The following is a 57,671-nucleotide window of genomic DNA, read 5'->3' on the forward strand; positions in this document are numbered from 1 at the left end:
CAGTAGTGCCATGGTTGTAGATGCTCTTTTCTCGTTATTGTCATTACCATCCGCCCGAGGCCCCGCCGCCGCCGAAGCCACCGCCGCCGCCTCGGAAACCACCGCCCCCTCCGCCGCCGCCACCGCCGCGTCCGCTGCTGCTGAGGATCGCCAACAGGATCGCGCCCACCGGCAGGCCCAAGCGATTGCACAGCCACAACACGCCGATCAGCAACACGAACAGGCCAATGGAGAGCCGCGGATTATCCTTGGCAAAGTTGCCATCCGCCACATGGGCCGGCACCGCCAGCGGTTCACCGCCGACCACTTGGATCATCGCAGCCACACCGTCGCTGATGCCCTGGCTGTACTGGCCGGCCTTGAACTTGGGCGCGATCACTTGGTTGATGATCACCCAGGACTGCGCATCGGTCAGTACACCTTCCAGGCCGTAACCGACTTCGATGCGCAACTTGCGCTCATCGCGGGCGACGATCAACAGCGCGCCGTTGTCCTTTCCCTTCTGGCCGATGCCCCACTGGCGCCCCAATTGATAACCGAAGTCCTCGATCGGCACGCCTTGCAGGTCAGGTACGGTGACCACCACGATCTGATCGCCGCTCTTCTGCTCCAGCGCCTGCAACTGCTGGGTCAACTGCGCGCGCACCGCCGGGTCGATCATTTGGGCGTTATCCACCACCCGCCCGGTCAGCGCCGGGAAGGTCAACGCCGCCTGGGCCACGCCCACGCAGGCCAACAGCCACAGCGCCAGGCCTATCCTTAATAAACGCATCGACACCTCAGTGCAGCCTTATTTGAACTTCACTTGCGGCGCTTTATCGGCATCGGCACTGGTGGCTTCGAACGTGGCGCGGATCGGCAAATCGCTGTACATCACGCTGTGCCACAGGCGGCCCGGGAAGGTGCGGATCTCAGTGTTGTACGCCTGCACGGCCTGGATAAAGTCGCGGCGCGCCACGGCGATGCGGTTTTCGGTGCCTTCCAGTTGAGATTGCAGGGCCAGGAAGTTCTGGTTGGCTTTCAGATCCGGGTAGCGTTCGGAGACCACCATCAAGCGATTGAGGGCGCCGCTCAAACCGTCCTGGGCCTGCTGGAACTGCTTGAGTTTTTCCGGGTTGTCCAGGGTGCTGGCATCGACCTGGATCGACGTGGCCTTGGCCCGCGCTTCGATCACGGCGGTCAGGGTGTCCTGCTCATGGGCGGCATAGCCCTTGACCACTTCCACCAGGTTGGGGATCAGGTCGGCACGACGTTGGTACTGGTTCTGCACTTGGCCCCAGGCTGCTTTGGCCTGCTCGTCCAGGGTGGGAATGTTGTTGATGCCGCAACCGCTCAGCACCGTGCTGATCAATAGCAGAGCCGCGGCCTTGAGGCCCCAGCGGTTAACCTGTGCTGCTTGCATGGTGTATCTCCTGCCCAAACTGGATGGAATTGGATGACCTGCCCTATAAACCGCGCGCTTGGGGCATAATCCGCCACCACTGGTACGCATCGAGCCAATCAGCTACAAAGATGCCCAGCGCGAATAAGAGTTCAGAGTGTGCTGCATTTATCTGAACAACGCCCGAACAACAATAGACGCTCCCCACATTTTGGCCGATCAGCGCAAGCGCTGTGCAGTGAGCCGAAAAAGGATATTCATGAAAAAGCTGTGTTTGCTCGGCCTTGTTGCCACTCTGGCCAGTCACCCCGTATGGGCAGAAACAAAGCCTGCTGCGCTTAAGGACAAGGACGCTTTCGTCAGCGACCTGCTCAAGCAGATGACCCTGGATGAGAAGATCGGCCAGTTGCGCCTGATCAGCATCGGTCCCGAAATGCCCCGCGAGCTGATCCGCAAGGAAATCGCCGCCGGCCGCATCGGCGGCACGTTCAACTCCATCACCCGCCCGGAAAACCGTCCGATGCAGGACGCGGCCATGCGCAGCCGCCTGAAGATCCCGATGTTCTTCGCCTACGACGTGATCCACGGCCACCGCACCATTTTCCCAATCAGCCTGGCCCTGGCCTCCAGCTGGGACATGGATGCCATCGGCCGCTCCGGGCGCATCGCCGCCCAGGAAGCCGCGGCCGACAGCCTCGACATTACCTTCGCGCCGATGGTCGACATCTCCCGCGACCCGCGCTGGGGCCGCACCTCCGAAGGCTTCGGCGAAGACACTTACCTGGTCTCGCGCATCGCCGAAGTGATGGTCAAGGCGTTCCAGGGCACCAGCCCGGCCAATGCCGACAGCCTTATGGCCAGCGTCAAGCACTTCGCCTTGTACGGCGCGGTGGAAGGCGGTCGCGACTACAACGTGGTCGACATGAGCCCGGTCAAGATGTACCAGGATTACCTGCCGCCCTACCACGCGGCGATCAAGGCCGGTTCCGGCGGTGTGATGGTGGCGCTCAACTCGATCAACGGCGTGCCCGCCACCGCCAACACCTGGCTGATGAACGACCTGCTACGCAAGGACTGGGGCTTCAAGGGCCTGACCGTCAGCGACCACGGCGCGATCTTCGAGCTGATCAAGCACGGCGTAGCCAAGGACGGGCGTGAAGCCGCGAAGCTGGCGATCAAGGCCGGCATCGACATGAGCATGAACGACTCGCTGTACGGCAAGGAACTGCCGGGGCTGCTCAAGTCCGGCGAGATCGAACAGAGCGACATCGACAACGCCGTGCGCGAAGTGCTCGGCGCCAAGTACGACATGGGCCTGTTCAAGGACCCGTACCTGCGCATCGGCAAGGCCGAGGACGACCCGGTCGACACCTATGCCGACAGCCGCCTGCACCGCGCCGAAGCGCGCGACATCGCCCGGCGCAGCCTGGTGCTGTTGAAGAACCACAACGACACCCTGCCCCTGAAGAAATCCGCCACCATCGCCCTGGTCGGCCCACTGGCCAAGGCGCCTATCGACATGATGGGCAGTTGGGCCGCCGCCGGCCGCCCGGCGCAATCGGTGACTCTGCAGGACGGCATCAACGCCGTGATCGGTGAAAAAGGCAAAGTGATCTACGCCCGCGGCGCCAACATCACCAACGACAAAGCCGTAGTCGATTACCTCAATTTCCTTAACTTCGATGCGCCGGAAGTGGTGGATGACAAGCGCTCGCCCCAGGCCATGATCGACGAGGCGGTCCAAGCGGCCAAGCAGGCCGACGTGATCGTCGCCGCAGTGGGCGAGTCCCGTGGCATGTCCCACGAGTCGTCGAGCCGCACCGACCTGAACATCCCGCAAAGCCAGCGCGACCTGATCAAGGCGCTCAAGGCCACCGGCAAACCGCTGGTCCTGGTGCTGATGAACGGCCGCCCGCTGTCGATCCTGGAAGAGAACCAACAGGCCGATGCGATTCTGGAAACCTGGTTCGCCGGCACCGAAGGCGGTAATGCAATTGCGGATGTGCTGTTCGGCGACTACAACCCGTCGGGCAAACTGCCGATCACTTTCCCACGTTCGGTGGGGCAGATTCCGACCTACTACAACCACCTGACCATCGGCCGCCCCTTCACACCGGGCAAACCGGGCAACTACACCTCGCAGTACTTCGATGACACCACCGGGCCGCTGTTTCCGTTTGGTTATGGCCTGAGCTACACCACGTTCAGCCTGTCGGACATGGCCCTGTCGTCCACCACCCTGAACAAGACCGGCAAGCTCGACGCCAGCGTCACCGTGAAAAACACCGGCAAGGTCGACGGCGAAACCGTGGTGCAGCTGTATATCCAGGACGTGGCCGGCTCGATGATCCGCCCGATCAAGGAGTTGAAGAACTTCCAGAAAGTCATGCTCAAGGCCGGTGAAGAGCGCACGCTGCACTTCACCATCACCGAAGACGACTTGAAGTTCTACAACACACAGCTCAAGTACGCCGCTGAACCGGGCGAGTTCAATGTGCAGATCGGCCTGGACTCTCAGGATGTACAGCAACAGAGCTTCGAACTGCTCTAAGCCTGACCCGGTCAAAAAATGTGGGAGGAGCTTGCCCCCTCCCACATTTGATCTCAGTGTTCTTGCTAGCCTCGCCGGTCCAGCAAGTTCACCACCAACCGATCTATCCACCCCCAGACACGCTGCTTGACCCGCCGCCACAATGGCCGTGCCTTCCACGCCTCCAGGCTCACCGCCTGGCTCTGGGCAAAGTCCCGCTCAAAACTCGCCACCACCGCCTGGGTCAGCTCGGGGTCCAGTGCTTCCAGATTGGCTTCCAAGTTGAAGCGCAGGTTCCAGTGGTCGAAGTTGCACGAGCCGATACTTACCCAGTCGTCCACCAGCACCATCTTCAGGTGCAGGAAGCACGGCTGGTATTCAAAGATCTGTACGCCTGAACGCAGCAAACGCGGGTAATACCGGTGCCCGGCGTAGCGCACGGACGGGTGATCGGTGCGCGGCCCGGTGAGCAGCAAACGCACGTCCACGCCGCGCCCCGCCGCTCGGCGCAAGGCACGCCGCACGCCCCAGGTCGGCAGGAAATAGGGAGTGGCCAGCCAGATGCGCTGGTGGCTGTTGTTCAGCGCGCGGATCAACGATTGCAGAATATCGCGGTGCTGGCGGGCGTCGGCGTACGCGACGCGGCCAAGCCCCGGCCCGCTGGCGGGCACTTTGGGCAGACGCGGCAAGCCAAAATGGGTCGCCGGTTTCCACGCGCGGCGCGCCGCGTTGGCGTGCCATTGGCGGTCGAACAATGCCTGCCAATCCAATACCAGCGGGCCGCTGATCTGCACCATCACTTCATGCCACTCGGCCGTGTCGTGGCCCGGTGTCCAGAACTCGTCCGTCACGCCCGTGCCACCCACCACCGCCACATGCTGGTCGATCAGCAACAGCTTGCGGTGGTCGCGGTACAGGTTGCGCATCCAGCGACGCCAGCTCAGGCGATTGTAAAAACGCAGCTCCACGCCCGCGTCGGTCAAGCGCTTGCGCAGCGACAGGGTAAACGCCAGGCTGCCGTAGTCATCGAACAGACACCGCACGCGCACACCGCGCTCGGCGGCAAGCACCAATGCGTGCACCATTGCCTCGGCGCACGCGCCGGCCTCTACCAGGTACAACTCCAGATCCACCTGCTGTTCGGCGCGGGCAATGCCCACCAGCATCTGCGGAAAAAACTGCGGGCCGTCGATCAACAACTCGAAACGGTTGGCGCTGCGCCATGGGAACACCGCGCCGCCCATGTCAGCGCGCCGTGAAGATCAGCACCGCACCCACCGGCACCGACAAACTGATGGACTTGAGCCCGGCCGCCTTGCGCAGCGCGGCCACCCCGGGCGCCAGGTCGAAATCCTCGGCGTGCAGCACCACCGGTTCCAGGGTCACCACCTGGAAGCGTCGGTCATCCAGGCGCGTAGCCAGCAGCTCGGCGCTGTAGGTCTGGGTCTTGCCATGCAAGGTCACACTCAGGGGCAGGCGCAACTCCAGTTGCGCGCCCGGGGCCAGATCATTGATGGGTTGCAGGTTGATCTGTGCGCTGATCAGCGCTTCGGGGAAGGTCTTGATCTCGAACAACTGATTGCGCATGCGTTCATCGCGCAGCGGAATGCCACTGTTGACCGACTCCAGCTCCACCTGCACCTGCGCCGCGCCCTTGTCGTCGACCTTGCCGTGCAAGACCAGGAAGCGCTGGACCTCGGCAATCTCGGTGTTTTTGGTGGTGACGAAAGACAGGCGCGAGGACTCGTTGTCCAGGTACCAGTCGGCGTGGGCGGGCACGGCAACAGCGGCCAGCAGGACAAAAGCCAGGGGTTTGATAAACGAAACGTCGAACATTAAGGACTCGCGGGGCGAAAAACCTGCACGAACCTTAAGCGCAATGTCACGAACGGCGCAAATCCAAATGTGGGAGTGGGCTTGCTCGCGAAAATGCGGTGAGCCTGTTGGCACATCTTTACTGACAGACAGCTTTGGCGGGCAAGCCCGCTCCCAAAGGGGATCTTGTGTCAGGGGTTCAGGCGACAGCCTTGGCGCTCCCCCAACCAACGCGCCGTATGGGTGCGCCCCAAGCCACTGGCCGTTACTTCGCTACGCAGCGGGTTATCGGTGAACGCGCTGGTCGGCACGTACTGTTTTACGTACCCCAGGCAATACGCCGCCGGGTTATTCGCGACATAGCGGCAGGAGCAATATTCCTTGGCGGTGTACGCCGCGATGATATCGGGGAAGGCTTGCAGGTTGACGCGCTCGTGCCAAACCCACCCCAACAGCGCGAGCAACAGCAGCAGAAACAGGCTGGTGAACGGACGACGACGGATCATGGTTGCACCGCCGCAAGTACGCGTTTGAGCAGTTCGTTGTGGCGGTAGCTGCCGTCGCGGTCGTCGCCGTAGCGCACGATCACCAGGCGCTGCTCGGGCATCACATACAGCGCCTGGCCCCAGTGGCCGAGGGCGGCGAAGGTGTCGGCGGGGGCATCGGGCCAGGGCCTTGGCGTGCCTTGATTAAGCCACCAATGGCCGCCGGGCGTGGCTTCGTCCTGGCCGGATTTGTAGTTATCGAACGCCTGGCGATTGAAGGCCACCCAGTCCCTGGGCAGCAGTTGCTGGTCCTTCCAACGCCCATCCCGCGCCATCAGTAGGCCGACCCGCGCAAGATCGCGCGCGGTGAGGTAGGCATAGGAGGAGGCAACAAAGGTTTCGTCGGCGTCGGTTTCCCAGGTGGCATTGCGAATACCCAGCGGTGTGAACAGCGCATCCCACGGGTAGCTCATGTACGCCTTGTGGCCAAGCATGCCTTTAAGAGCAGCGGATAAAAGATTGCTGTCGCCACTGGAATACCGAAACGCCCGCCCCGGTGCGCTGAAGGTGTCGCTGTTCGCGGCGAACTCGGCCATATCCGCGCGCCCGCGGGTGTAGAGCATCGCCACGACGGAGGATTTTAGCGGGGCGAATTCGTAGTCTTCCTGCCAGTCCAGGCCCGAGGCCCAGTGCAGCAGGTCGGCCATGGTCACCGTCGGGTGCTGCTTCATCGGCGGGTAGAAACGCGCCACCGGGTCGCTCAATTTGAAGCGATTGTCGCCATAAGCCACGCCCAGCACGCAGGCCATCAGGCTCTTGCTCACCGACCAAGTCAGGTGCGGCGTGCTGGCGCTGGTGGGCGCGGCGTAGCGTTCGTAAATAACTTTACCGTCGCGGATCACCAGTAAGGCATCGGTGCGAATGCCTTGGCGGGTGGCGTCGTCGCGCGGTGCAAAGGCATAGGCGTCCAGGGCTTCGAGCGCGGGGCCGGTGAGCGGCGTGCCCTTGGCCCATTCTTGGTCAGGCCAGGTCTCAGCATGGCCGTTAATAGTGATTAACAGCAGCACGGCGCACAACAGACCTTTGACCATAGACACGGACTCAACGGGGCATTCAAACCCGCGAGCCTAGCCCCGCTGGATGACAGATTGACGACACAGTGCCTGTCATCCAAGCGTCACCATAACTTCATGGAGATGACACCGGGCCTCCATAGCCTGAGTTTGGACAACAAAGTCGACCGGCCGAAACGTGGCCGGCACTCGGAGACTCGCCATGACTCAGATCGCCCGCATCAGCGACACCGGCAATGAACGCCGTCTGCAAGCCGAACGCCTGATCGGCGCCCAGGCTTTGCAGGAAGCCCAGGCCCTGCGGTTCAACGTATTCAGCGGCGAGTTCAATGCCAAGCTGAAAGGCGCGGAACATGGCCTGGACATGGATGATTATGATGTGCACTGCAGCCATATCGGCGTGCGGGACTTGAGCACCGGTCGTCTGGTAGCCACCACACGCTTGCTCGACCACCAGGCCGCCAGCACGCTGGGGCGGTTCTACAGTGAAGAAGAATTCAGCCTGCATGGCTTGCTCCATCTCAAAGGCCCGATCCTGGAGATTGGCCGCACCTGCGTCGACCCGGCCTATCGCAACGGCGGCACCATCGCCGTGTTGTGGGGGGAGTTGGCCGAAGTGCTCAACCAGGGCGGCTACAGCTATTTGATGGGTTGCGCGAGCATTCCCATGCACGACGGCGGCATCCAGGCACACGCGATCATGCAGCGTCTGCGCGAACGCTATCTGTGCAACGAGCACCTGCGCGCCGAGCCGAAAAAACCGCTGCCGGCCCTGGATCTGCCGTCCAACGTGATCGCCGAAATGCCGCCGCTGCTCAAGGCCTATATGCGCCTGGGGGCGAAGATCTGCGGCGAGCCGTGCTGGGATGAGGATTTCCAAGTGGCCGACGTATTTATCCTGCTCAAGCGCGACGAGTTGTGCCCACGCTATGCGCGCCATTTCAAGGCGGCCATGTGATGAGCCGCCTGCGCGTGTACGGGCGCATCGCCCGGGTGTTGCTGGTGGTGGCGCTGGGCTTGAGCATGGCCAGCGTGTTCGGTGTGTTCGAGCGGCTGGGCATCGCCAACTCGATGGTGCGGCGCCAACGCTGGTCGCGGTTTTTCATGGCGCGGCTGACCAACGCCCTACCCTTTCGCGTGACGGTACACGGTGAGTTGCCGACGCAGCCGATGCTGTGGGTGAGCAACCACGTGTCCTGGACCGACATTCCGCTGCTGGGCGCCGTGGCGCCGATGTCGTTCCTGTCCAAGGCCGAAGTGCGCACCTGGCCGGTGGCCGGCTGGCTGGCGGCCAAGGCTGGTAGCCTGTTTATCCGCCGGGGTTCGGGCGACAGCCAACTGATCCGCAAACAAATGACCCGCCACCTGGAACAACAGCACCCGCTGCTGATGTTCCCCGAAGGCACCACCACCGACGGTCGCAGCCTGCGCACCTTCCACGGGCGCCTGCTGGCCAGCGCCATCGATGCGGACGTGTCGCTGCAACCGGTGGCGATCCGTTACCTGCGTGACGGACAGGTCGATCCCCTGGCGCCGTTTATCGGCGATGACGACTTGCTCTCGCACCTGATGCGGTTGTTCGCCAATGACCAGGGCGATGTGGAAATTCATGTGCTCACACCGATTGCGTGCGCCGGGCAGGAACGCGCGGCGCTGGCTTACCAGGCGCAGCAGGCGGTGCAGAAGGTGTTGTTTGGGCCGGTGCCGGAGGTAGAACAAGTAGCGGCGCGACCAGCGTTCGCAGCTTGAGACAAATGTGGGAGGGGGCAAGCCCCCTTCACATTTAGTTTGATGTTGTCAGTTGAGACTGTGCGAACACCTGCAATTCAGGGTAGAAGCGCCGGAAGTCTTCACTCAACGGTTCATATAAAAGTCGCAACTCCTGCATCGCCTGCCCCAACTCCTCAGGCTGCGTCAGCCGCCGCGAAATCCCACGCAACACCTGCTCCATCACCGCAAAGTCGCGGTACGAGCCCAACCAATCATCGGCTGCCATAAACGGCGCAATCTGCGCCAACCGCCCGGGCAACTGCGGTTCGGCAGCCAATACGCGGTATACCTGCGAGGTGAAGTGCTCCAGCGGCTGGTCGGCATACAAGGTCCAATCCCGCGCCAGGCAGTGATCGAAGAACACGTCCAAAACAATCCCCGCATAGCGCCGACGGGTCAGGCTGAAGCGCGACAACGCCTGCCCCACCAACGGATGGCTGTCGGTGAAACGGTCGATCGAGCGATGCACCTGGATCGCCGCTTCGATGGATGGGCTGAACTGGCCCTGCAGACGCCCTTTGACGAAGTCGCCATACAGGCTGCCCAGCAGTTGCGCAGGAAGTTGGCCGCCCAGGTGCAGATGTGCGAGATAATTCATGGCGCGCAGTTTAGCACTGCCGCCAACGTATCGTTATAACCCGATATACCGATTTGAGATGATCTCAGAGCTAAATCGTATTGGCATATCGGGATATACCGATTTAAAGTTCGCCTCATCGCGATATAACGCTTTACGACACCGAGCACACTGCCATGTCCATCGACCTCGACGAAATAATAAAAGCCCTGGCGCACCCAGTACGGCGAGACATCCTCAACTGGCTCAAAGACCCAAAAGTGCAATTCCCCGAGCAATTGCACAACCACGAATACGGCATCTGTGCCGGGCAGATCGACCAGCGCTGCGGCTTGTCCCAGTCGACCGTGTCGGCGCACCTGGCCACCTTGCAACGGGCGGGTCTGATCAGCAGCCAGAAGGCCGGGCAGTGGCACTTTTTCAAACGCAATGAGGAAGCGATCCAAGCCTTCCTCACGGCGCTTATCACTGAACTCAGCGCTGAACCGCTGTAAAAAGGATCCGCAAATGCCCCTCTCGCTCCTCATCCTGGCCTTGAGCGCCTTCGCCATCGGCACCACCGAGTTCGTCATCATGGGTTTGCTGCCCGATGTGGCGGCGGACCTCGGTGTATCGATCCCTGGCGCCGGTTGGCTGGTCACCGGTTACGCCCTGGGCGTGGCCATTGGCGCGCCATTTATGGCACTGGCCACGGCCAAACTGCCACGCAAGGCAGCTCTGGTCGCGTTGATGGGGATCTTCATTATCGGCAACCTGCTCTGCGCACTGGCCAGCGACTACAACGTGCTGATGTTTGCCCGCGTGGTCACCGCACTGTGCCACGGCGCGTTCTTCGGCATTGGTTCGGTGGTGGCGGCCAACCTGGTGCCGGCCAACAAGCGGGCCTCGGCCGTAGCCCTGATGTTCACCGGTTTGACCCTGGCCAATGTCCTCGGCGTGCCCCTGGGCACCGCACTGGGCCAGCAAGCCGGCTGGCGCTCGACCTTCTGGGCCGTGACGGTGATCGGTGTGGTGGCGCTGATCGGGCTGATCCGCTTCTTGCCGGCCAAGCGCGATGAAGAAAAGCTCGACATGCGCGCCGAACTGGCCGCCCTCAAGGGTGCTGGTATCTGGCTGTCGCTGAGCATGACGGCGCTGTTCGCTGCGTCCATGTTCACCCTCTTCACCTATGTGGCGCCGCTGTTGGGCGATGTCACCGGAGTGTCGCCCAAAGGCGTGACCTGGACCCTGCTGCTGATCGGCCTGGGCCTGACCGTGGGCAACATCATCGGCGGCAAACTGGCGGATAAACGTCTGGCGGCCACGCTGATTGGCGTATTTATCAGCATGGCGGTGGTGTCCACCGCGCTGAGCTGGACCAGCGTCGCCGTGATCCCCACCGAAATCACCCTGTTCCTGTGGGCAACCGCCGCGTTCGCCGCCGTGCCGGCGCTGCAGATCAACGTGGTGACCTTCGGCAAGGCCGCTCCGAACCTGGTGTCCACCTTGAACATCGGCGCGTTCAACATCGGCAACGCCCTCGGTGCCTGGGTCGGTGGCAGCGTGATCGCTCATGGTTTCGGCCTGACCAGTGTGCCGCTGGCGGCCGCTGCCCTGGCGATCCTTGCCCTGCTGGTGACCTTGATAACGTTCCGTCAGAGCGGCGATGCCGACCTGGCCCCTGCGACCAACTGATCCAAGTAACTAGAGAAGGTATTGTGCGATGACGACTATTTTCGATCCGATCAAACTGGGTGACGTGGAGCTGTCGAACCGCATCATCATGGCCCCGCTGACCCGCTGCCGCGCCGACGCCGGTCGCGTACCCAACGCGCTGATGGCCGAGTACTACGTGCAGCGAGCGTCTGCCGGGCTGATCCTCAGCGAAGCCACTTCCGTCACACCGATGGGCGTGGGCTATCCGGACACCCCCGGTATCTGGTCCAACGACCAGGTGCGTGGCTGGGCCAACGTGACCAAGGCCGTACACGGCGCCGGCGGCAAGATTTTCCTGCAACTGTGGCATGTGGGGCGCATCTCCCACCCGTCGTACCTGAACGGCGAAACCCCAGTGGCCCCGAGTGCGATCCAACCCAAGGGCCACGTCAGCCTGGTGCGTCCGCTGGCCGACTACCCGACTCCGCGCGCCCTGGAAACCGCTGAAATCGCCGACATCGTCGACGCCTACCGTACCGGCGCCGAGAACGCCAAGGCCGCCGGTTTCGACGGTGTGGAAATCCACGGCGCCAACGGCTACCTGCTCGACCAATTCCTGCAGAGCAGCACCAACCAGCGCACCGACCAGTACGGCGGCTCCCTGGAAAACCGTGCACGCCTGCTGCTGGAAGTGACCGACGCGGCCATTGGAGTCTGGGGCGCCGGCCGCGTGGGCGTACACCTGGCACCCCGCGCCGACGCGCACGACATGGGCGATGCCAATCTGGCGGAAACCTTTACCTACGTGGCCACTGAGCTGGGCAAGCGCGGCATCGCGTTTATCTGCTCCCGTGAAAAAGAAGGCGCCGACAGCCTTGGCCCGCAACTGAAAAAAGCCTTCGGCGGCGCGTACATCGCCAATGAACGCTTCACCAAGGACAGCGCCAATGCGTGGCTGGCCGAGGGTAAAGCGGATGCGGTGGCGTTCGGCGTGCCTTTCATTGCCAACCCGGATCTTCCGGCTCGCCTGGAGGCCGATGCGCCGCTGAACGAAGCCCATCCGGAAACCTTCTACGGCAAAGGCCCGGTCGGTTATATCGACTATCCGACCCTGCCGCTGTAATCGCCTAAAACACAAACCAAATGTGGGAGGGGGCTTGTCCCCGATAGCGGTGGGTCGGCTATAAGCTGCCCATCACTCGCTATCGGGGGCACGCCCCCTCTCACTTTGCCCAGGTAACATTCCTTCACAGCATTGCAACAAAACCCCTACAAAATACTTAGGCGGCTACCTATCAAGCGCCGGCCAGCCCGTATATAAAGTCACCCCACGAATAAGTCAGAAGGACGATTGACCGTCCTTAGGCTTTACTGTTGACACAACTGGACGCAATTACGCATTTTGTCTCAATTGCGCAGGCTGGGGCTCAAGCGCAGCATGTCCAGCCCGGCCTCTACCCAGCGTTCGGCTTCCTGCTGCAATTGAAAGCTGTCGGGTACCAGCAACCATTGGCCGATCAGCCCGTTGATGTACGCATGGAGGCACACGGCTCCCCGCGTGGTGTCGAGGTTTTCCGGTAGCTGCCCGCGATGGACCGCGTTACGCAGCGTCAGGCCGATACGCAGGTTGCATTCCAGGCTGTGGGTTTGACGCTGACGACGCATGTCGCACATTTCGTCGGTGAATTCGCACTTATGAAACAAGATCTCATTGATGCGTCGGGTTTTCGGATCCAGGGCCACTTGATGGAACAAACGAATCAGCAGCTTGCGCATGCAGCCCAGCGGGTCGAGTTCATCCTCGCTTTCACTGGCCCGCGCCAACTCGTCCAGTGGCTCGTGCAGCGTATCGAGCAGGGCCTGGAGCAAGTCGGACTTATTGCTGAAATGCCAATAGATAGCGCCGCGCGTCACGCCGGCCAACGTGGCGATGTCTGCCAGCGTGGTGCGCGCAACGCCGCGCTCGTAAAAGGCTTGCTCGGCGGCATCGAGAATCTGGCTGCGCGTTTCCTGAGCTTCCTCTTTGGTGCGACGAACCATGGCAGTAAAACCTCAATCAGAACACGTGGGACTATCGTTAACGCAGTGTTAATAGATGTTAACGATCATCTGAATAATTGTGGGACGACGCCGTCATGGGCACCGAACGTACTAAAATCGAGGCTTTGGACATTGCTTTGTCAACAATCCGCAAAGCCTGTCAAGAGTTTACAAACAACCATGAACGTAAGTATATTGCGTAGCAAGCTACTTATCTACTCGCGGCTTGTTTTTTACCCTTCCACACTTCTTGTGCGCACCCTGCGCGCCTGACCCGAGGATCTTCATGCAACTTAAGCCAGCTGTTACCGCTCTGGTCACTGCCGTCGCCCTGGCATCGCTGCTCAGCGGATGTAAAAAGGAAGAAGCGGCTCCGCCCGCTCAAACCCCTCTGGTCGGCGTCGTCACTCTGCAACCGCAAGCCTTTACCTTGACGTCCGAACTGCCAGGCCGCACCACGGCCTTCCGCATCGCGGAAGTTCGCCCGCAGGTCAATGGCATCATTCTCAAGCGCCTGTTCAAGGAAGGCGCGGACGTGAAGGAAGGCCAGCAGCTTTATCAGATCGACCCGTCGGTCTATGAAGCCACCCTGAAAAGCGCCCAGGCCAGCCTGAGCCAGACCAAATCCATCAGCGACCGCTACAAGCAGTTGGTGGATGAGCAGGCCGTGAGCCGTCAGGAATACGACACTGCCGTCGCCAATCGCATGACCGCCGAAGCAAACGTTCAAACCGCCCAGATCAACGTGCGCTACACCAAAGTGTTCGCGCCGATCTCCGGGCGTATCGGCCGTTCTTCGGTGACCGAAGGCGCACTGGTCAGCAATGGCCAGGCCGATGCCATGGCCGTGATCCAACAACTGGACCCGATCTACGTCGACGTGACTCAGTCTTCAGCCGAAATGCTGAAACTGCGCCGCGACCTGGAAAGCGGCCAACTGGAGAAAGCCGGGGCCAATGCCGCCAAGGTCAAGCTGACCCTGGAAGACGGTAGCGACTATAAGCACGACGGCAAACTGGAATTTTCCGAAGTGTCGGTCGATCAGACCACCGGTTCCGTGACCCTGCGCGCCGTGTTCCCCAACCCCGATCACACCCTGTTGCCGGGCATGTTCGTGCACGCCCAACTGCAAGCCGGTGTGAACAGCAAGGCGATCCTGGCCCCGCAGCAAGGCGTGACCCGCGATCTCAAAGGCACTCCTACGGCGTTGATCGTCAACGCGGACAACAAGGTCGAGCAACGCGAGCTGGTGGCCAACCGTACCGCCGGCGCCTACTGGCTGGTGGAAAAAGGCTTGAACGCCGGTGACCGTGTGATCACCGAAGGCTTGCAGTACGTCAAGCCGGGCGCCGAGGTCAAGGTCAAGGACGCGGACAACGCCAAGCCCGCCGGTACCGCTGCTCCTGCTGCCGCTGCTGGCAAAGGGGAGTAACCCATGTCGAAATTTTTTATCGACCGTCCCATTTTCGCCTGGGTGATTGCCCTGGTGATCATGCTGGTCGGGGCACTCTCGATCCTGAAGTTGCCCATCAACCAATACCCGGCCATCGCGCCGACCGCCATCGATATCCAGGTGACCTACCCAGGCGCGTCCGCACAAACCGTGCAGGACACCGTGGTGCAGGTGATCGAGCAACAGCTCAACGGTATCGACAACCTGCGGTATGTGTCCTCGGACAGTAACTCCGACGGCAGCATGACCATCACCGTAACGTTCAACCAGGGTACCAACCCCGACATCGCCCAGGTGCAGGTGCAGAACAAGCTGAACCTGGCCACCCCGCTGCTGCCGCAAGAAGTGCAGCAACAGGGTATCCGCGTGACCAAGTCGGTGAAGAACTTCCTGATGGTGATCGGTCTGGTGTCCGAAGACGGCAGCATGACCAAGGACGACCTGTCCAACTACATCGTGTCCAACATCCAGGACCCGATCTCGCGGACAGCCGGCGTGGGTGACTTCCAGGTGTTCGGTTCCCAGTACGCCATGCGTATCTGGCTCGACCCGGCCAAGCTGAACAACTACCAGTTGACCCCGGTCGACGTCAGCACCGCCATCGCCGCACAGAACGTACAGGTGGCCACCGGCCAATTGGGCGGCTTGCCTGCCCTGCCCGGCACCCAGCTGAACGCCACCATCATCGGTAAGACACGCCTGCAAACCGCCGAGCAGTTCGGCAACATCCTGATGAAGGTCAACACCGACGGCTCCCAAGTTCGCCTCAAGGACGTCGCGCGCATCGAGCTGGGTGGCCAGACCTACAGCATCAGCGCGCAGTTCAACGGCAAGCCGGCCTCCGGTATGGCGATCAAACTGGCATCCGGCGCCAACGCCCTGGATACCGCCAAGGCTATCCGCGCCACCGTGGCGTCCCTGGAACCGTTCTTCCCGCCTGGCATGAAAGCGGTGGTGCCGTATGACACCACCCCAGTAGTGACCGAATCGATCTCCGGTGTAGTGCACACCCTGGTCGAAGCGATCGTGCTGGTGTTCCTGGTGATGTTCCTGTTCCTGCAAAACTTCCGCGCCACCATCATCACCACCATGACCGTACCGGTGGTATTGCTGGGTACGTTCGGCATCCTGGCGGCGTTCGGTTTCACCATCAACACCCTGACCATGTTCGGCATGATCCTGGCCATCGGCCTGCTGGTGGACGACGCCATCGTGGTGGTAGAAAACGTCGAGCGGGTGATGGCCGAGGAACACCTGTCGCCTAAAGAAGCGACGGTCAAATCCATGACCCAGATCCAGGGCGCCCTGGTAGGTATTGCCCTGGTACTGTCGGCGGTACTGTTGCCGATGGCGTTCTTCGGTGGTTCCACCGGGGTGATCTACAAACAGTTCTCCATCACCATCGTTTCGGCCATGGCGCTGTCGGTACTGGTTGCCCTGATCTTCACCCCGGCGCTGTGCGCCACCATGCTCAAGCCGATCGATCCCGAGAAGCATGGCCAACCCAAGCGTGGTTTCTTCGGCTGGTTCAACCGCACCTTCGACCGTAGCGTAGTGAGCTACGAGCGCGGCGTGGGCAACATGATCAAGCACAAGATCCCGGCGTTCCTGGTGTACCTGCTGATCTTCGCCGGCATGATCTGGCTGTTCATGCGCATCCCGGCGGCGTTTCTGCCAGACGAAGACCAGGGCGTGATCTTTGCCCAGGTGCAGACACCGGTCGGTTCCACCGCTGAACGTACGCAGAAAGTCATCGACGACATGCGGATCTTCCTGCTCAACGATAAAGAAGGTGAGCCGGGCGAAGGCAAAGGCGTTAAATCGGTGTTTACCGTGAACGGCTTCAACTTCGCCGGTCGTGGCCAAAGCTCCGGCCTGGCGTTCGTGATGCTCAAGCCGTGGGACGAGCGTGATGCGTCCACCTCGGTGTTCGAGATCGCCAAGCGCGCCCAGGGTTACTTCATGCAGACGTTCCAGGACGCCATGGTGTTCGCCATCGTGCCGCCTTCGGTACTGGAATTGGGTAACGCCACCGGTTTCGACGTGTTCCTGCAAGACCAGGGCGGTGTCGGTCATGAGAAGTTGATGGCCGCGCGCAACCAGTTCCTGGGTATGGCGGCACAGAGCAAGATCCTGGCCGGTGTGCGCCCCAACGGCGTGAACGATGAGCCGCAATACGAACTCACCGTTGACGACGAGAAGGCCAGCGCCCAGGGCATCTCCCTGGCCAACATCAACCAGACCCTGGCGATTGCCCTGGGTGGCAGCTACGTCAACGACTTCATCGACCGTGGTCGCGTGAAGAAAGTGTACGTGCAAGGTGAAGCCGCCAGCCGCATGTCTCCAGAAGACCTGAACAAGTGGTACGTGCGCAGCGACTCAGGGAAGATGGTGCCGTTGTCGGCCATCGCCACCGGCAAGTGGATCTACGGTTCGCCGAAGCTCTCGCGTTACAACGGCGTGGCCGCGATGGAAATCCTCGGCACTCCGGCACCGGGTTACAGCACTGGTGAAGCGATGGCCGAAGTGGAACGCATCGCCAAGCAACTGCCGGCGGGCGTGGGCTATGCCTGGACGGGTCTGTCGTATGAAGAGCGCTTGTCCGGGTCCCAGGCTCCGGCGTTGTATGCGCTGTCGCTGCTGGTGGTGTTCCTGTGCCTTGCGGCACTGTACGAGAGCTGGTCGATCCCGATTGCGGTGGTGTTGGTAGTGCCCCTGGGCGTGGTGGGTGCGTTGATCGCCACCAGCATGCGCGGGCTGTCCAACGACGTGTTCTTCCAGGTGGGCCTGTTGGTCACGGTGGGTCTGGCGGCGAAAAACGCCATCCTTATCGTGGAGTTCGCCAAAGAGCTTCACGAACAGGGTAAAGGCATCGTCGAGTCGGCTATCGAAGCGTCTCGCATGCGTCTGCGGCCGATCATCATGACCTCCATGGCGTTCATCCTCGGCGTACTGCCCCTGGCGATCTCCTCGGGCGCCGGTTCAGGCAGCCAGCACGCCATCGGTACCGGCGTCATTGGCGGCATGATCACCGCCACTGTCCTGGCGATCTTCTGGGTGCCGCTGTTCTTCGCTACCGTGTCGGCCATCGGCAACCGCAAAGAACCCGAAACCAAGCAAACTTCTAACGAGGCTGGCCAATGAGCAAGTCGCTACTTTCCCTAGCCGTCACAGCCTTCGTGCTCAGTGGCTGCTCGCTGATCCCTGACTACCAGCGCCCCGACGCGCCGGTAGCAGCGCAGTACCCGCAGGGGCCGGCGTATTCGTCGGCCCAGGCGCCGGGTCAGGCTGCCGCCGAGCAAGGCTGGAAGCAGTTTTTCCATGACCCTACCCTGCAACAGCTGATCCAGACCGCACTGGTGAACAACCGCGACCTGCGTGTCGCGGCCCTGAACATCGATGCCTACGCTGCGCAGTACAACATCCAGCGCGCCGACCTGTTCCCGGCCGTTTCGGCCACGGGCAGCGGTGAGCGCTCGCGCACCCCGGCTCGCCTGTCGCAGACCGGCGAATCGAGGATCGCCAGCCAGTACTCGGTCGGACTCGGGATCAGCTCCTACGAGCTGGACCTGTTCGGTCGCGTGCGCAGCCTGAGTGAAGAAGCCCTGCAAAAGTACTTCGCCACCGAAGAAGCGCGGCGCAGCACTCAGATCAGTCTGGTGGCCAGTGTGGCAAACGCCTATCTGACCTGGCAGGCCGATAAGGAACTGCTCAAGCTGACCCAAGACACCCTCGCCGCGTTCGAGCAGAGCTACAAGCTGACTTCGCGTAGTAACGAAGTCGGCGTGGCCTCGGCCCTGGACCTCAGCCAGGCGCGCACCTCGGTGGAAAACGCCCGGGTGTCCCTGGCCCGCTACACTCGCCAGGTGGCCCAGGACGAAAACAACCTGACCCTGCTGCTGGGCACCGGCCTGCCGGCCAATCTGGCCAGCCAGCCGCTGTCGGATGACCTGCTCAGCGAAGTGCCGGCCGGCTTGCCGTCGGACCTGCTGCAACGTCGCCCCGACATTGTGCAGGCCGAGTACAACCTCAAGGCCGCCAACGCCAATATCGGCGCAGCCCGTGCGGCGTTCTTCCCAAGCATCAGCCTGACCGCCAGCGCCGGCACCGCCAGCCCGAACCTGGGCGGCTTGTTCAAAGGCGGCTCGGGCACCTGGTCGTTCGCGCCGCAGATCAACATCCCGATCTTCAACGCCGGCAGCCTGCGCGCCAGCCTGGACTACTCGAAGATCCAGAAAGAGATCAACGTGGCGAACTACGAGAAGGCGATTCAGACCGGCTTCCAGGAAGTCTCCGACGGCCTCGCCGCGCGGGCGACCTACAAGCAGCAATTGGAAGCCCAACGCGGTTTCGTCGAGGCCAACCAGGATTACTACCGCCTGGCTGAGCGTCGCTACCGCATCGGTGTGGACAGCAACCTGACGTTCCTCGATGCACAGCGCCAACTGTTCAGCGCGCAACAATCGCTGATCACCGACCGCCTCGCGCAGTTGACCAGCGAGGTCAACCTGTACAAGGCCCTCGGCGGTGGCTGGAACGAGCAGACTGCAAAGAATGAACCGCTGAAAGAAGAAGCGCCGGCGTTCAAGGCGTTCTGATAACGCCGTCGTCAAGAAAAACGCCTCCCTGACAGGAGGCGTTTTTTTATGCGCGTTTATCTCTGTATCTGCCCGGACGTTAAGATCTCTCCTATATCTTTTCCGAAGCTCATGAGTTTTCCTCCCTCGCGTGCTTCAACATCTACTGTGACCACCCCCAACTACGCCCTGAAAAGTCCGTGTTCGACTGTCAACCCTGACAGTAGACACCCCAGTGGTGAAACGTAAGGTTGAAAGGTTGAGCAGCCCGTTCGCGACGACAAACACCGCCAGCCCGCTCGGGTCAGCGGCCACCGTCTTGCTTTGCGTTCAGCCTTTCGGGAAAATTGGTTACAGATTCTTACAGACCACAGAGGGAGCTTGTCGTAATGATCGTAGGAATCGACCTGGGGACGACCAACAGTCTCGCAGCGGTCTGGCGCGGTGATGCCGCCGAATTGGTGCCCAATGCCCTTGGCCAATTGCTCACCCCGAGCGTAGTCGGGCTGGATGATCAGGGGCGCGTGCTGGTCGGTCAGGCCGCCAAGGAGCGCCTGCACACTCACCCGCACCTGACTACGTCGCTGTTCAAGCGCTACATGGGCAGCGCCACCGAAGTGCGCCTGGGCGACCGTTCGTTCCGCCCGGAAGAACTCTCGGCACTGGTGCTCAAAAGCCTGAAAGAAGACATCGAGCGCACCTACGGCCACACCGTCACCGAAGCCGTGATCAGCGTGCCCGCGTACTTCAGTGACGGCCAACGCAAAGCCACGCGCATTGCCGGTGAGCTGGCCGGGCTCAACGTTGAAAAGCTGATCAACGAACCCACCGCCGCCGCCCTCGCCTACGGCCTGCATCAACGCGACAAAGAAACCTCGTTCCTGGTGTTCGATCTCGGTGGCGGCACGTTTGACGTGTCGATTATCGAGCTGTTCGAGGGGGTCATGGAAGTGCGCGCCAGCGCCGGCGACAATTTCTTGGGCGGCGAAGATTTCGACACGCTGCTGCTGGAGCATTTCGTCGACAGCCAGCGCAACGCCCAAGGCTTTCCGCCCACCAGCAGCGTGCTGCACGCCCTGCGCCGCGAGGCCGAGCGCGTACGCAAGGCATTGGGCCAAGATGACAGCGCCGATTTCACCCTGCGCGTCGATGGCCAGCAGTGGGTCAAAACCATCACTCAAGCGGAGCTGGCCAAGCTCTACACGCCGCTGTTGGAGCGCCTGCGCGCGCCAATCGAGCGCGCCCTGCGCGATGCGCGCATTCGTGTCAGTGACCTGGATGAAATTCTGCTGGTGGGCGGCACCACGCGCATGCCGCTGGTACGCAAACTCGCCGCCGGGCTGTTCGGGCGTTTTCCCTCCATCAGCCTCGACCCCGACCAAGTGGTGGCCCACGGCGCCGCAATCCAGGCCGCGCTCAAAGCGCGTTCCGCCGCGCTGGAAGAAGTAGTGCTGACCGACGTGTGCCCCTACACCCTGGGCATCGAAACCTCGAACCAATACGGCGGCCATATCGAAAGCGGCCACTACCTGCCCCTGATCGAACGCAACAGCAGCGTGCCGGTGAGCCGGGTCAAAAGTGTGGTCACCCTGCACGATGACCAGAGCCGCGTGCTGCTGAAGATCTATCAAGGCGAAAGCCGCTTGGTGAAAGACAACATCGAACTGGGCCAACTGGAAATCGCCGTGCCCAAGCGCAAGGCCGGTGAAGTCTCCCTGGACGTACGCTTTACCTACGACAATAACGGCTTGCTGGAAGCCCAGGTAAATATCCCGCTCACCGGCGAGCAACATTCCCTGGTGATCGAAAACAACCCAGGTGTGCTCAGCCCGCAGGAAATCCAGCAACGCCTGCAAGCCCTGGCGCTACTGAAGATTCATCCGCGTGACCAGCAGGTCAACACCGTTCTGACCGCGCGCCTTGAACGGCTCTATCAGGAAAGCCTGGGTGAGCTGCGCGAACAACTCGGGCATTGGGCCGCTCAGTTCCAGCAGGTGCTCGACACCCAGGACGAACGCCGCATCCGCGAAGCCCGCAGCGAACTGACCCGGCAACTGGAGCAGCTCGATAACGGCTTTTGGCGCTGAGGAAAGATCACATGGATTGTTGGACCGTACTGCAGCTGCCGGAAGATGCCGACGAGCGCACCATCAAACGCAGCTATGCGCGGCTGCTCAAAAGCTGCCGCCCGGATGAAGACGCCGCCGGCTTCCAGCGCCTGCGCGAGGCCTATGAAGAAGCGCTGAGCGAAGCGCGCTGGCGCGTGGACAACGACGAGCAGGTGGCCGTCGAGGCACCGCCGGCCGAAGCGGCCCCCGGCAATCTCAGCGACCTGGCCGAACTGATGGACGTGCGCCCCCTCAGCCCGGCGCCGTTCGACGCCCCCGCGCCAGACCCAGCCGAGGCGCTGATCTGCGGCCTCAATGCCCATAACCTCGATGAACGCTGGGCGCAGGCTCGGCAACAGGGTTGTGCCGACGCGTTCCAGGCCGGCCTGTTGCGCCATTGTTTCAATGCCCCCGGCGAACGCAGCGCCATCGCCCAATGGGCCGCGCAGCACCTGGAATGGCTGACGCCGTGGCAGCAGGTAGCGATGACCCCTTGGCAATACGAGGCGCTGACCGGCGAACTGCTGCAGGACTATCGCCGCACCTTGCAAGAACTGCTGGAGCAACAGGCCGAGCGCGAGTTCATCAGCCAATTGACGCAGTACAACAGCCAAGCCTGGTTACAGGTATTCGACTTGCAGCAGCAGTGGCAACGCATCGTTCTGCAATTGCTGCATGACACCCAATGGAGCGTGCCGCTGTTCGAACGGGTGTGCCAGACATTTGGTTGGGACGATCAGAAAGGGGTGTACCCCGAACCGGCGTGGATGTGGCGCCAGTTGGTGTCGCGTTGTGAGCAGGAGAGTTTCTTCACTCATCTGCAAGAAAAAGCCCAGGACACCCGACGCAACTCCGCCGACGCTCTGGCCGCGCGCTTATTGCTGACGCCGATGTCCACCACTCAACAAAAACGCATCATCGACACCTTCGGCGAAAACGAATGGAACGCCTGCCAGCACCTGGCCGAGACCCTGACCTGGCGTTATCCGCAACTGATCGAGCGGCTGCCTCAGCCTGACCTATTCTTCTGGCGCAAATTCGTGCCACGGCCGATCTACACCCAAGTGTTTATCCGGTTGTGGGCCGTGTTCGCCCTGGGTATCGGCCTCAGCATCGCCCACTCCAGGCCCGACAAGCTGGACTTGATGTCGGTGTCGATCTTTATGTTCATGGCACTGGTGCCGGCCGGTATCGGTTTTCGCGTCACACAGTTTTGGGCCGGGATGAGTTCGACCTACAGAGTGCTGGACTTGTGGCTGAGCCAGCGCTTGATCCCCAAGCGACTCAACCCCAACGACTATTGGCTGGTGATCCGCCACGGCGTGCCGCAAGCGATCATGCTGGTGGCCTGCGCCTTGATGCTCGGCATCCTCGGAGCGTTCACCTATGCCGGCATGGTGCTGATCAACCTGCTGCACAAAAAACGCATCGGTCATATGAGCCAACGCTTCAGCGAAGGCTACCCGTGGCTCAACGGCCTGCATTGGGCGTTCTGGAGCCCATGGCAAGCGGTGTTCCTGGTGGTGATGGTGGCAGTGATCGTCGCGGCCCAGCATTACCTGCCGGCGTTCCCCTGGACCCACATCGACCTGCCCAAACGCTGAGCCTGCCGGGCCTGCGCGCCCGGCAACTTGCGTTCGATCATCGCCCACAACCCGCCCTCCCCCGATTGAACCGCCCTCGCATCGCCGCGCACCATGGCCGCCACCTGCATAACCCCAATAACAACAGGTTCGATACCATGAGCACTTTCCATCCGCGCCGGCTGTTGCTGGCCACCGCTGTCGCCAGTCTTGCCTTGCCTGCCGTCGCCGAAGACCACGGTTTTTTCGAAGACGCCAGCGCCAACCTCAACCTGCGTAATTTCTTCTTCAACCGTAACTTCACCAACCCGAGCAAAACCCAGGGTGGCGCCCAGGAGTGGACGCAGAGTTTTATTCTCGACGCCAAATCCGGTTTCACTCAGGGCACGGTGGGGTTCGGCGTGGATGTACTAGGGCTGTATTCGCTCAAGCTCGACGGCGGACGCGGCACCGGCGGCACGCAGTTGTTGCCGTTGGATCACGACGGCCGCCCGGCGGATGACTTCGGGCGTTTGGGCGTGGCGTTCAAGGCACGGCTGTCCAAGACCGAGCTGAAGGTGGGCGAGTGGATGCCGGTGCTGCCGATCCTGCGCGCCGACGATGGCCGCTCCCTGCCGCAAACCTTGCGCGGTGGGCAGATCACATCCAAGGAAATCGAGGGCCTGACCCTCTACGGCGGCCAATTCCGCGCTAATAGCCCCCGCGACGACAGCAGTCTGTCGGACATGTCGATGGTGGGCAAAACGGCCTTCACCTCGGACCGCTTCAACTTCCAGGGCGCCGAATACGTATTCAACGACAAGCGCACCCAGATCGGCCTGTGGAACGCCCAACTCAAGGACATTTACCGCCAACAGTTCGTCAACCTGATCCACAGCCAGCCCGTGGGCGACTGGACCTTGGGCGCTAACCTCGGGTTCTTCTATGGCAAAGAAGACGGCAGCGCCCGCGCGGGCGAGTTGGACAATAAAACCTGGTCCGGCCTGCTCTCGGCCAAATACGGCGGCAACACGTTCTATGTGGGCCTGCAAAAGCTCAGCGGCGACAGCGCGTGGATGCGCGTCAACGGCACCAGCGGCGGCACCTTGGCCAACGACAGCTACAACTCAAGCTACGACAATGCCCAGGAGAAATCCTGGCAAGTGCGCCACGACTACAACTTCGCCGCCCTCGGCGTGCCGGGCCTGACCCTGATGAACCGCTATATCAGCGGCAGCAATGTGCACAGCGGCACCGTCACCGATGGCAAGGAATGGGGGCGCGAAAGCGAAGTGGGCTACACGGTGCAAAGCGGCGCGGCGAAGAACCTGACGGTTCGCTGGCGCAATTCCAGCATGCGCCGCGACTACAGCAACAACGAGTTCGATGAAAACCGACTGATCGTCAGTTACCCGATCAGTCTGCTGTAAACCGGCGCGGCACTTGCTGTATGGTGCGCGCCTGCCGCTGCTGATCCGCCCAGCAGCGGCCTCTTTGCCGAGCCCGTGCCCACCATGAAACCCTTTGCTTTCGCCGCTGCCGTGCTTGCCCTGGCCTTGAGCCTCGGCGGCTGCATCAGCGCGCCAATCCCCTTGACGCCCCAGACCGAACAACGCCTGCAAGCCCAGGCGCCGATCCGCTTTCTGTTGACCTTCGATGACGGTCCCAGTGCTTCGGGCTATAACAACCCGACCCGCTCGGTGATCGCCGACCTGGCACACAACCCGGTGCTGCCGGGCATCAAGGCCGTGTTCTTTTTACAGACCGAATCCGCGCGCTCAGGCGGCAGTTCACGGGGACGCAAGACCATGGAACGCGAGTACGCCGGCGGGCATGTGCTGGCGTTTCACACCGCCACCACCTTCCACACCAATCACCGCTGGCTCAACGATGCCGAACTGGAGCGCACTCTCACCCAGGGTGCGGCCGATATTGCCGCCATCACCGGCGCACCGCCGCGCCTGGTGCGCCCACCGTTCTGGAACTACGACCGCCGCACTTTTGCTGCCTATCAGCGCCACGGCATGCAGGTACTGCTCACGGACCTGAGCGCCAATGACGGCAAGATCTGGGGTTTCAATGCCAGCCCACGCCGCCGCGCCAATCTGTATCGGCAACTGTCGGTGGTGCGCGAGCGCATCGCCCTCGGCGAATTGCCCACGGTGGACGGCGTGATCCCGGTGGTGGTGACCTTCCACGACATCAACCGCTACACCGCGCGGCACCTGCAGGAGTACTTGCAGATCCTGTTGGACAGCGCCCGCATCAACGGCATGAAAACCGCCGCAGAGCCTTTCTACACCGACCACCCAGCACTGGAACGCGCCGCCCTGGCCCGTACGGTCAAGGACGTGAATGACACCGTACACCTGCCGGGCGTGTGGAATTGGGTGTGGGATGCGGACTCCCACTGACCCCGTGCGGCGAGCGAATTTCAACCTTGGCGGGATTCAACGCCCAGCTCATCCCACACCGATTCGGCCAGGTGAAAGGTGGCATTCGCCGCCGGAATCCCGCAGTAGATAGCGCTCTGCATCAGCACCTCCTTGATCTCGGCGCGAGTCACGCCGTTGCTGGCGGCGGCGCGCAGGTGCAGCTTGAGTTCTTCGCTGCGGTTCATGCCGATCAGCATGGCGATGGTGATCAGGCTGCGGGTGTGCCTGGGCAAGCCCGGTCGGGTCCAGATATCGCCCCAGGCATGACGGGTGATCATCTCCTGGAACTCGCTGTTGAATTCGGTCAACGTGTTGAGGCTGCGGTCGACATGGGCATCGCCCAGCACTTCACGACGCACTTGCAGGCCGTCGGCGTAACGTTGTTTCTCGTCCACGAAAAGCTCCTTAGCGGCACAACAGGAATTTAATCACCCGGTCACTGAAAGCAGCACCGGCCTGCACATTGGACAGGTGCGCGGCGTAGAACTCGGCGTACTCGGCAGCCTTGACCTGTTGCTGGATAAAGTGCCCACCCGCTGGCGGCGTGACGGCATCTTCACTGCCGGCGATGACCAGGGTCGGCACCTGGATCGACCCTAGGTTTGCGCGCAAATCCGCATCCCGTACCGCCGCGCAGTTGGCCGCGTAGCCCTGGGGCGAGGTGGCGGCAAGCATGTCGGTGATCAGTTTGGCCTGGTGTGGGTTGGCGGCGGCGAAGTCGGGGGTGAACCAGCGCGCAATCGACGCATCGCGCAAGGCCACCATCGCGTCCGCGCCATCGCGCAGCACCGTCTCGATGCGTGGGTTCCACACCTCGGGCGTGCCGATTTTGGCGGCGGTGTTGCACACCACCAGACGCTGCAAGCGCTCACCGGCGTTAATGCCCAGCCATTGGCCGATCAGGCCGCCCATGGACAACCCGCAAAAATGCGCGCGGCGAATCTGCAACGCATCCAGCAGCGCGAGCACATCGCGCCCCAATTGCTCGATGCTGTACGGCCCCTCGGTCACCAGCGACTTGCCATGCCCACGGGTGTCATAGCGCAACACGCGAAAATGCTCGGTGAACGCCGGGATCTGGGTATCCCACATACGTAGGTTGGTGCCCAACGAATTGGACAGCACCAACACCGGCGCATCCACCGGGCCTTCCAGTTGGTAGTGCAGGTCGCCCTCGGCGAGTTGTACAAAAGCCACAGCAGTCTCCTCAGGCAGTCAATGCAAAATGATCGGTCACGGCGCGGCTGACCCAAGTGTGCGCCTGCCCCAGGTAATGGGCCGGGTCGAGCAAGCGATCCAGCTCCGTGGCGGACAGTTCGGCGGTGATCTGTGGTTCGTCCGCCAATACCGCGCGCAGATGGCGCCCCTCAGCGACCGCCCGCTGACAGCATTGCTCCAGCAGATGGTGCGCGGTTTCGCGGCCCAGGCGCTGGGCGAGCACAATGCTCACCGCTTCGGCCAGCACCAGGCCCTGGGTCAATTCGAGGTTGCGTGCCATGCGCGCCGGGTCGACCTCCAAGCCCTGGCTCAGCAATACCGCCTGCTGCAAGGCACCGGAAACCAACCGGCAAATCTGCGGCAAGGTTTCCCACTCGGCATGCCACAGGCCCAGGCTGCGCTCGTGTTCCTGGGGCATGGCGCTGAGCATCGTGGCCACCAGCCCCGGGACACGAGTGGCGGCGCTGATCAGGACGGCGGCGCCCACCGGGTTGCGTTTGTGCGGCATGGTGGAAGAACCGCCCTTGCCCGGCGCGGCAGGTTCGAACACTTCCGCCGCTTCGGTCTGCATCAGCAGGCTGATGTCCCGCCCCAGCTTGCCGAGGCTGCCGGCGATCAGGCCCAGCACACTGGCGAACTCCACCAGGCGATCACGCTGGGTGTGCCAGGGTTGATCGGGCAGGCTCAGGTGCAGTTCGGCGGCCAAGGCTTCGGCCACCGGCATGGCCTGTTCGCCCAACGCCGCCAACGTGCCGGAGGCGCCGCCGAATTGCAGCACCAGCAAACGCGGTTTGAGTTCGGCCAGACGTTGCCGGCTGCGCGTCACCGCGCCCAGCCATCCGGCGATTTTCATGCCCAGGGTCACGGGTGTCGCATGTTGCAACCAGGTGCGCCCGGCCAATGGCACCGTGGCATAGCGCTGGGCTTGCGCGGCCAGCACATCCCCCAATTGCGCCAGGTCGCTTTCGATCAACACCAAGGCACGCCGCAGTTGCAGGACCAGACCGGTGTCCATCACGTCCTGGCTGGTGGCGCCCAGGTGCACATAGCGCTCGGCGTCAGCGTCCTCGCTGGCAATCAATTTGCCCAAGGCTTTCACCAATGGGATCGCCGAGTTGCCCGCCGAGGCAATCGCCATGCCGAGGGCATCCACGTCGTACAGCGATGCCAGGCACGCCTGGGCAATCGGTGCCACGGCCGCTGGCGGAATCAACCCAACGCGCGCCTGCGCCCGGGCCAGAGCGGCTTCGAAATCCAGCATGCCCTGCAAGCGCCCCTGGTCGCAGAACACCTCGGCCATGCTGTCGGCGGTGAAATAGGCGTCGAACAGTTGGTTGCTCGTGCGCAACGTCATAACTCAGTCCTTACAGATCGTGATGCAGGTATTCCGCCTGTTTCGGCAGACGCAAGCTGAACAGGAACGCCACCGCCATCATGCCAGTCACGTACCAGTAGAAAGTGTTTTCCATGCCCATGGACTTCAAGCCCAACGCCACATATTCCGCCGAGCCGCCGAACAGCGCATTGGCCACGGCGTAAGCCAGCCCGACGCCGAGGGCACGAACATGGGGCGGGAACATTTCGGCTTTCACCAGGCCGCTGATGGAGGTGTAGAAACTCACAATCGCCAGCGCCAGAGAAATCAACACAAATGCCAGAAACGGACTGGTCACGGTTTTCAACGTCAACAGGATCGGCACCGTGCACAGCGTGCCGAGTGCGCCGAACCAAAGCATCGAGTTACGTCGGCCGATCTTGTCCGAGAGCATGCCGAACAACGGCTGCATGCACATGTACAAGAACAGCGCGCCGGTCATGATGAAGCTGGCCGTCTTGGCGTGCAGGCCGGCGGTGTTCACCAGGTACTTCTGCATGTAGGTGGTGAATGTGTAGAAAATCAGCGAACCGCCGGCGGTGTAGCCCAGCACGGTGATAAACGCGGCTTTGTGATGACGGAACAGCGCGGCCACACTGCCGGCGTTTTTGTCCTGGCGGGTTTCCTGGCTGGTGGTTTCTTTCAGGGTGCGACGCAGCAACAAGGAGATCAGCGCCGCAATCGCGCCGATCACGAACGGAATGCGCCAGCCCCAGGCGCGCAGTTCCTCTTCGCTGAGCAGCTGTTGCAGGATCACCACCACCAGCACGGCCAGCAATTGCCCGCCGATCAGCGTCACGTATTGGAACGAGGCGAAGAAGCCGCGCTGCCCCTTGAGCGCCACCTCACTCATATAAGTGGCCGTGGTGCCGTATTCGCCGCCCACCGACAACCCCTGGAACAACCGCGCCACCAGCAGCAATGCCGGGGCCCAGGCGCCGATATCCTTGTAGGTGGGCAGAAAGGCGATAACTAGCGAGCCGGCGCACATCATCAGCACCGAGATCATCATCGAGTTCTTGCGCCCGTGCTTATCGGCCACTCGACCAAACAGCCAGCCGCCGATCGGCCGCATCAGGAACCCGGCGGCGAACACACCGGCGGTGTTAAGCAGTTGAACGGTGGGATCATCCGATGGGAAAAACGCCGGAGCGAAATAAATGGCGCAGAAGGCATAGACGTAAAAGTCGAACCATTCGACCAGGTTGCCGGAAGAGGCACCGACAATCGCGAAGATGCGCTTGCTGCGTTCTTCGCCGGTGTAATGACTGGTGGTGGTGGTCATAGTGTTTTCACTCAGTGGGAACGGTTATAGCCTAGACACACTTTGCAACAGCCATGTTCCGAAAGCGGTGCCTGAGACGGCCTGATCGGGGGGCAAGCCCCTCCCACATCTTGACCGCACCGCCTATCAACTGTGGGAGGGGGCTTGCCCCCGATCAGGCCCTACCAAACGAATCAATAATCGAAGAACACCGTTTCCTTATCGGTCCCCTGCAAAATCACATTCCACTGATACACACCGTGCGCGTCCGGCTTGGCCACCAAGGTGCTCCGGCGCTCCGCGGGCACACAGGCCAGCAAAGGGTCATCCCCATTCAGTGCCTCGCCTTCGAAATAAATCCGCGTAAGCAAGTGCTTCACCAGACCACGGGCAAACACCAATATCACCAAGTGCGGTGCCTGGGTCGTGCCGTTGAGCCCCGGCACACTACCCGGTTTGATGGTGGTGAAGCGAAACCGCCCTTCGGCGTCCACCGGCACGCGGCCGAAGCCTTCAAAACTTGGGTCGAGGGCTTTGTCCTGCTCGTCCTCGGGGTGGTCGTACTTGCCGGCCGCGTTGGCCTGCCAGACTTCCAGCATGGCGTCATTGACGACCTCGCCCTTGCCATCCACCACTTGCCCGCTGATCGCCACGCGCTCGCCAAGGGTGGCCGGTTTGGTCAGGTCTTCGCGGTTCAGCCAGGTCAGACCAATGTGGTAGTACGGCCCGACGGTGTGGGACGTGGTTGCGTTGAGTGTCATCTTATTTCTCCATCGGCGTGGCATCGCGGCCGCGCAGGACGATGTCCCAGCGGTAGCCGAGGGCATAGGACGGAATGGTTTTTTCCAGATCGAAACGCGCGATCAGGCGTTCCTTGGCACGGGTGTCCGGCACGCAGTTGTAGATCGGGTCGTATTCGAGCAGCGGGTCGCCGGGGAAATACATCTGGGTCACCAAACGCGTCAGCACGCTGGGGCCGAACAGCGAAAAGTGGATATGGGCCGGACGCCACGCGTTGTGGTGGTTGCCCCACGGGTAGGCGCCGGGCTTGATGGTCTGGAACTGGTACCACCCGTCGGCGTCGGTAACGGTACGCCCGGTACCGGTGAAGTTGGGGTCCAGCGGCGCATCGTGCAGGTCGCGCGGGTGGTTGTAGCGCCCGGCCGCGTTGGCCTGCCAGATCTCCACCAGAATGCCTGGCACCGGCAGGCCGTTTTCATCCAGCACGCGGCCATGGATGATGATGCGTTCGCCCTGGGGCTCGCCGTCATGCTGGGCGGTGAGGTCGTTGTCCTTCTCACCGACCCGCTCGGCACCGATGGTCGGGCCGGTGATTTCCGACAAGGAATGGGGCAGAAACACCAACGGCTTGGACGGCGAACGCAGGTTCGTCGACTGGTACGCCGGATGCAGGTATTCAGGCTGGGTGCCCGCCTGGGGGCGCCGGTAACCGGGCTTATCACTCATGGAGCCATCCTCTCTTATTAGACTCAGACGCGTTCGATCGCCAGGGCCAGGCCTTGGCCGACGCCCACGCATAGGGTGGTCAGGCCTTTGCGGCCGCCGGTTTTTTCCAATTGATGCAGGGCCGTCAAGACCAGCCGCGCGCCGCTCATGCCCAATGGATGGCCAAGGGCAATAGCGCCGCCGTTCGGGTTGACCTGCGGCGCATCGTCGGCCAGGCCCAGTTCACGCAGCACGGCCAGGCCTTGGCTGGCGAAGGCTTCGTTGAGCTCGATCACGTCGAAATCGCTTACCGCCAGGTCCAGACGGGCCAACAGTTTGCGCACCGCCGGCACCGGGCCGATGCCCATTACGCGCGGGGCTACACCGGCACTGGCCATGCCCAATACGCGGGCGCGGGCCGTCAAACCGTGTTGGCGCACAGCCTCGGCGGACGCAAGAATCAGCGCCGCCGCGCCGTCGTTGACCCCCGAGGCATTGCCGGCGGTGACGCTCTTGTCGGGGCCGTTGACCGGCTTGAGTTTGGCCAGGGCTTCCAGGGTGGTGTCCCGTGGATGCTCATCGCGTTCCACCACGGTTTCGCCTTTTTTATGGAAGACCCGCACCGGCACGATTTCCTCGGCAAAGTAACCGGCGGCCTGCGCGGCAGCCGTGCGTTGCTGGCTGCGCAGGGCGAACGCGTCCTGGTCGGCGCGGGAGACGTTGTAGTCGTCGGCCACGTTATCGGCGGTTTGCGGCATCGCATCCACGCCGTATTGGGCTTTCATCAACGGGTTGATAAAACGCCAGCCGATGGTGGTGTCTTCCAGCGTCATGTTGCGCGAAAACGCGGCATCGGCCTTGCCCATCACAAAGGGCGCACGGGACATCGACTCGACGCCACCGGCAATCACCAACTCCATCTCGCCGCTGGCAATGGCACGAAACGCAGTGCCGATGGCCTCCATGCCCGAGGCGCACAAACGGTTGAGGGTCACGCCCGGCACGCTCTCCGGCAGGCCGGCCAGCAGCAACGCCATGCGCGCCACATTGCGGTTGTCTTCGCCGGCCTGGTTGGCACAGCCGAGGAACACCTCATCGACCGCGTCCCATTGCACCGACGGGTTGCGCGCCATCAGCGCCTTGATCGGCAGCGCCGCCAGGTCGTCGGCGCGTACGCTGGATAAACCACCGCCAAAGCGGCCGATGGGGGTGCGAATGGCGTCGCAGATAAATACCTCGCGCATCAGACTTCTCCCGGGGCTTGGCCATGAGCGGCGGCGGTGCGGGCTTCAAGGTCGCGCAGCGCGGTCAGCTCGACCTCAGTGGGTTCGGCGGTGGTGCTGACCTGTTCGGCGAAACGAATCGCCCAACCGGTGGCGGCCACCACCTGTTCACGGGTCACGCCGGGGTGCAGCGCGGTGACCACGAACTCATGGGTGCCCTCCTCCGGCTCCATGACGCACAGGTCGGTAATAATCCCTACAGGCCCTGCGCCTGGCAGACCCAGGCGTTTACGCGAGTCGCCGCCTTCGCCATGGCCGACCGAGGTGATGAAGTCCAGCTTGTCGACGAACGAGCGCGCCGACTGCTTGAGAATGATCAACACGCTCTTGGCCGAGCCGGCGATTTCCGGCGCGCCCCCGGCCCCCGGCAAACGCACCTTGGGCTGGTGGTAATCGCCGACCACGGTCGTGTTGATATTGCCGAAACGGTCGACCTGGGCCGCGCCGAGGAAGCCCACGTCAATGCGCCCGCCTTGCAGCCAGTAACGGAAAATTTCCCCAGTGGGCACCACGGTGTCGGCGGTTTCCGCCAGCTCGCCATCACCGATGGACAGCGGCAGCACGGACGGCTTGGCGCCGATCGGGCCGGATTCGTAGATCAGCACCACGTCCGGCGATGAGGTCAGGCGCGCCAGGTTGGCGGCCTTGGAGGGCAGGCCGATGCCGACGAAGCACACCGAACCGTTGTTGAGGCGGCGCGCGGCGGCGACGGTCATCATCTCATTGGTCGAATAGGTCATTACTTGGCCTCCGGTGCGGCGGCCAGCTTGGCCTGGAACTCAGTGAAATCGGCAGTGCCGCGGATGTAGTCGTCGATCCATGCGGTAAAGGTCTCACGGTCGCGAGCGATTGGGTCCCACGCCTGATAGAAACGGTTATCCCGCTCGTTGTAGCCATGGGCGTAGGACGGGTGCGCGCCGCCGGGCACATGGCACACCGCTGTCAGGGCCCAGGTCGGCAGCACACAGCTGTTCATCGGCGCGTTCAGGTCGTCGACGATTTCTTCCACGGTGACGATGCAACGCTTGGCGGCCAGCGCGGCTTCTTTCTGCACACCTAGAATGCCCCAGAGCAACACGTTGCCCTTGCGGTCGGCCTTCTGCGCGTGAATCACCGTGACATCCGGGCGCACCGACGGCACCGCTGCCAGCACTTCGCCGGTGAATGGGCAAGTCACGCTCTTGATCAGCGGGTTGACCTTGGGCAAGTCGGAACCGGCGTAAGCGCGCAGCACCGCGAACGGTAGGCCGGAGGCCCCGGCTACGTAAGCATTGGCCAGGTCGGCGTGGCTGTGTTCTTCGATCTCCAGCGGTTGCGGCCACTGTTTTTCGACCGCGTCCCGCAGACGATGCAGGGAGCCTACGCCGGGGTTGCCGCCCCAGGAAAAAATCAGCTTGCGGGCACAACCGGCACCGATCAATTGGTCGTAGATCAGGTCAGGCGTCATGCGTACCAGCGTCAGGTCTTTCTTGCTTTGACGAATGATTTCATGACCCGCTGCCGTAGGAATGAGGTGGGTAAAACCTTCCAGTGCGACGGTGTCGCCGTCGTTGACGAATTGCTTTACCGCATCACGCAGGGCAAGGATTTCAGCCATGGGGGTCGGGCTCCCGGTGTTGATCGAAAAAGGCGCTGAGGGCGCGCCGAGTGCTTGCAGATTAAGCCGGGCAAATGGGCCGAACAATCCGATAATCGACTAAGCGTTCGATTATCGAACTGATTGTTGGCAGGCTATCGATCAGGTCGCGTCGGCATGGCTGACCATGCCTTTGATCACAACGGCGGTGGTGGCCAGTGCGGCGGGAATAACCAGGGCGGTGAGCACTTGCTCGAAGTTCCAGCCCAGGCCCAGCAGCGTGGCGCCCATCCAGGCCCCGAGAATCGCGCCGAAACGCCCAATGCCGAGCATCCACGACACCCCAGTGGCGCGGCCTTGGGTCGGGTAGAAGCGCGCCGCCAGGGAAGGCATCGCCGATTGCGCGCCGTTGACGCACATCCCGGCGATCAGCACCAGGGTTGCCAGTAGCGTGATGTTGCCCAGGCTCTGCCCGACCGCGTAGGCAAATACACCGGCCAGCAGGTAAAACGTACCGATGACCTTGTGCGGGTTGAACCGGTCCATCGCCCAGCCCACGCCGACCGCGCTCAATACACCGCCGAACTGGAACAGCGCGCCGATAAACGCGGCCTGCTCCATGCTCGCGCCGCTGTCGCGCATCAGGGTCGGCAGCCAACTGGTCAGCAGGTACACGATCACCAGGCCCATGAAGTAGGTCAGCCATAGCAACAAGGTGCCGGCGCTGTAGGTGCCGGAAAAGATCACCGCGAACACGTTGCGTGCCTTCACGGTTTTTTGTTCGGGCACACTGAAATGGGTGGCCTGAGCGACGAGATTGGGTTCGATGGGCGAGAGGGTCCGGCGCACTTTGTCGGTGCCACGGTTGCGTACCACCAGATAACGCGCCGATTCCGGCAACCACACCAGCAGCACCACGGCCAGGATCAACGGCAGAATGCCGCCGATCAACAACAGGCTATGCCAGCCAAACGCGGGGATCAGCTTGGCCGAGATAAATCCGCCGCCGGCCATGCCCAGGTTGAAGCCGCAGAACATGCTGGTCACCAGCAGCGACTTATGGCGTTCAGGGGTGTATTCGGAGAGCAAGGTGGTGGCGTTGGGCATGCCTGCGCCTAGGCCCAAGCCGGTGAGAAAACGCAACACCAGCAACTGATCGACGCTGCTGCTGTAGGCCGAAGCCAGGCTGAATGCACCGAACACCAGCACCGCGCCTACCAGCACGACTTTGCGCCCGAAACGGTCGGCAAGCGGGCCGGAGCCCAGGGCACCGAACACCATGCCGATCAACGCGGCGCTCATCACCGGGCCAAGGCTGGCGCGGTCGATGCCCCAGTCCTGGGACAAAGCCGGCGCGATAAAGCCCATGGCCGCTGTATCGAGGCCATCGAGAAACACGATCAGGAAACATAGGATGACCACGCGCCACTGATAGCGCGACAGTGGCTGGCTATTGATAAAGGACTGCACGTCCAAAGAAGTACCGACAGAAGGCTGATTCATTATTTTTATTCCACACCGATGGCGGGCTGACGGCCTGGGGCCGTCATTCTTATTAAAGGGCGCTGGAACAGCGCTGCCGCACATTAATAAGCCGGGGGAAACACCGTCAATTGATCAGACCGGGATCTGTGCGGTCACCGAACACTTAGGCAAACAGCTGCGCACTCAGCTCGCGGCTGGCGCTGAGCATATTGGGCAAGAAACGCTGCTCCAGCTCGCTGCGACTGACCCGCCCGGCGTGGGTGCTCACATTCAGCGCCGCGAGCACTTGGCCGGAGGCGTCATACACCGGCACGGCGATGGAGCGCAGGCCTTGTTCGAGTTCCTGATCGACGATGCACCAGCCCTGCTGACGCACCTGTTGAAGGCATTCGAACAAGGCTTGAGGCGTGGTAAGGGTACGGCTGGTTTTGGTTTGCAGGTCGGCGTGGTCGAGGTAGTCCTGTAGCGATGCGTCGTCCAGCGCTGCCAGCAGGATGCGACCCATGGAGGTGCAATACGCCGGCAAACGCCCGCCGACGGAGAGGTCCACAGAGATCAGGCGCTGAGTGGTGGCCGAACGGGCGATATAGAGGATGTCGTCGCCTTCGAGGGTTGCCATGTTGCAGGCTTCATGGAGTTGCTCGCTCATGCGATCCAGATAGGGCTGTGCCGATACCGCCAGCGGCGTGGACGACAGGTACGCGTGGCCCAGGGTCAGGACCTTGGGCAGCAGCGAATAGGTACGCCCGTCGGTGGTGGCGTAGCCGAGTTTGATCAGGGTGTGCAGGCAACGGCGCACGGCGGCACGCGGGATTTCGGTGCGATGGCTGATCTGGGCGATGGTCAGGTGGCGTTTGCGCTCCTGGAAGGCTTGCACCACGGCGAGGCCGCGGGCCAGGGAGGTCATGAAGTCGGGATCACCGGTAAACGCCTGGATGCGTTTTGCCGGCGAGGCAACGATCGGAGGGGCTACGGACGCGAAAGAATTGCGCAATTGATCGTTCATCTCGATGCCTTCTCTTATTGTCAGCCGCACGGGGAGGTTTGCCGGGTATTACAAGCCGCGCCGGCCGCGTGATACAAGGTAGGGCCGACGACATCGTGCGATTATCGAACGAGTATTCGATTATCGCAATTCGCCGCACCTCCCCCGGGGGTTCCGCGCTCAACCTGATGGTTCTGCAGACTTATACAAATGATCTTGGCCGTTAAAGCAAATGCGGACTTTCTGACGCCAGACATTTATTAATACTCACACGTGGGTGTAACAAAACACTCACACACCGTTGAAGCTTTTTAACTTCATACCGATAGTGTTATTCAGATGCGCCGCTATAATGCACCCTGTGCTCAGGCCCATTCGACGTTGCTAGCGCAACCGGGCCCGAAACCGTGCACAGGCAGTGCATGACCGAGCGCAACTACTTGCCTGAATGACCGCCGCGTCTGTCTTCTGTATTTTCAAACTTGAACACGACAACGGTTCAACTTTGAACAATCCGGGACGGCCATCAGGCATGACGCTTGAACTTAAATACACTCAACTCATTTAGGTAACAATGTGACGAAAGATGAACTGCGCGCGGAACTTGAGCGCCAGGAACAACGTTACAAGGACGTTTACGGCGGGGAAGTCACCACCTACGCCGCCCAGCCTGAACCTGAGCGCAAACCGTGGCGCAAGCGCGCCAGCCTGCTGGATCAGGCGTTTGCCCAGGAAATCCAAAAGATAGAACAGGAACTCAAGGCCGAAGAGCCATAAGCGATTCGGTTACAGCCTGGGTGTGGCATTGGCTGCTGGCGTATGGCTAGCAGCCGGCTTCTTGGCATCTCACCACTCACAGTAAAATTTCATACAAATGTTTCCGACATGACATTTTGGTGACATTCCCCCTCCTCGCACGCCCTCTGCTTTATAAATCAAACACTTGCCAAAGCCCCGGAATCCCTGGGATACACGCCGTCCCTGGGTATTTTTTCATTGATGAATGTTACCGATGAGCAGCTAGTGCATCGATTACCGAGGTTTTCTGGCATAATCGCGCCCCCTTACGACCGGGTCAGAAAACCTTCATGATCGATTTATTCAGCGGACTGGATGCGTGGGTTCTAGTGAGCCTGTTGCTCGCCCTGGCCTTTGTCCTCGCCTTCGAGTTCATCAATGGCTTTCATGACACCGCTAACGCGGTGGCCACAGTCATCTATACCAAAGCCATGCCGCCACACCTGGCCGTGTTCTTCTCTGGGGTGTTCAACTTCCTCGGCGTGTTGCTCGGCGGTGTGGGTGTCGCTTACGCCATCGTGCATCTGCTGCCGGTGGAGCTGCTGATCAATGTGAATACCGGCCATGGTCTGGCCATGGTCTTCTCATTATTGGCGGCGGCGATCACCTGGAACCTCGGCACCTGGTATTTCGGCATCCCTGCTTCCAGTTCCCACACCTTGATCGGCTCGATCCTCGGTGTCGGCCTGGCCAACGCACTGATCAACGATATCCCCCTGGCTGACGGTGTGAACTGGCAGAAAGCGATCGATATCGGTGCCTCCCTGGTGTTCTCGCCGATGGCCGGGTTCCTGGTCGCGGCCCTGGTGCTGATCGGCCTGAAGTGGTGGCGCCCGCTGTCGAAGATGCACAAGACGCCGGACCAGCGCCGCAAGCTCGACGACAAGAAGCACCCGCCGTTCTGGAACCGTCTGGTACTGGTGATCTCGGCCATGGCCGTAAGCTTCGTGCACGGTTCCAACGACGGTCAGAAGGGTATCGGCCTGATCATGCTGGTGCTGATCGGTATCGTGCCGGCGCAGTTCGTACTCGACCTGGGCAGCACCACTTACCAGATCGAACGCACCCGCGACGCCACCGTGCATTTGAGTCAGTTCTATCAGCGCAATAACGAAACCCTCGGCGAGTTCCTGGCCCTGGGCAAAAGCATGAAGGACGACCTGCCGGGCAAGTTCCAGTGCAACCCGCAACAGACCGAGCCGACCATCAACGCGCTGGTCAACACCTTGAAAGGTGTGTCCGACTACCATTCGCTGAGCGCCGATCAACGTATCGAAGTGCGTCGCTACCTGCTTTGCCTGGACGACACCGCGAAGAAAGTCGGCAAGCTGCCAGGCCTGGATGCCCGTGAGAAATCCGACCTCGACAAGCTGCGCAAAGACCTGACCGCCACCACCGAGTACGCACCGTTCTGGGTGATCCTGGCCGTTGCACTGGCCCTGGGCCTGGGCACCATGGTTGGTTGGAAGCGCGTAGTGCTGACCATCGGCGAGAAGATCGGCAAGCAAGGCATGACCTACGCCCAAGGCATGTCGGCGCAGATCACCACGGCGAGCATGATTGGCCTGGCCAACATCTTTAGCCTGCCGGTGTCGACTACCCATGTGCTGTCGTCCGGCGTTGCCGGCACCATGGTTGCCAACAAAAGCGGCCTGCAAGGCGGCACGGTCAAGACCATCCTGATGGCCTGGGTGCTGACCTTGCCGGCGACGGTGGCGTTGTCGGCCGGGTTGTTCTGGCTGGCGTCCAAGGCGCTGGGTAGCTGATCGCCCTGCGCTGAATAAAGAAGGTGCGGCCTCGCAGGAGGACCGCACCTTTTTTTATGGCTGCGCATTAATGCCAGGCATAAATAACAGGCAAAAAAAAAGGGCGACCGAAGTCGCCCAAAATGCCTTGCGTGCTCATGTAACCCGGAAAGACCTAAGGTTTTTTACGCTTATGCGCGTCTTTCCAGATAAAAATTCCAAACCCTACAAAGAACAACACCATGAGGCTGACCGTCAGCACTCCGGCAAACACCACATTATCGATAAACATGACCGGCCTCCTGTGCTTGCCCTGTTGCGATGGGGCTAAGTTAATGGAGAAGGCACATTGGAAAATTGACGGGGATCAATGTCGCCCGCAACGGGGCGTAAAGGAGGGAAATAACTGACCTGCATCAATAGATGCAGGCCATTTCAACGCTTTTTAGGTTTGTTTTTTGGTTTCTTCTTGGCTTTTCCAAGGGGCATGGCCTGTTCGAATGCCTGGCGAACTTCATTCAGACGTTTCTCGTTAAGGTCATGCACCCGCTTGGCGCGTTCGGCATTCAGGTCGATCAGCTTGGGTTCATCACTCATGGCTTGGCTTTTGTGGTGGCGGGAATGCCCCAATAATGCGGCCAACCCCGCCCCACGGCAAATCAGCGAACGACAAAAGGCAGGCCATCGACCAAGATCGGCGCATCTGCCCAACCGTTCGAGGTGCATTCAGGTGGCACTGCACAAAGACCCTCCGCCGTTGCTGGCCCTGCGTGCGTTCGAAGCCGTGGCACGGAAGTTGACTTGGGCGAGCATCAATCGGGCTTGATCGCCTTCACGCTCGTCGACTGGGATGGGTTCGAACTCAAACGGCGGTTGGGCTTACAGGGCATCAACATCGGCGCCAACGGCGTGGCCTACAGCCGTGGGACATGCAGGCACGGGGCCTGTCCAGCATTGCGCGCATCTGCGTCTGCCCGCTCTAAGACGATGACGATATCGATGCCCTGCTAAACGCCCTGCGGGCGTTGCGTCGCTAGACTTCGACGTCCACCCACAGGCCCTGGCGCGGCGCGTCCTCAATCAGCGGCACTACCGGCACAGTGTTATCGGCGTTGAGCAGATCGCCGGGGATGGCCAGGTGCTGCTCGGGATCTTCATCCGCCTCGCGCCGACGCTTCTGCTGCTCCTGCTGACGACGTTGTTCCTCGCGCAGCAGAAAAGTGGATTGTTCCGCATCGCCCTTTTTCAGATCGATCGTGCTTTCGTTGGAGCCTTGTTGCACGGGCACCACGGGCGGGATATCCGGCTTCTGGCGCACCGGATCGAGTTGTGACGTGACCGGCACAACGCTGACGGGCAACATGGGTGGCAGCATAAGTTTTCATCTCCTGATCTCAGGCTGTCGGCGTAGTGCGGAGCGACTTGAGCGCCACGGTTTGAAGCTGTGACCCAGTCGACACTCGCAAGTGCCCGCCACCCGTCGATTCAGCGCCCAAGGCGGCATGCAAACGGCGTAGTTTTTGTCAGAGTCCTTGGGCGGTGGACCTTGTTCCGTTAAGATAGTCGGCTTTTTCACGGCGGGAGTCAGGCAGCATGGCGCAGCAGTATCAACCGGGGCAACGCTGGATTAGTGACAGCGAAGCAGAGCTGGGGTTAGGCACCGTTCTGGCACAGGACGGCCGCTTGTTGACCGTGCTCTATCCGGCCACTGGCGACACCCGCCAGTATGCGCTACGGAATGCGCCTCTGACCCGTGTGCGGTTCTCGCCGGGCGACTCCATCACCCATTTCGAAGGCTGGAAAATGACCGTGCAGGAAGTCGACGACGTCGACGGTCTGCTGGTGTATCACGGCCTCAATGGGCAGAACGAGCAGGTCACCCTGCCGGAAACCCAACTCTCCAATTTCATTCAGTTCCGCCTGGCCAGCGACCGGTTGTTCGCCGGGCAGATCGACCCGCTGGCCTGGTTCTCGCTGCGCTACCACACCCTGGAACACACCAGCCGCCAACTGCAATCTTCGCTATGGGGCCTGGGCGGCGTACGTGCGCAACCTATCGCGCACCAACTGCATATCGCCCGTGAAGTCGCTGACCGTATCGCGCCGCGGGTATTGCTGGCCGACGAAGTGGGCTTGGGCAAAACCATCGAAGCCGGCCTGGTGATCCATCGCCAACTGCTGTCGGGCCGCGCCAATCGCGTGCTGATCCTGGTTCCGGAAAACCTGCAGCACCAATGGCTGGTGGAAATGCGCCGCCGCTTCAACCTGCAGGTTGCGCTGTTCGACGAAGAACGCTTTATCGAAAGCGATGCCACCAACCCCTTCGAAGACACCCAGCTCGCACTGGTGGCCCTGGAATGGCTGGTGGACGACGAGAAAGCCCAGGACGCGCTGTTCGCCGCCGGCTGGGACCTGCTGGTGGTCGACGAAGCCCATCACCTGGTGTGGCATGAAGACAAGGTCAGCCCGGAATACGCGCTGGTCGAGCAACTGGCCGAGGTCATTCCCGGCGTGCTGCTGCTGACCGCAACCCCGGAGCAACTGGGCCAGGACAGCCACTTCGCGCGCCTGCGCCTGCTTGACCCGAACCGCTTCCATGACCTGCAAGCCTTCCGTGCCGAGAGCGAAAACTATCGCCCGGTGGCCGAAGCCGTGCAGGAACTGCTGGACAAGGGTCGTCTGTCGCCGGCCGCACACCAGACCATCCACGGCTTCCTCGGCAACGAAGGCGAAGCGCTGCTCACCGCCGTCAACGATGGCGACACCGATGCCAGCGCCCGTCTGGTGCGTGAGCTGCTGGACCGCCACGGCACCGGCCGCGTGCTGTTCCGCAACACCCGCGCCGCGGTGCAGGGGTTCCCGGAGCGCAAGTTGCACGCCTACCCGCTGCCGAACCCGGACGAATACCTCGAATTGCCCCTGGGCGAGCACGCCGAGTTGTACCCGGAAGTCAGCTTCCAGTCGCAGCCGGATATCGACGAAGAAAACCGCTGGTGGCGTTTCGACCCACGGGTCGAGTGGCTGATCGACCAGCTGAAAATGCTCAAGCGCACCAAGGTCCTGGTGATCTGCGCCCACGCTGAAACCGCCATGGACCTGGAGGACGCCCTGCGCGTGCGTTCCGGCATTCCGGCCACGGTGTTCCATGAAGGCATGAACATTCTTGAGCGTGACCGCGCCGCCGCCTACTTCGCCGATGAGGAATTCGGCGCCCAGGTGTTGATTTGTTCGGAAATCGGCAGTGAAGGCCGCAACTTCCAGTTCGCCCACCACCTGGTGCTGTTCGATCTGCCGTCCCACCCGGACCTGCTGGAGCAGCGGATCGGCCGTCTGGACCGGATCGGCCAGAAACATGTGATCGAACTGCATGTGCCGTACCTGGAAACCAGCCCGCAGGAGCGGCTGTTCCAGTGGTACCACGAAGCGCTGAACGCCTTCCTCAACACCTGCCCGACCGGCAACGCCTTGCAGCATCAGTTCGGCCCGCGTCTGCTGCCGCTGCTGGAAAACGCCGACGATGGCGAGTGGCAAGCGCTGATCGACGAGGCCCGTGCCGAGCGCGAGCGTCTGGAAGAGGAACTGCACACCGGTCGCGACCGCCTGCTGGAACTCAACTCCGGCGGTGCAGGTGAAGGCGATGCGCTGGTGGAAGCCATCCTGGAGCAGGACGATCAGTTCGCACTGCCGATCTATATGGAAACCCTGTTCGATGCGTTCGGTATCGACAGCGAAGATCATTCGGAAAATGCACTGATCCTCAAGCCCAGCGAAAAGATGCTCGACGCCAGTTTCCCCTTGGGCGACGACGAAGGCGTGACCATCACCTACGATCGCGACCAGGCGCTGTCGCGCGAAGACATGCAGTTCATCACCTGGGAACACCCGATGGTGCAGGGCGGCATGGACCTGGTGCTGTCCGGTTCCATGGGCAACACCGCCGTGGCGCTGATCAAGAACAAGGCGCTCAAACCCGGCACCGTACTGCTTGAACTGCTGTATGTCAGTGAGGTGGTGGCGCCGCGTTCGCTGCAACTGGGTCGCTACCTGCCACCGGCGGCCCTGCGCTGCCTGCTGGACACCAATGGCAACGACCTGGCCGGTCGAGTGTCGTTCGAAACCCTCAACGATCAATTGGAAAGCGTGCCACGGGCCAGCGCCAACAAGTTCGTACAGGCCCAGCGCGATCAACTCACCCCGCGCATCAACGCCGGTGAAGAGAAGATCACCCCGCGCCATGCCGAACGCGTGGCCGAAGCCAAACGTCGCCTGGCGGCGGATACCGATGAAGAACTGGCGCGCCTGACCGCCTTGCAAGCGGTCAACCCGACCGTACGCGACAGCGAACTGGTTGCCCTGCGCCAGCAGCGCGAGCAAGGCCTGGCCATGCTCGACAAAGCTGCGCTGCGTCTGGAAGCGATTCGGGTGCTGGTGGCGGGTTGATGACTCTCCTGCCCTGCTGACCTTATCGGGGGCAAGCCCCCTCCCACATTGATCTGTGATCGACATGACAACTCGGTCAACTGTGGGAGGGGGCTTGCCCCCGATGGCATCACCTCAGTCTCAAGCGGTCGCGGCAACAGCCGGCACTTCAACCGCACTTAACCCCTCCTTCATCCGCTTGGCATCCCGCACAAAACTGCGCGAGGCCTGGAACAGAAACAGCATCGTCAACAACAGCGCCACCGGAATCAGGTACATGGCGTCGTGCAACCCCACGGCCTTGTAGGCTTCCGTCATCTGTTGCGCCCCGTCCGCATACATCGCCGAATGGGCAAAGTAGTCGGACAAACCGCCAACTACAATCGGCCCCATGCCGCCGCCCAGCAGGTACAACCCAGCAAAAAACAGCGCCATCGCCGTAGCCCGCAGGCGCGGTTCCACCACGTCTTGAATCGCGGTGTAGACACAGGTGTAGAAGTTGTACGCAAACAACCAGCCAACGCTGAACAGCGCGATAAACACGCCGATTTCAATGCGCCCGGCATGCAGGGCCCAGGCGGTAGTGACGGTGGAAATAATCAAGCTGCAGGCGGCGAACAACAGCCGACCATTGGCAATCCGCTGGTGAATCTTATCGGCGATCCAGCCGCCCAAGGTCAGGCCGACCAGGCCGGTCACACCGACGATAACCCCAGTGGCCACCGCCGCGTCTTGCAACGGCAGCAGAAAATAGCGCTGCAACATCGGCACCAGAAAGGAATTGCACGCGTAAGTCGCGAAGTTGAAGCACAGCCCGGCCAGTACCAGCCACAGGAATGTCGGCACCGCCAGCACACGGCGGATCGGGCGGTCGACACGCGTCTGCGACACCTGCACAGTCTCGGCCGCGCCACGCTTGGGCTCTTTGATATAGAACATGAACACCGCCAGGATCAGCCCCGGCACTGCGGCAATAAAGAACGGCGCGCGCCAGCTGTCGAACGCCTTGACCATCGCCCCGATGGTAAAGAACGCCAATAGCAGGCCCAACGGTAGACCGAGCATGAATATCCCCATGGCGCGGGCGCGGCGGTGCGCTGGGAACAGGTCGCCAATCAGCGAGTTAGCGGCCGGTGCGTAGCTGGCTTCGCCGATGCCGATGCCCATGCGCACCAGCAGAAAACTCCAGAAACTGCCTACCAAGCCGTTGACCGCCGTCAGCCCGCTCCAGGCAAACAGGCCCCAGCCCATCAATTTGCTGCGCGAACCGGTATCGGCCAGACGCCCCAGGGGCAGGCCGGCGATGGCATAGACGATGGTGAAGGCGGTGCCGATGATGCCGAGCTGGAAGTCGCTCAGGTGCCATTCCATGCGAATGGGTTCGATGATGATCGCCGGGATAGTGCGATCAAAGAAATTGAACAGGTTGGCGAGGAACAGCAGGAACAGAATGCGCCAGGCATTCGCCGCTTGGGTCGAGTTCTGCATGGGTCCGTCTCTTTTATTGTTATGAGAGCTGCGATGCCCGCTGCATCCTGCTCAGGTTCCTGCAACATAGTCACGCTGGCGGTGGTTGTCTGTAATGATTCGTAAAGCTGATAGGACGTAATTTCACCCGGCGCTGCGGGACTTTGCGTACGCAAAATATATGTGCGCCCCCCTCTTCCCAATGGCGATGGCGTGGATAGAATGGCGAGCCTTCCTGTAGTGCCCCTATCCCACTTTTCGTATCGATGACGCCCATGTCCGAAGCCAGTCCGTGTCTGAGTTGCGGTGCCTGCTGTTCCTATTTTCGCGTGTCATTCTTCTGGGGCGAGTGCGCCTCGTCGGGGGGCACGGTGCCCGATGATCTGGTGGTACAGATCAACCCCACCCGCGTGGCGATGATCGGCACCGACCAAAAGCCCGCGCGTTGCTGCAGCCTAGAGGGCCAGGTGGGCGAAGGCACCCGTTGCACGATCTACGAACAACGCTCCAGCGTCTGCCGCGAGTTTGAATCGTCTTGGAGCCAGGGCGTGCAGAACGTCGACTGCGATGCTGCGCGCGCTGCGTTCGGCCTGGCGCCGTTGCCAGCACCGTTCGAAGTGGAGCTTCCCATCAGCGCTTAGCATCAAACGCTATGAACGGCATGCCGAAATGGTCCAGAGCAAAGTGCCATTAGCCATGGAAAATCCCGCGAGGCTTCTATACTCGACCTCATAGGTCATCGCCGTAGGCAGTGACGTGACCCTATGACAGGACATGCTATGGAATGGCTAGGTCTGCACTTTTTTACCGACCTTCCAGCGAACGGGCACTTATTACTCAACTGCAGTCATAACCCATTCCTGGTGCTGCTGGCTTATTTGGTCGCCTGCGCGGCGGGGTTCGGCACGCTGGACATGGCTGAACGGGTCGGCCATGTCGAAAACCCCACCGCCCGCCGCCACTGGCGCTGGCTGGGTGCGGGTTGCCTGGCCGGCGGCATCTGGTCGACTCACTTCATCAGCATGCTGGCCTTCCAGGCTCCCATCGCGTTTCACTACGAACTGCTCACAACCTTCACGTCCCTGTTGATCGCCCTCGTCGCTTCGCTGTTCGCAATGAAAACCCTCAGCCATACGAAGGTGCGACTGCATCAATACCTGCTCGCAGCTGTGTGGATAGGCATCGGCATCGCCCTGATGCATTACGTCGGCATGTCGGCCATGCGCTCTCAGGCCCAAATGTATTTCGACTCATGGCTGCTGCTGGCCTCAATCGGCATTGCCATGGGCGCCAGCCTGGCGGCGTTGTTGCTGTCGAGTTACCTGCGCACCGGCGCCGGAATATTCCATCAACTGCTCAAATACGCCGCCAGCCTGGTGCTGGGCGCGGGCATTATCAGCATGCATTTCACCGGAATGGCAGCCCTGCAATTGGTGGTGCCAACGGGTGCAGACCTTTCGCTACGGCTGGACAACAATCCCATCCAATTGGGTCTGTCGGTGGCTGTCATCACCCTGCTGGTCATCAGCAGCAGCATCAGCGCGGCCCTGGCGGACAAGAAGCTGCAGCACAAGGAACGCGATTTGCGCCGAGTCAACGCATTGCTCAGCGAACTGGACCAAGCTCGCGCCTCCTTGCAGCAGGTGGCCCATTACGATGCGCTGACCAGCCTGCTCAATCGTCGCGGGTTCAACCAGGTCTTTGCGGAGAAAGTCGTAGAAAATACCGTGAACCACGGCATGATGGCGGTGATCTTCCTCGATATCGATCATTTCAAGCGCATCAACGATAGCCTCGGCCATGACGCCGGCGACCAGCTCCTGACAGTGCTGGCCAGCCATATCAAAGGCTCGGTACGCAGCCATGCCGACGTGGTCGCCCGGTTCGGCGGCGACGAGTTCTGCATCCTCATCAGCATTCACCACCGCGATGAAGCGCGGCATCTGGCCCAACGCATCATGCAGAAAATGAAAGAACCAGTGGAACTGGCGGGCCGTCGGATGGTGATGACCACCAGCATCGGCATCAGCCTGTTTCCCGATGACGGTCAGACATGCGAAGAGCTGCTCAAAACCGCCGACCTGGCGCTTTATCAGTCCAAAGATGCGGGGCGCAACAGCCTGAATTTCTTCAGTTCCAACTTGAAGACCCGCGCCACCCTCGAATTGCAATTGGAAGAAGAACTGCGCAGTGCCCTGCGTACCGGAACCCAATTGGTGCTGTTCTACCAACCGATCTTCGACATGAAACTGGGCAAAGTCAGTCGCCTGGAAGCCCTGGTACGCTGGCAGCATCCACAGCACGGGCTGCTAGCCCCCGATCGGTTTATCGAGATTGCCGAAAACAACGGCTTGATCGCCGACTTGGACCACTGGGTGCTGCGCCAAGCCTGCCATGACCTGAGCCTGCTCACGGACCGGGGCTACACCGACTTGACCCTCTCGGTGAACTGCTCAGCCCTGAACCTGGAGCGGGATGAGCTGGCGGATGAAATCGAAGACGCTCTGCGCTTCAGCGGCCTGGCCGCCAATCGACTGGAGCTGGAAGTGACCGAGAACGCGCTGATGGGCAATATCAGTAGCACTCTGGCGCTGCTGCGGCAAATTCGCTCACTGGGCGTGTCGCTGGCGATTGATGATTTCGGCACCGGCTATTCGTCCCTCGCCTATCTCAAACGCTTGCCGCTCAACACATTGAAGATCGATTGCTCGTTTATCCAAGATATTCCCAAGTCCACCGCCGATATGGAGATCGTCCAGGCGATCATTGGCATGGGCCATACCCTTCACCTCCAAGTAGTGACCGAAGGCGTGGAAACCCAGAGCCAATTCGAACTGCTGCACGGCCTGGGCTGCGATTTCATCCAAGGCTACCTGTTAAGTCCGGCGGTGGCCGTCAGCGACATCATTGGCGTGGTTCAGGGCATTGAGCGGCGCAACCCTCTCCACCGGATGCGCGCCGCCGCCAGCAAGGAGTCGGCACTTTTGAAGGAGCCTTCGGCCAGCCGCAGCGGCTCCGGTTCGATCGTAAGGCCCATCCGTTGATCATCAATCTTTGGCATTTCGCCATCATTTCCCTAAAGATCGCCGACGAACGGCCGATTCATCAGAGTCCGCATCAGCGTTTTCTTGAGTGCTTCAGCCTCAAGCTCAACGGCGCAGGACAACGACGCACTGTAAAGTCGCGAACTCCCATTCCGTGATGGCCTTTTGATGCACTTCAGCCATCCGCCCAGGCACATGGCGCACAATGACTTCTAAAAATAACTCTGCCAACGTGGTATCCGACGTGTTGCTCACAGCTCCTGCGGAAAAAACCTCAGGTTCAAAGTCATTGAGCACCCCCTCCGCGCTGGCCACTCAGCAGTATTTGTACTTCACCGAAACCAACACCGACCGCATTCTCGATAACCTCGACGGCCTGCGCGACATGGTGTTCCCGCGCCCACCCCACGCCGAAGGCGATGGCGAACAGCACAGCGACCAGGAATTCCCCTCGGTGTGCCTGATCGGCCTGGGCCGTTGCGGTTCCAACATCGCTCTGGACGTGGCAGAACTGGTGTACAACGCGCGCAAGTTTTACCTGAACGAGTTCAGCACTGAAGACAAGTCGATCGATAAGGGTTACAGCCCGGCCCAATGGATTCGCAACAACTTGCGGCTGGGCAGCGGCAAGGCCAGCAAACCGGTGTTCCTGGTGGAGCCGCTGGTGATGCTGGGCGACCTGGATAAAGACATCGCCGGGCGTATCCGCTTCTCGCGCAAAAACGAAAAGAGCGGCTTCCTGCGCGATTACAGCAAAATGAAAATCATGGACCTGTCGGAAGTGCATGCCGGCGGCGCCGGTAACGCCCCGATCCTCGGCCAGTACCTGGCCAAGATCATCCTCAACAAAGATACCCAGCGTTTCTCCAGCCCCGACTGGAAGATGATCCACTCGTACCTCATCGACTCCTGCGGCATCAAAGCCAACCAGTCGCGCCTGTATTTTTCGATTTTCAGCGCCGGCGGCGGCACCGGCTCGGGGATGGCGTCCGAATTCGGCCTGGCCCAACAACACTCGTACATGAACAAAACGTTCGATACCAAACCCGCCGACGAGCACGACAGCAAGAGCGGACATGCCTTTGTATTCGAGCCGATCTTCACCAGCGGCATTTGCGTACTGCCGAATATTTCCGACCACCGCAGCGAAATGTCCGAGGCCTTGCACATCAACGCCGGGCGCCTGCTGTGCAAATACCTTTCCGAAGAATGGGACTTCTCGTACAACTTCGCCAATGAAGACAGCAGCGAAGCCAGCGTAAAGGGCCGTATCCGGCCGTGGAACGCCATGATGCTGATCTCCAACGACATCATGCGTTACGCCGAAGAGAGCGACGACGGCAATATCCAAAACATTGATGTCAATGCCATGGAGAAACACGCCAACCAGTACATCTCCCAGCAGATCTTCAACATCCTCACGGCCCAGGCGGTGACCACCGACTACGACCAGAACTATTTCCGCCGCGCCGGTATCGACATCGGCGAAACCATTCGCCTGGATGCCAACGACCTGTTTATGAGCCTGGCCGGCCCGGTGGCGATTGCCTACGCCGAATCCGTGGTCCCGGAAACCCCGGCGCCGTCGAATGACAAGTTCAAGGTCTTCGAAAAAGAACCTCAGCGCCTGAACATCGACGACCTTTTCTTCCGCTCCATCGATTTGCCGCACTTCAATAAAGTCACCCAGGCCATCGAAGGCATCAGCCTGTTGCCGATCGAGTCCAAGCGTTACAAGGCGTCCCTGGAACAATACAAGAACTCCGGCTATGACGCGGCGGCGCTGCACGACCTGCACTTCTTCAAGAACTGCTCGTCGGTGGTGTCGATCGTCTCGCTGCCCAAGGACTACAAGCTGTCCTATATGGACCTGAATCGGCTCAAGACTCACCTCAACAGCCTGTTCCCCAACACCACGCTCAAGCGCTATGCCCTGGTGATCGGCGCGTCGGCCAACCTGTCGCTGACCACCTTGATCGCCAAGAGCCCGTGCCTGTCGGACGACTTCCTCACCTTGATCGTGGCGTTTATCAAACGCTGCTTTGCGCGCAACCCGTATCGCTTCGACGACACTCTGGACAACTCGATCCTGGACTTCATCATCCACGAGGACTTCGACGAAGACCGTATCGACGAGTTGCTCAATGAGTTTGAAAACCCGGCGAAGATCCTCGATACCAACTGGTACGCGATCAAACCGATGTATGAGAAGAAGTACCGCGAGCTGATCAACGACAAAGAGAAGTTCGTGTCGATCAATGACATTCGCCTGTCACGGGATTGCGTGAAAAAGGCGATCAAGTACCTGCGTGAGATTTACCGTCATCGTATCGGGAAGACCAAGGTGATCTCGTTGAACAACCATACGGGCAAGACCGGCTGACGTGAGGCGATGCCATCGCGGCGGGTCCGCGATGGCGCTTTGAATGAAGGCCTTCATTTCATTGGCATACTTCGAAACAATTGCCCAGGCCTTCCTCGCCCTCTGAAACTGTTCCCGTGACGTGCACGTCACCTTCGGCTGTGACCTTTCTCTACGGCAAGATGCCATCACGCCGCCAGCGGTTACTCCGCTACACACTTCTTCGAGCAGAAATCACGCACCATTCTCGTGCAGAATTTTCTTACGACGCCCTTTCCTGGATCAGAATCCACGGCGAAACCACCACCGCCCATAGGCTTGGATCACGCTCCACCAAGTCCAATGCCCGCGGGGCAGACACTTCGCCGAGGCTGCCCGCGGCCAGCCAGGCAGCGACTTTGTCGCGATTGTCCTCGGCCATTCCCTCTGCGGCTTCGATCAAATCCAGGCTGGGGTCGACCCACAATAGGGCACCCTTGGCAAAGAACGGTTCAAGCTCCTTCCAGGAGATTTCGGCGGTTTCGCCGAGCAGCTTGGCATAGAGGGTGCTAGGTTCTTGCGTCATGGGAGTTCACCTGAAGAAAAAATCGGCGCAATCATAACGTCACGCTTCAGGCAGAAAAACCCAGTTGCAAATGCGTCAACGATTGAAAAGTGTCAGGAAAGCCAAGGAATGCGCGAGATACAGGTATCACCCCCGCCGCAATTCTGTCTTTTTCTTTCATTTAAGCGACACCCCCGGATTTGCCCCTGGCAGCCAGCTTTTCAAGCGATCAACCGGCGCTCTACACTGTACCGGTACAGTTGCCAGGCGGTTGCCGGGGGGATATCCGAGATATCCGATCCGGTTCAGCAGCTCACAAGGCCGCCAGAACTATAAAAAATACAACAGTAAGAGTGGAGCACTATGAATAAGGCTACTAAGCAGATTTCCAAACTGTTTGCCGCTATGGTCCTGGCTGGGGTTGCCGGCCATTCGTTCGCAGCCGACACCATCAAGATCGGCATCGCCGGCCCTAAAACCGGCCCTGTGACACAGTACGGCGACATGCAGTTCATGGGTGCCAAGCAGGCCATCGCCGATATCAACGCCAAAGGCGGTGTCGACGGCAAGATGCTCGAAGCCAAGGAATACGACGACGCCTGCGATCCTAAGCAAGCCGTGGCCGTAGCCAACAAAGTGGTCAACGACGGCGTCAAATTCGTAGTCGGCCACCTGTGCTCCAGCTCCACCCAACCCGCCTCGGATATTTATGAAGACGAAGGCGTCATCATGATTACCCCGGCAGCCACCAGCCCGGAAATCACCACCCGTGGCTACAAGATGATCTTCCGTACCATCGGTCTGGACAGCGCCCAGGGCCCTGCGGCCGGTAACTACATCGCCGACCACGTGAAACCGAAAGTCGTTGCGGTACTGCACGACAAACAGCAATACGGTGAAGGCATCGCCACCGCCGTCAAGCAGACCCTCGAGAAGAAAGGCGTAAAAGTAGCCGTCTTCGAAGGCCTGAACGCTGGCGATAAAGACTTCTCCTCGATCATCCAGAAGCTCAAGCAAGCCAACGTCGACTTCGTCTACTACGGCGGCTACCACCCAGAGCTGGGCCTGATCCTGCGCCAGTCCAAGGAAAAAGGCCTGAACGCCAAGTTCATGGGTCCGGAAGGCGTCGGCAACGACTCCATCTCGCAGATCGCCCAGGACGCTTCCGAAGGCCTGCTGGTGACCCTGCCGAAGTCCTTCGACACCGACCCTGCCAACAAAGCCATCGTGGAAGAGTTCACCAAGAACAAGCAGGATCCAACCGGTCCGTTCGTGTTCCCAGCCTACTCGGCCATCGAAGTCATCGCGGGTGGCATCAAAGCCGCCGAGAGCGAAGACACCGCCAAAGTGGCTGCAGCCATCCACGCGGGCACTTTCAAGACGCCTACCGGCGACCTGAGCTTCGACAAAAACGGCGACCTGAAGGACTTCAAGTTCGTGGTCTACCAGTGGCACTTCGGCAAACCTAAAACCGAAGTTTCCCCTCAGTAAGCCAGGCGTTACTGGTCAACAAGCCCACTGTGAAAGCAGTGGGCTTTGTTTTACGAGGTTTATGGGCCATGTCACCCGCGATCCGGGCGCTGGCTCACCTGAAAATCTTAAAACCGTCACCAGCGGTTCGCTGGCAAACGCAACGTGCAAATGTGCTCACAGAACACAGCACGGGGCCGGAACATGACTCCACCAGTGAAATGCGTATCGGGTTTTTAGGAGCGCTGTAATGCCTGAGATCTATCATTTTTTCCAACAGCTGGTTAATGGCCTGACCATTGGCAGCACCTATGCCTTGATAGCTATTGGCTACACAATGGTTTACGGCATCATTGGAATGATCAACTTCGCCCATGGCGAGGTGTACATGATTGGTTCCTACGTGGCCTTCATCGCCCTTGCCGGGCTGGCCATGATGGGTATCCACTCCCTGCCGCTGTTGATGACCGCTGCCTTTATTGCATCGATCGTCGTAACCAGTGCCTATGGCTACAGTATCGAACGCGTCGCGTACCGCCCCTTGCGCGGCAGCAACCGTTTGATCCCGCTGATTTCCGCCATCGGCATGTCGATTTTCCTGCAGAACACTGTATTGCTGTCCCAGGACTCCAAGGATAAATCCATCCCCAACCTGATCCCGGGGAGCATCTCCTTCGGCCCGGGCGGCGCGGAAGAAGTCCTGATTTCCTACATGCAGATTCTGGTCTTCGTGGTCACGCTGGTGGCCATGCTGGGCCTGACCGTGTTTATCTCTCGCTCCCGTCTGGGGCGCGCCTGCCGGGCCTGCGCCGAAGACATCAAGATGGCCAACCTGTTGGGCATCAATACCAACAACATCATCGCCCTGACCTTCGTGATCGGTGCCGCGCTGGCTGCCGTCGCGGCGGTGCTGCTGAGCATGCAGTACGGCGTGATCAACCCCAACGCCGGATTCCTGGTGGGCCTCAAGGCCTTCACTGCGGCGGTATTGGGCGGCATCGGCAGTATTCCGGGCGCGATGCTCGGCGGGTTGGTGCTGGGTGTGGCCGAAGCGTTTGGCGCCGATATCTTCGGCGACCAGTACAAGGACGTCGTGGCGTTCGGCCTGTTGGTCCTGGTGTTGTTGTTCCGTCCGACCGGCATCCTGGGCCGTCCGGAGGTTGAGAAAGTATGAGCAGATATCTTAAATCGGCGTTTTTCAGCGCCCTGTTGGTATGGGCCGTGGCGTTCCCGGTCCTCGGCCTCAAGCTGAGCATTGTCGGCATCAACCTGGAAGTGCATGGCACCGGTCCCGTGACCCTGACCATCATTGCCCTGTGCTCGGTGCTGATGTTCCTGCGCGTGCTGTTCACCCAGCAGGTGGGCGCCTTGTTCAAAGGCAACCGTGGCCCACTGGTATCGCCCAAGGTCAGTCAATTCCTGACCTTGCCGCGTACCCAGCGCTACATCATCGTCGGCCTGATCGTGGCCGCATTGATCTGGCCATTCTTCGGCTCGCGCGGCGCGGTGGACATCGCCACCCTGATCCTGATCTACGTGTTGCTGGGCCTGGGCCTGAACATCGTGGTGGGCCTGGCTGGTCTGCTCGACCTGGGCTATGTGGGCTTCTACGCGGTGGGTGCTTACACCTATGCGCTGCTGTCGCACTATCTGGGCTGGAGCTTCTGGATCTGCCTGCCGTTGGCGGGCATGGCGGCGGCGACGTTCGGCTTCCTGCTGGGCTTCCCGGTGCTGCGCCTGCGCGGTGACTACCTGGCCATCGTGACCCTGGGCTTCGGTGAAATCATCCGCTTGTTCCTGCGTAACCTCACCGACATCACCGGCGGCCCCAACGGCATCAGCAGCATCCCAAAGCCGACGTTCTTCGGGCTGACGTTCGACCGTAACGCCGCCGAAGGCCTGCAGACGTTCCACGAATACTTCGGGATCGACTACAACCCGGTGAGCAAAGTGGTGTTCCTCTACCTGGTCGCCCTGCTGCTGGCTCTGGCCGCGCTGTTCGTGATCAACCGCCTGTTGCGCATGCCGATCGGTCGTGCCTGGGAAGCGCTGCGCGAAGATGAAATCGCCTGCCGTGCCCTCGGGCTGAACCCGACCATCATCAAGCTCTCCGCGTTCACCCTGGGTGCTGCGTTCGCCGGTTTCGCCGGCAGCTTCTTCGCCGCGCGCCAAGGCTTGGTGACGCCGGAGTCGTTCACCTTTATCGAGTCGGCGATCATTCTCGCCATCGTGGTACTGGGTGGCATGGGCTCGCAGTTGGGCGTGATCCTGGCGGCGATCGTGATGATCCTGCTGCCGGAAATGATGCGTGAGTTCAGCGAATACCGCATGTTGATGTTCGGCGCCCTGATGGTGCTGATGATGATCTGGCGACCTCAAGGCCTGCTGCCCATGCAACGTCCACACATGGAGCTGCGCAAATGAGCCGCGAGATCCTGAAAGTCGAAAACTTGAGCATGCGCTTCGGCGGCTTGCTGGCGGTCAACGGCGTAGCCCTAACCGTCAAAGAGAAACAGGTCGTGGCCTTGATCGGCCCCAACGGCGCCGGCAAGACCACGGTGTTCAACTGCCTTACCGGTTTCTACAAACCGAGCGGCGGCAGCATCCTGCTGGACGGCCAACCGATCCAGGGCCTGGCCGGCCACGAGATCGCCCGCAAAGGCGTGGTGCGTACGTTCCAAAACGTGCGGCTGTTCAAGGACATGACCGCCGTAGAGAACCTGTTGATTGCCCAGCACCGTCACCTGAACACCAACTTCTTTGCCGGCCTGTTCAAGACCCCGGGGTTCCGCAAAAGCGAACGCGAGGCCATGGAATACGCCGCGTATTGGCTGGACAAGGTCAACCTCACCGAGTTTGCCAACCGTCCCGCTGGCACCCTGGCCTACGGTCAGCAACGTCGCCTGGAAATCGCCCGCTGCATGATGACCCGCCCGCGGATTCTCATGCTCGACGAACCGGCCGCCGGCCTGAACCCCAAGGAAACCGAAGACCTCAAGGCGCTGATCAGCGTGCTGCGCGAGGAAAACAACGTGACGGTGCTGCTGATCGAGCACGACATGAAACTGGTCATGAGCATCTCCGACCATATCGTGGTGATCAACCAGGGTACGCCGCTGGCTGACGGGACCCCGGAGCAGATCCGCGACAATCCCGAAGTGATCAAAGCCTATTTGGGGGAAGCGTAAAATGCTGCAATTCGAAAACGTTTCCACTTTCTACGGCAAGATCCAGGCCCTGCACAGCGTCAACGTGGAGGTACGCCAGGGCGAAATCGTCACCCTGATCGGCGCCAACGGTGCCGGCAAATCCACCCTGCTGATGACTTTGTGCGGTTCACCACAGGCCTACAGCGGCAGCATCCGCTATATGGGTGAGGAACTGGTGGGCCAGCAGTCATCACACATCATGCGCAAGAGCATTGCCGTGGTGCCGGAAGGCCGCCGGGTGTTTTCGCGCCTGACCGTGGAAGAAAACCTGGCCATGGGCGGGTTCTTCACCGACAAGGGCGACTACCAAGAGCAGATGGACAAGGTGCTGCACCTGTTCCCCCGGCTCAAGGAGCGCTTCAGCCAGCGCGGTGGCACCATGTCCGGCGGCGAGCAACAAATGCTCGCCATCGGTCGGGCGCTGATGAGCAAGCCCAAGTTGCTGCTGTTGGACGAACCGTCCCTGGGCCTGGCACCGATTATCATCCAGCAGATCTTCGACATCATCGAACAACTGCGCAAGGACGGTGTGACCGTGTTCCTGGTGGAACAGAACGCCAACCAGGCACTGAAAATCGCCGACCGTGCCTATGTGCTGGAAAACGGCCGGGTGGTGATGGAGGGCTCGGGCGAGCAGTTGTTGACCGATCCGAAAGTGCGCGAGGCGTACCTGGGCGGTTAACACCCGGTTGCTAAATGAACCGGGCTATCAATGTGGGATGGGGCAACCCCTCCCACATTTTTTTGCATTATTCGAAGTTAATTCTCCCGCCCCTGTAACGAACTGCGTCGTCCCGCCTCTAGTGGTGCAAGCAGGCATTCAAGCCCGCTCCTCAACCCACTGCTGGAGATAATTCAATGACCACCAAACTGTCCGCTACCGCCCTGATCCTCGCCCTGGGCTCGTCCCTGAGCCTGTCCGCCCTGACCACCACCGCCCACGCCGCCGACGACGTGAAATGCTATGGCATCGCAGAAGCCGGCAAGAACGATTGCGCCGCAGGCCCCGGCACTTCCTGCGCCGGCACCTCGAAAACCAAGGATCAGGCCAATGCCTGGAAACTGGTACCTGCCGGCACCTGTACCCAAACCCCTAGCACCACCTCGCCGACCGGTTTCGGCCAGGAAGCCGCATTCGACGCCAAGTCCTGAAACCTGGCCGCGCCTGAGTACTGACGATGACACCTATATTCGCGCACACGTCCTCACCGGCTCAGGCGCCCGGCCTGCCAGATCGAGCCGGGCTGGGGCTGAAACACGAGCACTTCATCGAAGTGCTCGAAACCTCACCCGACCTCGGTTTTTTTGAAGTACACGCCGAGAACTACATGATGGCCGGCGGCCCGTTTCATCACTATTTAGGGCTGATCCGTGACCGGTACCCGCTGTCCTTGCACGGCGTGGGCCTGTCCATCGGCGGCGAAGGTTCGCTCAATCGCGAGCACCTGGCGCGCTTGGCCGCGCTGATCGAGCGCTATCAACCTCAAGCCTTTTCCGAACACCTGGCTTGGTCCAGTCATGGCCCGGTGTTTCTCAATGACCTGCTGCCACTGGCTTACGACAGCGCCACCCTGCACCGCGTCTGTGAACATATTGACCAGGTACAAAGCACACTCAAGCGGCCCATGCTGCTGGAAAACCCATCGACTTATCTGCAATTCGAGCGTTCCACCCTGGATGAAACCGACTTCATCACCGAGGTCATCCGTCGCACCGGTTGTGGGCTGCTGTTGGACGTCAACAATGTCTACGTCTCATGCATCAACCACCAACGTGATCCGTCTGCCTACATCGATGCACTGCCATTACAGGCCGTGGGCGAGATTCATCTGGCCGGGTTTGCCGAAGACAGCGACAGCCTCGGCGATCGCCTGCTGATCGACGATCACGGCGCGCCCGTCGATAACGCCGTGTGGCAGTTGTATGAACAGGTGCTGGCGCGCATCGGCCCGATACCGACACTGATCGAACGCGACAATCAGGTGCCCGCATTGTCGGTGCTGCTGGCTGAAGCCCAGCATGCCGATGGGCTGTTAACGCAGGTGCGCCCATGAACCATCAAGCCACCTTCGCCAAGGCCTTGCTCGCGCCCGACCAAACCTGCCCAGACGGCCTGTTCAGTGGCAACGGCGCCGACCCGGCCAGCCGTTTCGCGGTGCATCGCAACACAGTGCACAACGGGTTGATCAACGCGCTGGCAGTGGCGTACCCGGTGACGCAGCTCCTGGTGGGCGAAGCGTTCTTTCAAGCCATGGCCGGTCTTTACGTGCAGGCGTGCCCGCCCACCAGCCCGCTGATCAGCGAATACGGCAGCACATTCGCCGACTTTATCCAGGGCTTCGAACCGGCGGCGAGCGTGCCTTACCTGGCGGATATCGCACGCTTGGAACGCCTGCGGGTCCGCGCTTACCACGCCGCCGATGACCGTCCGCTGGAGCCGCACACCGTACTTGCTGCCCTGCAGGCCCGCGCCGACCTCGGCACGGTGCGCCTACGGCTGCACCCCAGCGTCGCCACCCTGGCCTCGGCGTATGCCGTGG

51 protein-coding genes and 1 pseudogene (1 of these 52 running past the window's edge) are annotated in these 57,671 nt (G+C 61.1%); 28 read left to right on the plus strand and 24 right to left on the minus strand.

Translation table 11 applies throughout. The features are described from left to right. Positions 1-43: 43 nt before the first annotated feature. Both YA0848_RS36365 and YA0848_RS04535 read right to left on the minus strand, forming a co-directional pair. Complete coding sequence (locus tag YA0848_RS36365; RefSeq protein WP_034096342.1) at positions 44-772, minus strand: TPM domain-containing protein; 729 nt, start codon at positions 770-772, stop codon at positions 44-46. An 18-nt stretch (positions 773-790) separates the two neighbouring features. Continuing rightward, positions 791-1,402: a LemA family protein gene (locus YA0848_RS04535; protein ID WP_034096341.1), complete on the minus strand. Its 612-nt coding sequence runs from the start codon at positions 1,400-1,402 to the stop codon at positions 791-793. Positions 1,403-1,640: 238 nt separating this feature from the next. Between YA0848_RS04535 and bglX the strand changes: the two genes are divergently transcribed. Further along, positions 1,641-3,932, plus strand: a complete 2,292-nt coding sequence (bglX, locus tag YA0848_RS04540; RefSeq protein WP_034096340.1) for a beta-glucosidase BglX — start codon at positions 1,641-1,643, stop codon at positions 3,930-3,932. 65 nt (positions 3,933-3,997) lie between these two features. Here bglX and YA0848_RS04545 read toward each other — a convergent pair whose 3' ends face one another. From YA0848_RS04545 to YA0848_RS04560, 4 genes are all read right to left on the minus strand, one after another. After that, the gene (locus YA0848_RS04545) at positions 3,998-5,155 is read right to left on the minus strand and encodes a phospholipase D-like domain-containing protein (protein WP_169903313.1); all 1,158 of its coding nucleotides are present in this window, start codon (positions 5,153-5,155) and stop codon (positions 3,998-4,000) included. 1 nt (position 5,156) lies between these two features. Beyond that, positions 5,157-5,747, minus strand: coding sequence for a YceI family protein (locus YA0848_RS04550; RefSeq protein ID WP_034096338.1), 591 nt, complete (start codon positions 5,745-5,747; stop codon positions 5,157-5,159). Between the two features lie 170 nt (positions 5,748-5,917). Then, entirely contained in the window at positions 5,918-6,232 is a 315-nt protein-coding gene (locus YA0848_RS04555; protein ID WP_034096337.1) for a hypothetical protein, read from the minus strand. After that, positions 6,229-7,302: a serine hydrolase domain-containing protein gene (locus YA0848_RS04560; RefSeq protein WP_040267540.1), complete on the minus strand. Its 1,074-nt coding sequence runs from the start codon at positions 7,300-7,302 to the stop codon at positions 6,229-6,231. Before YA0848_RS04560 ends, YA0848_RS04555 begins: the two co-directional genes overlap by 4 nt. A 184-nt stretch (positions 7,303-7,486) precedes the next feature. Between YA0848_RS04560 and olsB the strand changes: the two genes are divergently transcribed. Continuing rightward, positions 7,487-8,242 (plus strand): L-ornithine N(alpha)-acyltransferase, encoded by a 756-nt coding sequence (gene olsB / locus YA0848_RS04565; RefSeq protein ID WP_034112338.1) that lies wholly within the window; start codon positions 7,487-7,489, stop codon positions 8,240-8,242. Next, positions 8,242-9,033: a lysophospholipid acyltransferase family protein gene (locus YA0848_RS04570; protein ID WP_034096334.1), complete on the plus strand. Its 792-nt coding sequence runs from the start codon at positions 8,242-8,244 to the stop codon at positions 9,031-9,033. Before olsB ends, YA0848_RS04570 begins: the two co-directional genes overlap by 1 nt. Before the next feature lie 34 nt (positions 9,034-9,067). Here YA0848_RS04570 and YA0848_RS04575 read toward each other — a convergent pair whose 3' ends face one another. Further along, positions 9,068-9,652 (minus strand): acyl carrier protein phosphodiesterase, encoded by a 585-nt coding sequence (locus YA0848_RS04575; protein ID WP_099312665.1) that lies wholly within the window; start codon positions 9,650-9,652, stop codon positions 9,068-9,070. A gap of 155 nt (positions 9,653-9,807) precedes the next feature. Between YA0848_RS04575 and YA0848_RS04580 the strand changes: the two genes are divergently transcribed. The 3 genes from YA0848_RS04580 to YA0848_RS04590 are packed head-to-tail and all read left to right on the plus strand — an operon-like array spanning position 9,808 to position 12,389. Further along, on the plus strand, positions 9,808-10,125 hold the full coding sequence (locus YA0848_RS04580; protein ID WP_034096332.1) for an ArsR/SmtB family transcription factor: 318 nt from the start codon (positions 9,808-9,810) through the stop codon (positions 10,123-10,125). Positions 10,126-10,138: 13 nt separating this feature from the next. Continuing rightward, positions 10,139-11,305 (plus strand): MFS transporter, encoded by a 1,167-nt coding sequence (locus YA0848_RS04585; protein ID WP_034096331.1) that lies wholly within the window; start codon positions 10,139-10,141, stop codon positions 11,303-11,305. A 28-nt stretch (positions 11,306-11,333) separates the two neighbouring features. Beyond that, the gene (locus tag YA0848_RS04590; RefSeq protein ID WP_169903314.1) at positions 11,334-12,389 is read left to right on the plus strand and encodes an alkene reductase; all 1,056 of its coding nucleotides are present in this window, start codon (positions 11,334-11,336) and stop codon (positions 12,387-12,389) included. Positions 12,390-12,673: 284 nt separating this feature from the next. Here YA0848_RS04590 and YA0848_RS04595 read toward each other — a convergent pair whose 3' ends face one another. Further along, a complete protein-coding gene (locus tag YA0848_RS04595; protein ID WP_034096329.1) occupies positions 12,674-13,306 on the minus strand; it encodes a TetR family transcriptional regulator in 633 nt (210 codons plus the stop codon). Between the two features lie 286 nt (positions 13,307-13,592). On the opposite strand from YA0848_RS04595, the gene YA0848_RS04600 reads away from it, so the two are divergent. From YA0848_RS04600 to YA0848_RS04630, 7 genes are all read left to right on the plus strand, one after another. After that, positions 13,593-14,738: an efflux RND transporter periplasmic adaptor subunit gene (locus YA0848_RS04600; protein WP_034096328.1), complete on the plus strand. Its 1,146-nt coding sequence runs from the start codon at positions 13,593-13,595 to the stop codon at positions 14,736-14,738. A 3-nt stretch (positions 14,739-14,741) separates the two neighbouring features. Continuing rightward, positions 14,742-17,903: an efflux RND transporter permease subunit gene (locus tag YA0848_RS04605; RefSeq protein ID WP_034112334.1), complete on the plus strand. Its 3,162-nt coding sequence runs from the start codon at positions 14,742-14,744 to the stop codon at positions 17,901-17,903. Further along, on the plus strand, positions 17,900-19,357 hold the full coding sequence (gene adeC, locus YA0848_RS04610; protein ID WP_034096326.1) for an AdeC/AdeK/OprM family multidrug efflux complex outer membrane factor: 1,458 nt from the start codon (positions 17,900-17,902) through the stop codon (positions 19,355-19,357). Before YA0848_RS04605 ends, adeC begins: the two co-directional genes overlap by 4 nt. Before the next feature lie 368 nt (positions 19,358-19,725). Further along, complete coding sequence (locus tag YA0848_RS04615; protein WP_034096325.1) at positions 19,726-21,423, plus strand: molecular chaperone HscC; 1,698 nt, start codon at positions 19,726-19,728, stop codon at positions 21,421-21,423. Between the two features lie 11 nt (positions 21,424-21,434). Then, positions 21,435-23,048 (plus strand): J domain-containing protein, encoded by a 1,614-nt coding sequence (locus tag YA0848_RS04620; protein WP_169903315.1) that lies wholly within the window; start codon positions 21,435-21,437, stop codon positions 23,046-23,048. A gap of 137 nt (positions 23,049-23,185) precedes the next feature. After that, entirely contained in the window at positions 23,186-24,436 is a 1,251-nt protein-coding gene (locus YA0848_RS04625; RefSeq protein WP_034112331.1) for an OprD family porin, read from the plus strand. Between the two features lie 84 nt (positions 24,437-24,520). After that, entirely contained in the window at positions 24,521-25,420 is a 900-nt protein-coding gene (locus tag YA0848_RS04630) for a polysaccharide deacetylase family protein (RefSeq protein WP_034112329.1), read from the plus strand. Positions 25,421-25,440: 20 nt separating this feature from the next. Here the strand turns inward: YA0848_RS04630 and pcaC are convergent, their stop codons facing one another. The 11 genes from pcaC to pcaR all read right to left on the minus strand — a co-directional run bounded on the left by pcaC (position 25,441) and on the right by pcaR (position 36,094). After that, the gene (gene pcaC, locus YA0848_RS04635) at positions 25,441-25,836 is read right to left on the minus strand and encodes a 4-carboxymuconolactone decarboxylase (protein ID WP_198731221.1); all 396 of its coding nucleotides are present in this window, start codon (positions 25,834-25,836) and stop codon (positions 25,441-25,443) included. Between the two features lie 10 nt (positions 25,837-25,846). Next, positions 25,847-26,638: a 3-oxoadipate enol-lactonase gene (pcaD, locus tag YA0848_RS04640; RefSeq protein WP_034096320.1), complete on the minus strand. Its 792-nt coding sequence runs from the start codon at positions 26,636-26,638 to the stop codon at positions 25,847-25,849. Between the two features lie 10 nt (positions 26,639-26,648). Next, positions 26,649-28,013, minus strand: coding sequence for a 3-carboxy-cis,cis-muconate cycloisomerase (locus YA0848_RS04645; protein WP_034112327.1), 1,365 nt, complete (start codon positions 28,011-28,013; stop codon positions 26,649-26,651). A gap of 10 nt (positions 28,014-28,023) precedes the next feature. Continuing rightward, complete coding sequence (locus tag YA0848_RS04650; protein ID WP_034096318.1) at positions 28,024-29,319, minus strand: MFS family transporter; 1,296 nt, start codon at positions 29,317-29,319, stop codon at positions 28,024-28,026. Positions 29,320-29,492: 173 nt separating this feature from the next. Next, a complete protein-coding gene (gene pcaG, locus YA0848_RS04655; RefSeq protein WP_034112325.1) occupies positions 29,493-30,059 on the minus strand; it encodes a protocatechuate 3,4-dioxygenase subunit alpha in 567 nt (188 codons plus the stop codon). A gap of 1 nt (position 30,060) precedes the next feature. Continuing rightward, positions 30,061-30,765, minus strand: a complete 705-nt coding sequence (gene pcaH / locus YA0848_RS04660; protein ID WP_034096316.1) for a protocatechuate 3,4-dioxygenase subunit beta — start codon at positions 30,763-30,765, stop codon at positions 30,061-30,063. A gap of 23 nt (positions 30,766-30,788) precedes the next feature. Next, positions 30,789-31,991, minus strand: coding sequence for a 3-oxoadipyl-CoA thiolase (gene pcaF / locus YA0848_RS04665; protein ID WP_169903326.1), 1,203 nt, complete (start codon positions 31,989-31,991; stop codon positions 30,789-30,791). Beyond that, positions 31,988-32,767 (minus strand): CoA-transferase subunit beta, encoded by a 780-nt coding sequence (locus tag YA0848_RS04670; protein WP_047881519.1) that lies wholly within the window; start codon positions 32,765-32,767, stop codon positions 31,988-31,990. Before YA0848_RS04670 ends, pcaF begins: the two co-directional genes overlap by 4 nt. After that, positions 32,767-33,624, minus strand: a complete 858-nt coding sequence (locus YA0848_RS04675; RefSeq protein WP_034112319.1) for a CoA transferase subunit A — start codon at positions 33,622-33,624, stop codon at positions 32,767-32,769. The genes YA0848_RS04670 and YA0848_RS04675 overlap by 1 nt, the downstream gene beginning before the upstream one ends. A gap of 141 nt (positions 33,625-33,765) precedes the next feature. After that, complete coding sequence (locus YA0848_RS04680) at positions 33,766-35,106, minus strand: MFS transporter (protein WP_034096312.1); 1,341 nt, start codon at positions 35,104-35,106, stop codon at positions 33,766-33,768. Between the two features lie 145 nt (positions 35,107-35,251). Further along, entirely contained in the window at positions 35,252-36,094 is an 843-nt protein-coding gene (gene pcaR, locus YA0848_RS04685; protein ID WP_034112318.1) for a pca regulon transcriptional regulator PcaR, read from the minus strand. A 555-nt stretch (positions 36,095-36,649) separates the two neighbouring features. Here pcaR and YA0848_RS04690 point away from each other — a divergent pair. Together YA0848_RS04690 and YA0848_RS04695 are read left to right on the plus strand one after the other, a co-directional pair. Continuing rightward, positions 36,650-36,850 carry a hypothetical protein gene (locus YA0848_RS04690; RefSeq protein ID WP_003172389.1) on the plus strand — a complete coding sequence of 67 codons (201 nt, stop codon included), beginning with the start codon at positions 36,650-36,652 and terminating at the stop codon, positions 36,848-36,850. A 311-nt stretch (positions 36,851-37,161) separates the two neighbouring features. After that, the gene (locus YA0848_RS04695) at positions 37,162-38,637 is read left to right on the plus strand and encodes an inorganic phosphate transporter (RefSeq protein ID WP_034096310.1); all 1,476 of its coding nucleotides are present in this window, start codon (positions 37,162-37,164) and stop codon (positions 38,635-38,637) included. A 154-nt stretch (positions 38,638-38,791) separates the two neighbouring features. On the opposite strand, the gene ccoM is transcribed toward YA0848_RS04695, so the two are convergent. Together ccoM and YA0848_RS04700 are read right to left on the minus strand one after the other, a co-directional pair. Then, positions 38,792-38,908: a cytochrome c oxidase subunit CcoM gene (gene ccoM, locus YA0848_RS36510; protein WP_034096309.1), complete on the minus strand. Its 117-nt coding sequence runs from the start codon at positions 38,906-38,908 to the stop codon at positions 38,792-38,794. Positions 38,909-39,051: 143 nt separating this feature from the next. Continuing rightward, the gene (locus YA0848_RS04700) at positions 39,052-39,213 is read right to left on the minus strand and encodes a hypothetical protein (RefSeq protein WP_094064713.1); all 162 of its coding nucleotides are present in this window, start codon (positions 39,211-39,213) and stop codon (positions 39,052-39,054) included. Positions 39,214-39,414: 201 nt separating this feature from the next. Between YA0848_RS04700 and YA0848_RS35895 the strand changes: the two are divergent. Beyond that, a pseudogene (locus YA0848_RS35895) lies at positions 39,415-39,599 on the plus strand (aminotransferase class V-fold PLP-dependent enzyme); the annotation flags it as partial. A gap of 50 nt (positions 39,600-39,649) precedes the next feature. Here the strand turns inward: YA0848_RS35895 and YA0848_RS04705 are convergent. Continuing rightward, positions 39,650-39,991, minus strand: a complete 342-nt coding sequence (locus YA0848_RS04705; RefSeq protein ID WP_034096307.1) for a hypothetical protein — start codon at positions 39,989-39,991, stop codon at positions 39,650-39,652. Positions 39,992-40,209: 218 nt separating this feature from the next. Between YA0848_RS04705 and rapA the strand changes: the two genes are divergently transcribed. Continuing rightward, positions 40,210-43,056 (plus strand): RNA polymerase-associated protein RapA, encoded by a 2,847-nt coding sequence (rapA, locus tag YA0848_RS04710; RefSeq protein ID WP_034096306.1) that lies wholly within the window; start codon positions 40,210-40,212, stop codon positions 43,054-43,056. Between the two features lie 120 nt (positions 43,057-43,176). On the opposite strand, the gene YA0848_RS04715 is transcribed toward rapA, so the two are convergent. Beyond that, positions 43,177-44,523: a spinster family MFS transporter gene (locus tag YA0848_RS04715; RefSeq protein WP_034096305.1), complete on the minus strand. Its 1,347-nt coding sequence runs from the start codon at positions 44,521-44,523 to the stop codon at positions 43,177-43,179. 254 nt (positions 44,524-44,777) lie between these two features. On the opposite strand from YA0848_RS04715, the gene YA0848_RS04720 reads away from it, so the two are divergent. From YA0848_RS04720 to YA0848_RS04730, 3 genes are all read left to right on the plus strand, one after another. Continuing rightward, positions 44,778-45,143 (plus strand): YkgJ family cysteine cluster protein, encoded by a 366-nt coding sequence (locus YA0848_RS04720; RefSeq protein ID WP_034096304.1) that lies wholly within the window; start codon positions 44,778-44,780, stop codon positions 45,141-45,143. Positions 45,144-45,281: 138 nt separating this feature from the next. Next, entirely contained in the window at positions 45,282-47,546 is a 2,265-nt protein-coding gene (locus YA0848_RS04725; protein ID WP_040267526.1) for a putative bifunctional diguanylate cyclase/phosphodiesterase, read from the plus strand. A 205-nt stretch (positions 47,547-47,751) separates the two neighbouring features. After that, on the plus strand, positions 47,752-49,929 hold the full coding sequence (locus YA0848_RS04730) for a hypothetical protein (RefSeq protein ID WP_034096302.1): 2,178 nt from the start codon (positions 47,752-47,754) through the stop codon (positions 49,927-49,929). 241 nt (positions 49,930-50,170) lie between these two features. Here YA0848_RS04730 and YA0848_RS04735 read toward each other — a convergent pair whose 3' ends face one another. After that, a complete protein-coding gene (locus tag YA0848_RS04735) occupies positions 50,171-50,473 on the minus strand; it encodes a DUF2288 domain-containing protein (RefSeq protein WP_034096301.1) in 303 nt (100 codons plus the stop codon). A 342-nt stretch (positions 50,474-50,815) separates the two neighbouring features. Between YA0848_RS04735 and YA0848_RS04740 the strand changes: the two genes are divergently transcribed. The 8 genes from YA0848_RS04740 to YA0848_RS04775 all read left to right on the plus strand — a co-directional run. Further along, the gene (locus YA0848_RS04740) at positions 50,816-51,943 is read left to right on the plus strand and encodes a branched-chain amino acid ABC transporter substrate-binding protein (protein ID WP_034096300.1); all 1,128 of its coding nucleotides are present in this window, start codon (positions 50,816-50,818) and stop codon (positions 51,941-51,943) included. Between the two features lie 229 nt (positions 51,944-52,172). Next, complete coding sequence (livH, locus tag YA0848_RS04745) at positions 52,173-53,096, plus strand: high-affinity branched-chain amino acid ABC transporter permease LivH (RefSeq protein WP_034096299.1); 924 nt, start codon at positions 52,173-52,175, stop codon at positions 53,094-53,096. Then, positions 53,093-54,346: a high-affinity branched-chain amino acid ABC transporter permease LivM gene (locus YA0848_RS04750; protein ID WP_034096298.1), complete on the plus strand. Its 1,254-nt coding sequence runs from the start codon at positions 53,093-53,095 to the stop codon at positions 54,344-54,346. Before livH ends, YA0848_RS04750 begins: the two co-directional genes overlap by 4 nt. Then, positions 54,343-55,110, plus strand: coding sequence for a high-affinity branched-chain amino acid ABC transporter ATP-binding protein LivG (gene livG, locus YA0848_RS04755; protein WP_034096297.1), 768 nt, complete (start codon positions 54,343-54,345; stop codon positions 55,108-55,110). The genes YA0848_RS04750 and livG overlap by 4 nt, the downstream gene beginning before the upstream one ends. Position 55,111: 1 nt before the next feature. Next, positions 55,112-55,813 (plus strand): ABC transporter ATP-binding protein, encoded by a 702-nt coding sequence (locus YA0848_RS04760; RefSeq protein ID WP_034096296.1) that lies wholly within the window; start codon positions 55,112-55,114, stop codon positions 55,811-55,813. A gap of 176 nt (positions 55,814-55,989) precedes the next feature. After that, positions 55,990-56,283 (plus strand): BufA1 family periplasmic bufferin-type metallophore, encoded by a 294-nt coding sequence (gene bufA1, locus YA0848_RS04765; protein ID WP_034112215.1) that lies wholly within the window; start codon positions 55,990-55,992, stop codon positions 56,281-56,283. Between the two features lie 26 nt (positions 56,284-56,309). Beyond that, entirely contained in the window at positions 56,310-57,185 is an 876-nt protein-coding gene (bufB, locus tag YA0848_RS04770; RefSeq protein ID WP_169867442.1) for an MNIO family bufferin maturase, read from the plus strand. Continuing rightward, positions 57,182-57,671: the 5' portion of an HvfC/BufC N-terminal domain-containing protein gene (locus tag YA0848_RS04775; protein WP_169867441.1), read on the plus strand. The gene runs 287 nt beyond the window's last position; 490 of the gene's 777 nt are visible here — the first part of the coding sequence; the start codon lies at positions 57,182-57,184; its stop codon lies off the right edge, out of view. The genes bufB and YA0848_RS04775 overlap by 4 nt, the downstream gene beginning before the upstream one ends.

Origin of the sequence: Pseudomonas sp. S4_EA_1b, from assembly GCF_016307435.1 — a bacterium.
In the GTDB taxonomy this organism is placed as follows: Bacteria; Pseudomonadota; Gammaproteobacteria; order Pseudomonadales; family Pseudomonadaceae; genus Aquipseudomonas; species Aquipseudomonas rhodesiae.

Coding starts and splice junctions, on each gene's coding strand:
- YA0848_RS36365 (WP_034096342.1), bottom strand. CDS start 772: ATGCGTTTATTAAGGATAGGCCTGGCGCTGTGGCTGTTGGCCTGCGTG.
- YA0848_RS04535 (WP_034096341.1), bottom strand. CDS start 1,402: ATGCAAGCAGCACAGGTTAACCGCTGGGGCCTCAAGGCCGCGGCTCTG.
- bglX (WP_034096340.1), top strand. CDS start 1,641: ATGAAAAAGCTGTGTTTGCTCGGCCTTGTTGCCACTCTGGCCAGTCAC.
- YA0848_RS04545 (WP_169903313.1), bottom strand. CDS start 5,155: ATGGGCGGCGCGGTGTTCCCATGGCGCAGCGCCAACCGTTTCGAGTTG.
- YA0848_RS04550 (WP_034096338.1), bottom strand. CDS start 5,747: ATGTTCGACGTTTCGTTTATCAAACCCCTGGCTTTTGTCCTGCTGGCC.
- YA0848_RS04555 (WP_034096337.1), bottom strand. CDS start 6,232: ATGATCCGTCGTCGTCCGTTCACCAGCCTGTTTCTGCTGCTGTTGCTC.
- YA0848_RS04560 (WP_040267540.1), bottom strand. CDS start 7,302: ATGGTCAAAGGTCTGTTGTGCGCCGTGCTGCTGTTAATCACTATTAAC.
- olsB (WP_034112338.1), top strand. CDS start 7,487: ATGACTCAGATCGCCCGCATCAGCGACACCGGCAATGAACGCCGTCTG.
- YA0848_RS04570 (WP_034096334.1), top strand. CDS start 8,242: ATGAGCCGCCTGCGCGTGTACGGGCGCATCGCCCGGGTGTTGCTGGTG.
- YA0848_RS04575 (WP_099312665.1), bottom strand. CDS start 9,652: ATGAATTATCTCGCACATCTGCACCTGGGCGGCCAACTTCCTGCGCAA.
- YA0848_RS04580 (WP_034096332.1), top strand. CDS start 9,808: ATGTCCATCGACCTCGACGAAATAATAAAAGCCCTGGCGCACCCAGTA.
- YA0848_RS04585 (WP_034096331.1), top strand. CDS start 10,139: ATGCCCCTCTCGCTCCTCATCCTGGCCTTGAGCGCCTTCGCCATCGGC.
- YA0848_RS04590 (WP_169903314.1), top strand. CDS start 11,334: ATGACGACTATTTTCGATCCGATCAAACTGGGTGACGTGGAGCTGTCG.
- YA0848_RS04595 (WP_034096329.1), bottom strand. CDS start 13,306: ATGGTTCGTCGCACCAAAGAGGAAGCTCAGGAAACGCGCAGCCAGATT.
- YA0848_RS04600 (WP_034096328.1), top strand. CDS start 13,593: ATGCAACTTAAGCCAGCTGTTACCGCTCTGGTCACTGCCGTCGCCCTG.
- YA0848_RS04605 (WP_034112334.1), top strand. CDS start 14,742: ATGTCGAAATTTTTTATCGACCGTCCCATTTTCGCCTGGGTGATTGCC.
- adeC (WP_034096326.1), top strand. CDS start 17,900: ATGAGCAAGTCGCTACTTTCCCTAGCCGTCACAGCCTTCGTGCTCAGT.
- YA0848_RS04615 (WP_034096325.1), top strand. CDS start 19,726: ATGATCGTAGGAATCGACCTGGGGACGACCAACAGTCTCGCAGCGGTC.
- YA0848_RS04620 (WP_169903315.1), top strand. CDS start 21,435: ATGGATTGTTGGACCGTACTGCAGCTGCCGGAAGATGCCGACGAGCGC.
- YA0848_RS04625 (WP_034112331.1), top strand. CDS start 23,186: ATGAGCACTTTCCATCCGCGCCGGCTGTTGCTGGCCACCGCTGTCGCC.
- YA0848_RS04630 (WP_034112329.1), top strand. CDS start 24,521: ATGAAACCCTTTGCTTTCGCCGCTGCCGTGCTTGCCCTGGCCTTGAGC.
- YA0848_RS04645 (WP_034112327.1), bottom strand. CDS start 28,013: ATGACGTTGCGCACGAGCAACCAACTGTTCGACGCCTATTTCACCGCC.
- YA0848_RS04650 (WP_034096318.1), bottom strand. CDS start 29,319: ATGACCACCACCACCAGTCATTACACCGGCGAAGAACGCAGCAAGCGC.
- pcaG (WP_034112325.1), bottom strand. CDS start 30,059: ATGACACTCAACGCAACCACGTCCCACACCGTCGGGCCGTACTACCAC.
- pcaH (WP_034096316.1), bottom strand. CDS start 30,765: ATGAGTGATAAGCCCGGTTACCGGCGCCCCCAGGCGGGCACCCAGCCT.
- YA0848_RS04670 (WP_047881519.1), bottom strand. CDS start 32,767: ATGACCTATTCGACCAATGAGATGATGACCGTCGCCGCCGCGCGCCGC.
- YA0848_RS04675 (WP_034112319.1), bottom strand. CDS start 33,624: ATGGCTGAAATCCTTGCCCTGCGTGATGCGGTAAAGCAATTCGTCAAC.
- YA0848_RS04680 (WP_034096312.1), bottom strand. CDS start 35,106: ATGAATCAGCCTTCTGTCGGTACTTCTTTGGACGTGCAGTCCTTTATC.
- pcaR (WP_034112318.1), bottom strand. CDS start 36,094: ATGAACGATCAATTGCGCAATTCTTTCGCGTCCGTAGCCCCTCCGATC.
- YA0848_RS04695 (WP_034096310.1), top strand. CDS start 37,162: ATGATCGATTTATTCAGCGGACTGGATGCGTGGGTTCTAGTGAGCCTG.
- ccoM (WP_034096309.1), bottom strand. CDS start 38,908: ATGTTTATCGATAATGTGGTGTTTGCCGGAGTGCTGACGGTCAGCCTC.
- YA0848_RS04700 (WP_094064713.1), bottom strand. CDS start 39,213: ATGAGTGATGAACCCAAGCTGATCGACCTGAATGCCGAACGCGCCAAG.
- YA0848_RS04705 (WP_034096307.1), bottom strand. CDS start 39,991: ATGCTGCCACCCATGTTGCCCGTCAGCGTTGTGCCGGTCACGTCACAA.
- rapA (WP_034096306.1), top strand. CDS start 40,210: ATGGCGCAGCAGTATCAACCGGGGCAACGCTGGATTAGTGACAGCGAA.
- YA0848_RS04715 (WP_034096305.1), bottom strand. CDS start 44,523: ATGCAGAACTCGACCCAAGCGGCGAATGCCTGGCGCATTCTGTTCCTG.
- YA0848_RS04720 (WP_034096304.1), top strand. CDS start 44,778: ATGTCCGAAGCCAGTCCGTGTCTGAGTTGCGGTGCCTGCTGTTCCTAT.
- YA0848_RS04725 (WP_040267526.1), top strand. CDS start 45,282: ATGGAATGGCTAGGTCTGCACTTTTTTACCGACCTTCCAGCGAACGGG.
- YA0848_RS04730 (WP_034096302.1), top strand. CDS start 47,752: ATGACTTCTAAAAATAACTCTGCCAACGTGGTATCCGACGTGTTGCTC.
- YA0848_RS04735 (WP_034096301.1), bottom strand. CDS start 50,473: ATGACGCAAGAACCTAGCACCCTCTATGCCAAGCTGCTCGGCGAAACC.
- YA0848_RS04740 (WP_034096300.1), top strand. CDS start 50,816: ATGAATAAGGCTACTAAGCAGATTTCCAAACTGTTTGCCGCTATGGTC.
- livH (WP_034096299.1), top strand. CDS start 52,173: ATGCCTGAGATCTATCATTTTTTCCAACAGCTGGTTAATGGCCTGACC.
- YA0848_RS04750 (WP_034096298.1), top strand. CDS start 53,093: ATGAGCAGATATCTTAAATCGGCGTTTTTCAGCGCCCTGTTGGTATGG.
- livG (WP_034096297.1), top strand. CDS start 54,343: ATGAGCCGCGAGATCCTGAAAGTCGAAAACTTGAGCATGCGCTTCGGC.
- YA0848_RS04760 (WP_034096296.1), top strand. CDS start 55,112: ATGCTGCAATTCGAAAACGTTTCCACTTTCTACGGCAAGATCCAGGCC.
- bufA1 (WP_034112215.1), top strand. CDS start 55,990: ATGACCACCAAACTGTCCGCTACCGCCCTGATCCTCGCCCTGGGCTCG.
- bufB (WP_169867442.1), top strand. CDS start 56,310: ATGACACCTATATTCGCGCACACGTCCTCACCGGCTCAGGCGCCCGGC.